The 57,056-nt window shown below is 68.2% G+C and carries 56 protein-coding genes and 1 tRNA gene (1 of these 57 only partly in view); 22 read left to right on the plus strand and 35 right to left on the minus strand.

From position 1 onward, the window contains the following. Positions 1–74 precede the first annotated feature (74 nt). The 4 genes from VKN16_24880 to VKN16_24895 are packed head-to-tail and all read left to right on the plus strand — an operon-like array spanning position 75 to position 4,864. Positions 75–1,556, plus strand: a complete 1,482-nt coding sequence (locus tag VKN16_24880; GenBank protein HME97455.1) for a hypothetical protein — start codon at positions 75–77, stop codon at positions 1,554–1,556. Positions 1,557–1,563: 7 nt separating this feature from the next. After that, positions 1,564–2,712, plus strand: a complete 1,149-nt coding sequence (locus VKN16_24885) for a glycosyltransferase (protein ID HME97456.1) — start codon at positions 1,564–1,566, stop codon at positions 2,710–2,712. Beyond that, a complete protein-coding gene (locus VKN16_24890) occupies positions 2,709–3,959 on the plus strand; it encodes a glycosyltransferase (protein HME97457.1) in 1,251 nt (416 codons plus the stop codon). The genes VKN16_24885 and VKN16_24890 overlap by 4 nt, the downstream gene beginning before the upstream one ends. Next, positions 3,956–4,864, plus strand: coding sequence for a class I SAM-dependent methyltransferase (locus VKN16_24895; protein HME97458.1), 909 nt, complete (start codon positions 3,956–3,958; stop codon positions 4,862–4,864). The genes VKN16_24890 and VKN16_24895 overlap by 4 nt, the downstream gene beginning before the upstream one ends. Positions 4,865–5,267: 403 nt before the next feature. On the opposite strand, the gene VKN16_24900 is transcribed toward VKN16_24895, so the two are convergent. The 10 genes from VKN16_24900 to VKN16_24945 form a co-directional block, all read right to left on the minus strand. Further along, positions 5,268–6,419, minus strand: a complete 1,152-nt coding sequence (locus VKN16_24900) for a glycosyltransferase family 2 protein (GenBank protein ID HME97459.1) — start codon at positions 6,417–6,419, stop codon at positions 5,268–5,270. A 287-nt stretch (positions 6,420–6,706) separates the two neighbouring features. After that, positions 6,707–7,318, minus strand: coding sequence for an SIS domain-containing protein (locus VKN16_24905; protein ID HME97460.1), 612 nt, complete (start codon positions 7,316–7,318; stop codon positions 6,707–6,709). Further along, the gene (locus VKN16_24910; GenBank protein ID HME97461.1) at positions 7,315–8,304 is read right to left on the minus strand and encodes a GHMP kinase; all 990 of its coding nucleotides are present in this window, start codon (positions 8,302–8,304) and stop codon (positions 7,315–7,317) included. Before VKN16_24910 ends, VKN16_24905 begins: the two co-directional genes overlap by 4 nt. Further along, positions 8,301–9,281: a UDP-glucose 4-epimerase GalE gene (galE, locus tag VKN16_24915; GenBank protein ID HME97462.1), complete on the minus strand. Its 981-nt coding sequence runs from the start codon at positions 9,279–9,281 to the stop codon at positions 8,301–8,303. The genes VKN16_24910 and galE overlap by 4 nt, the downstream gene beginning before the upstream one ends. Then, entirely contained in the window at positions 9,278–9,832 is a 555-nt protein-coding gene (locus tag VKN16_24920; GenBank protein ID HME97463.1) for an HAD-IIIA family hydrolase, read from the minus strand. Before VKN16_24920 ends, galE begins: the two co-directional genes overlap by 4 nt. After that, positions 9,832–10,584 carry a nucleotidyltransferase family protein gene (locus VKN16_24925; protein HME97464.1) on the minus strand — a complete coding sequence of 251 codons (753 nt, stop codon included), beginning with the start codon at positions 10,582–10,584 and terminating at the stop codon, positions 9,832–9,834. Before VKN16_24925 ends, VKN16_24920 begins: the two co-directional genes overlap by 1 nt. Then, positions 10,581–11,702 carry a glycosyltransferase family 4 protein gene (locus VKN16_24930; GenBank protein ID HME97465.1) on the minus strand — a complete coding sequence of 374 codons (1,122 nt, stop codon included), beginning with the start codon at positions 11,700–11,702 and terminating at the stop codon, positions 10,581–10,583. Before VKN16_24930 ends, VKN16_24925 begins: the two co-directional genes overlap by 4 nt. A 5-nt stretch (positions 11,703–11,707) precedes the next feature. Continuing rightward, entirely contained in the window at positions 11,708–12,409 is a 702-nt protein-coding gene (locus VKN16_24935; GenBank protein HME97466.1) for a class I SAM-dependent methyltransferase, read from the minus strand. Then, positions 12,406–13,533 (minus strand): methyltransferase domain-containing protein, encoded by a 1,128-nt coding sequence (locus VKN16_24940; protein HME97467.1) that lies wholly within the window; start codon positions 13,531–13,533, stop codon positions 12,406–12,408. The genes VKN16_24935 and VKN16_24940 overlap by 4 nt, the downstream gene beginning before the upstream one ends. Then, a complete protein-coding gene (locus VKN16_24945) occupies positions 13,530–14,603 on the minus strand; it encodes a glycosyltransferase (protein ID HME97468.1) in 1,074 nt (357 codons plus the stop codon). The genes VKN16_24940 and VKN16_24945 overlap by 4 nt, the downstream gene beginning before the upstream one ends. Positions 14,604–14,662: 59 nt before the next feature. Between VKN16_24945 and VKN16_24950 the strand changes: the two genes are divergently transcribed. The 7 genes from VKN16_24950 to VKN16_24980 all read left to right on the plus strand — a co-directional run bounded on the left by VKN16_24950 (position 14,663) and on the right by VKN16_24980 (position 22,328). Next, positions 14,663–15,550, plus strand: coding sequence for an ABC transporter permease (locus VKN16_24950; GenBank protein ID HME97469.1), 888 nt, complete (start codon positions 14,663–14,665; stop codon positions 15,548–15,550). Positions 15,551–15,553: 3 nt separating this feature from the next. Continuing rightward, positions 15,554–16,894: an ABC transporter ATP-binding protein gene (locus VKN16_24955; GenBank protein ID HME97470.1), complete on the plus strand. Its 1,341-nt coding sequence runs from the start codon at positions 15,554–15,556 to the stop codon at positions 16,892–16,894. A gap of 124 nt (positions 16,895–17,018) precedes the next feature. Beyond that, on the plus strand, positions 17,019–17,411 hold the full coding sequence (locus tag VKN16_24960) for a hypothetical protein (GenBank protein ID HME97471.1): 393 nt from the start codon (positions 17,019–17,021) through the stop codon (positions 17,409–17,411). Between the two features lie 376 nt (positions 17,412–17,787). Further along, a complete protein-coding gene (locus VKN16_24965; GenBank protein HME97472.1) occupies positions 17,788–18,609 on the plus strand; it encodes a hypothetical protein in 822 nt (273 codons plus the stop codon). Continuing rightward, on the plus strand, positions 18,606–19,502 hold the full coding sequence (gene xrtA, locus VKN16_24970) for an exosortase A (GenBank protein HME97473.1): 897 nt from the start codon (positions 18,606–18,608) through the stop codon (positions 19,500–19,502). The genes VKN16_24965 and xrtA overlap by 4 nt, the downstream gene beginning before the upstream one ends. Before the next feature lie 26 nt (positions 19,503–19,528). Beyond that, positions 19,529–20,140 carry an EpsI family protein gene (locus VKN16_24975; protein ID HME97474.1) on the plus strand — a complete coding sequence of 204 codons (612 nt, stop codon included), beginning with the start codon at positions 19,529–19,531 and terminating at the stop codon, positions 20,138–20,140. 4 nt (positions 20,141–20,144) lie between these two features. After that, on the plus strand, positions 20,145–22,328 hold the full coding sequence (locus tag VKN16_24980; GenBank protein HME97475.1) for a tetratricopeptide repeat protein: 2,184 nt from the start codon (positions 20,145–20,147) through the stop codon (positions 22,326–22,328). A 3-nt stretch (positions 22,329–22,331) separates the two neighbouring features. Here VKN16_24980 and VKN16_24985 read toward each other — a convergent pair whose 3' ends face one another. The 3 genes from VKN16_24985 to VKN16_24995 form a co-directional block, all read right to left on the minus strand. Beyond that, on the minus strand, positions 22,332–24,554 hold the full coding sequence (locus VKN16_24985) for a beta-agarase (GenBank protein HME97476.1): 2,223 nt from the start codon (positions 24,552–24,554) through the stop codon (positions 22,332–22,334). Between the two features lie 63 nt (positions 24,555–24,617). Next, complete coding sequence (locus VKN16_24990) at positions 24,618–25,304, minus strand: PEP-CTERM sorting domain-containing protein (protein HME97477.1); 687 nt, start codon at positions 25,302–25,304, stop codon at positions 24,618–24,620. 200 nt (positions 25,305–25,504) lie between these two features. Beyond that, complete coding sequence (locus tag VKN16_24995; GenBank protein ID HME97478.1) at positions 25,505–26,242, minus strand: hypothetical protein; 738 nt, start codon at positions 26,240–26,242, stop codon at positions 25,505–25,507. A 434-nt stretch (positions 26,243–26,676) separates the two neighbouring features. Between VKN16_24995 and VKN16_25000 the strand changes: the two genes are divergently transcribed. From VKN16_25000 to VKN16_25020, 5 genes are all read left to right on the plus strand, one after another. Continuing rightward, complete coding sequence (locus VKN16_25000) at positions 26,677–27,309, plus strand: PilZ domain-containing protein (protein HME97479.1); 633 nt, start codon at positions 26,677–26,679, stop codon at positions 27,307–27,309. A 283-nt stretch (positions 27,310–27,592) separates the two neighbouring features. Beyond that, complete coding sequence (locus VKN16_25005) at positions 27,593–28,048, plus strand: hypothetical protein (GenBank protein ID HME97480.1); 456 nt, start codon at positions 27,593–27,595, stop codon at positions 28,046–28,048. A gap of 7 nt (positions 28,049–28,055) precedes the next feature. Beyond that, positions 28,056–29,309, plus strand: coding sequence for an ATP-binding protein (locus tag VKN16_25010; protein ID HME97481.1), 1,254 nt, complete (start codon positions 28,056–28,058; stop codon positions 29,307–29,309). A gap of 216 nt (positions 29,310–29,525) precedes the next feature. Continuing rightward, entirely contained in the window at positions 29,526–30,713 is a 1,188-nt protein-coding gene (locus VKN16_25015; GenBank protein ID HME97482.1) for a glycosyltransferase, read from the plus strand. 71 nt (positions 30,714–30,784) lie between these two features. Then, positions 30,785–31,576 (plus strand): FkbM family methyltransferase, encoded by a 792-nt coding sequence (locus tag VKN16_25020; GenBank protein HME97483.1) that lies wholly within the window; start codon positions 30,785–30,787, stop codon positions 31,574–31,576. A 72-nt stretch (positions 31,577–31,648) separates the two neighbouring features. Here VKN16_25020 and VKN16_25025 read toward each other — a convergent pair. The 8 genes from VKN16_25025 to VKN16_25060 all read right to left on the minus strand — a co-directional run bounded on the left by VKN16_25025 (position 31,649) and on the right by VKN16_25060 (position 38,447). Next, positions 31,649–31,724, minus strand: a tRNA-Val gene (locus VKN16_25025). A gap of 34 nt (positions 31,725–31,758) precedes the next feature. After that, on the minus strand, positions 31,759–32,058 hold the full coding sequence (locus VKN16_25030) for a hypothetical protein (GenBank protein HME97484.1): 300 nt from the start codon (positions 32,056–32,058) through the stop codon (positions 31,759–31,761). A 9-nt stretch (positions 32,059–32,067) separates the two neighbouring features. After that, on the minus strand, positions 32,068–32,688 hold the full coding sequence (locus tag VKN16_25035) for a YdcF family protein (GenBank protein ID HME97485.1): 621 nt from the start codon (positions 32,686–32,688) through the stop codon (positions 32,068–32,070). A gap of 1 nt (position 32,689) precedes the next feature. After that, a complete protein-coding gene (locus VKN16_25040; protein HME97486.1) occupies positions 32,690–33,958 on the minus strand; it encodes a hypothetical protein in 1,269 nt (422 codons plus the stop codon). Next, positions 33,945–35,363 (minus strand): MBOAT family O-acyltransferase, encoded by a 1,419-nt coding sequence (locus tag VKN16_25045; protein HME97487.1) that lies wholly within the window; start codon positions 35,361–35,363, stop codon positions 33,945–33,947. Before VKN16_25045 ends, VKN16_25040 begins: the two co-directional genes overlap by 14 nt. Positions 35,364–35,378: 15 nt before the next feature. After that, positions 35,379–35,618 carry an acyl carrier protein gene (locus VKN16_25050; protein ID HME97488.1) on the minus strand — a complete coding sequence of 80 codons (240 nt, stop codon included), beginning with the start codon at positions 35,616–35,618 and terminating at the stop codon, positions 35,379–35,381. A gap of 3 nt (positions 35,619–35,621) precedes the next feature. Continuing rightward, positions 35,622–37,397, minus strand: coding sequence for an HAD-IIIC family phosphatase (locus VKN16_25055; GenBank protein ID HME97489.1), 1,776 nt, complete (start codon positions 37,395–37,397; stop codon positions 35,622–35,624). Positions 37,398–38,033: 636 nt separating this feature from the next. Next, positions 38,034–38,447, minus strand: a complete 414-nt coding sequence (locus tag VKN16_25060; protein HME97490.1) for a hypothetical protein — start codon at positions 38,445–38,447, stop codon at positions 38,034–38,036. Between the two features lie 117 nt (positions 38,448–38,564). On the opposite strand from VKN16_25060, the gene VKN16_25065 reads away from it, so the two are divergent. Further along, positions 38,565–39,098 carry a peptidylprolyl isomerase gene (locus tag VKN16_25065; GenBank protein ID HME97491.1) on the plus strand — a complete coding sequence of 178 codons (534 nt, stop codon included), beginning with the start codon at positions 38,565–38,567 and terminating at the stop codon, positions 39,096–39,098. Between the two features lie 7 nt (positions 39,099–39,105). On the opposite strand, the gene dapF is transcribed toward VKN16_25065, so the two are convergent. Genes dapF through VKN16_25080 form a run of 3 tightly spaced genes read right to left on the minus strand, consistent with a single transcriptional unit; the run spans position 39,106 to position 41,949 of the window. Continuing rightward, positions 39,106–39,969 carry a diaminopimelate epimerase gene (gene dapF, locus VKN16_25070; protein HME97492.1) on the minus strand — a complete coding sequence of 288 codons (864 nt, stop codon included), beginning with the start codon at positions 39,967–39,969 and terminating at the stop codon, positions 39,106–39,108. Between the two features lie 8 nt (positions 39,970–39,977). After that, positions 39,978–40,778, minus strand: a complete 801-nt coding sequence (locus VKN16_25075) for a glycosyltransferase (protein HME97493.1) — start codon at positions 40,776–40,778, stop codon at positions 39,978–39,980. A gap of 28 nt (positions 40,779–40,806) precedes the next feature. Then, complete coding sequence (locus VKN16_25080) at positions 40,807–41,949, minus strand: citrate/2-methylcitrate synthase (protein ID HME97494.1); 1,143 nt, start codon at positions 41,947–41,949, stop codon at positions 40,807–40,809. A gap of 95 nt (positions 41,950–42,044) precedes the next feature. On the opposite strand from VKN16_25080, the gene VKN16_25085 reads away from it, so the two are divergent. Next, entirely contained in the window at positions 42,045–42,893 is an 849-nt protein-coding gene (locus VKN16_25085) for a methyltransferase domain-containing protein (protein HME97495.1), read from the plus strand. Here VKN16_25085 and VKN16_25090 read toward each other — a convergent pair. From VKN16_25090 to VKN16_25105, 4 genes are all read right to left on the minus strand, one after another. Further along, the gene (locus VKN16_25090) at positions 42,862–44,442 is read right to left on the minus strand and encodes an AsmA-like C-terminal region-containing protein (protein ID HME97496.1); all 1,581 of its coding nucleotides are present in this window, start codon (positions 44,440–44,442) and stop codon (positions 42,862–42,864) included. The genes VKN16_25085 and VKN16_25090 overlap by 32 nt on opposite strands. Before the next feature lie 74 nt (positions 44,443–44,516). Continuing rightward, positions 44,517–45,485, minus strand: a complete 969-nt coding sequence (locus VKN16_25095) for a quinone oxidoreductase (protein ID HME97497.1) — start codon at positions 45,483–45,485, stop codon at positions 44,517–44,519. 13 nt (positions 45,486–45,498) lie between these two features. Then, positions 45,499–45,918 (minus strand): thioredoxin family protein, encoded by a 420-nt coding sequence (locus VKN16_25100; protein HME97498.1) that lies wholly within the window; start codon positions 45,916–45,918, stop codon positions 45,499–45,501. Positions 45,919–45,925: 7 nt separating this feature from the next. Then, on the minus strand, positions 45,926–46,477 hold the full coding sequence (locus tag VKN16_25105) for a hypothetical protein (GenBank protein ID HME97499.1): 552 nt from the start codon (positions 46,475–46,477) through the stop codon (positions 45,926–45,928). A 98-nt stretch (positions 46,478–46,575) separates the two neighbouring features. Between VKN16_25105 and VKN16_25110 the strand changes: the two genes are divergently transcribed. Continuing rightward, on the plus strand, positions 46,576–47,109 hold the full coding sequence (locus tag VKN16_25110; GenBank protein HME97500.1) for a Slp family lipoprotein: 534 nt from the start codon (positions 46,576–46,578) through the stop codon (positions 47,107–47,109). Positions 47,110–47,125: 16 nt separating this feature from the next. Here the strand turns inward: VKN16_25110 and VKN16_25115 are convergent, their stop codons facing one another. The 4 genes from VKN16_25115 to VKN16_25130 are packed head-to-tail and all read right to left on the minus strand — an operon-like array spanning position 47,126 to position 50,879. Further along, entirely contained in the window at positions 47,126–48,427 is a 1,302-nt protein-coding gene (locus VKN16_25115) for a pitrilysin family protein (GenBank protein HME97501.1), read from the minus strand. 19 nt (positions 48,428–48,446) lie between these two features. After that, positions 48,447–49,811: a pitrilysin family protein gene (locus tag VKN16_25120; protein ID HME97502.1), complete on the minus strand. Its 1,365-nt coding sequence runs from the start codon at positions 49,809–49,811 to the stop codon at positions 48,447–48,449. Positions 49,812–49,858: 47 nt separating this feature from the next. After that, the gene (locus VKN16_25125; protein ID HME97503.1) at positions 49,859–50,563 is read right to left on the minus strand and encodes a uracil-DNA glycosylase; all 705 of its coding nucleotides are present in this window, start codon (positions 50,561–50,563) and stop codon (positions 49,859–49,861) included. Next, a complete protein-coding gene (locus tag VKN16_25130; GenBank protein HME97504.1) occupies positions 50,547–50,879 on the minus strand; it encodes a hypothetical protein in 333 nt (110 codons plus the stop codon). The genes VKN16_25125 and VKN16_25130 overlap by 17 nt, the downstream gene beginning before the upstream one ends. 71 nt (positions 50,880–50,950) lie before the next feature. Here VKN16_25130 and VKN16_25135 point away from each other — a divergent pair, with 71 nt between their 5' ends. After that, positions 50,951–51,820, plus strand: coding sequence for an isoaspartyl peptidase/L-asparaginase (locus VKN16_25135; protein HME97505.1), 870 nt, complete (start codon positions 50,951–50,953; stop codon positions 51,818–51,820). Then, positions 51,820–53,034, plus strand: a complete 1,215-nt coding sequence (locus VKN16_25140) for a threonine ammonia-lyase (GenBank protein ID HME97506.1) — start codon at positions 51,820–51,822, stop codon at positions 53,032–53,034. The genes VKN16_25135 and VKN16_25140 overlap by 1 nt, the downstream gene beginning before the upstream one ends. Before the next feature lie 13 nt (positions 53,035–53,047). Here VKN16_25140 and VKN16_25145 read toward each other — a convergent pair whose 3' ends face one another. Genes VKN16_25145 through VKN16_25155 form a run of 3 tightly spaced genes read right to left on the minus strand, consistent with a single transcriptional unit; the run spans position 53,048 to position 56,170 of the window. Next, the gene (locus VKN16_25145; protein ID HME97507.1) at positions 53,048–54,124 is read right to left on the minus strand and encodes a patatin-like phospholipase family protein; all 1,077 of its coding nucleotides are present in this window, start codon (positions 54,122–54,124) and stop codon (positions 53,048–53,050) included. A gap of 19 nt (positions 54,125–54,143) precedes the next feature. Then, complete coding sequence (locus VKN16_25150) at positions 54,144–54,929, minus strand: enoyl-CoA hydratase (protein ID HME97508.1); 786 nt, start codon at positions 54,927–54,929, stop codon at positions 54,144–54,146. Continuing rightward, entirely contained in the window at positions 54,929–56,170 is a 1,242-nt protein-coding gene (locus VKN16_25155) for an MFS transporter (GenBank protein HME97509.1), read from the minus strand. Before VKN16_25155 ends, VKN16_25150 begins: the two co-directional genes overlap by 1 nt. A gap of 123 nt (positions 56,171–56,293) precedes the next feature. Between VKN16_25155 and VKN16_25160 the strand changes: the two genes are divergently transcribed. Next, positions 56,294–57,056, plus strand: the 5' portion of a protein-coding gene (locus VKN16_25160) for a BtpA/SgcQ family protein (GenBank protein HME97510.1). It continues 53 nt past the right edge of the window; 763 of the gene's 816 nt are visible here — the first part of the coding sequence; its start codon is at positions 56,294–56,296; its stop codon lies beyond the right edge, outside the window.

Genomic DNA, 57,056 nt, shown 5'->3' on the forward strand with positions numbered 1-57,056 from the left:
GAGGCTACGCCGACCTGGCGGTCAAGGGGGCTGCCTCCGGCTTCTTCAGGATCGACAAGGTAGGTGCTCGCTGGGTGCTGGTCACGCCGGACAACCACGTGTTCTGGGCCCTCTCCGTCTACGGGGTGAACACGGGCGATGGCGGCCCGGCCTACGTGGAGGCGGTGAAGAAGAAGTACGACAGCCCCGGCTGGATGCCGTGGGGGCTGTTCGTGCGACAGGCCAGTCTCCGGTTGAAGTCCTGGGGGTTCAACACGCTGGGTGAGTACACGACCAACTATGCGCTGCCGATACCGAGCTACGGCGGTCGAGATGTCAACCCGGTGCCGATGCCCTTCATCAGCATCATCAATCCATCGTACTGGGCCAAGCGCTACGCGGCCGTGAAGAACATCCAGCTCGGCGTGGATCCGGCGGTGACTCCCGGCCTCTGGCGAGTGGAGGGATTCCCGGACGTCTTCGACCCCGCCTACCAGGCCGCGCTGCCCGGCTTCGCGGCCCGGAAGAATATCTTCAACGTCGTGCCGCTGGCCTCCACGCCCTGGCATATCGGCACCACCACGGACGACGGGGACGACCTGTTCGGGTTCGGGCCGGTGACCACGCACAACAATCTCGGATGGATCGCGGCGGCTACCGCGCCGAGCCAGGCCCGCAACGACAAGCGCGGGAAGAGCAATCCCCAGCCAACCGTCTACAAGGACACGAAGGTGTACACGAAGTACGCGTTGCGCGATTTCCTGCGCACGAGGTACAGCAGCGTCGAGAAGCTGAACGCCGCGTGGGGCTCGAAGTACACGACATGGGATTCCGACGGCGGCTGGCCGAACGGCAAGGGTTTCCTAGACGAGAGCGGCCGGAGCCCCTGGCTGGGCAAGGATTTCCGCCAGCTCAAGGATAGTGCTCCGAAGGTCCGGACGGATCTGAACGACTTCGTCGGGGTTCTCGCCGACCACTACTTCAAGATCGTCTCCACCGCCCTCCGGGACGCTCTGCCGCACCACCTGGTAGTCGCGCCGGTGAATGCGTTGGGACACCCCAAGATCCTGGAGGCGGCCGGCCGCTACGCGGATCTCGTGCAGGTCGGCGGATCGTTGAACCTCGAGGACTTCCGTCGAGTCTACTCGCTCGTGCGGAAGCCCATGCTGATCTGGACGACGTACATGTCGCAGGTGGATTCGCCGCTCGGCAACAACAAGAAAGGCTGGGCCGGCCTCGACTTCCCCACCCAGGAGGAGCGCGGCGCGGCGTACGAGAAGTTCATCCAGAACATTCTCGACTTCCAGGCGGACGATGGGACGTACCCGATCATCGGCATCGACTGGTGGGCGTGGACGGACAAGACCGTGGGGGGTGAGGGCAACAACTTCGGTCTCGTGACCAACCGCGACAATGCCTACGACGGCAAGGAAGCGGTGATCGCGGCGGGCCAGGACCCCTGGGGCCATCCGACCGGCGGGGAGAAGGGCAACTACGGCGACTTCCTGAGCCGCGTCACGCGGACGAATGCCTCGATTGGACACACGTTGCGCAAGGAGCTATCAGCGGACAGGTGAGCGGTTGATGGCACGCCACGACCGGCGTGGCCTGCTCTTCGTGACTCCGTGGCTCCGAAACGGAGGTATCGAGCGGGTCCTCCAGGTTACCGTCCCCTGGCTGGCGCGTCGCGGCTACCGCTGCGAGGTCGCGTCGTGGAACGTGTCGAGCCATCTCTCCGGCCGCCCGAACCCTGTTCTGGGCACGCTCCAGGCCGCGGCCGTACCGGTGCGGGTGCTCCGCGCCTACGGGCGGTTCAAGCTGTTTCAACGCGCGGTGCAGGTCGCGGGGCTCGCGCTTCGCAGCCGGGCGGACCTGATCGTCAGCTACGAGCTGGAAGGCAATCTGGTGGCGCTCCTGGCACGACGGCTCCTCCTCGGCCGCGTGCACGTGATGATCCAGACTCACAACGCCTCGAGCATTCACGCCGAGGTCGGGACCTCGAGCGCCTGGCTTCGGCTGGCCCGTCGCCTGTACCCGAGCGCCACGATGGTCGTCCCGTCCGACAGCATGGCCGCCGACTCCGCCCGATTCTTCGGACTCGACGGTAGCCGGGTCGTGACCGTTCACAATCCCCTGGCCGTGGCGTCGATCCGGGAGCGATCGAAGGAGTCGTGCGAGCCGCCGGTCGAGGTGTCGCGGCCGTTCCTGGTGGGCTGCGGGCGTCTCGTGCCGATGAAGGGGTTCTACGATCTGCTCGACGCCTTCGCAGAGGTGCGACGAGAGCGTCCGCTCGGACTGGTGATCCTGGGCGAGGGGCCGGAGCGGGTGAATCTCCGGGACCGTATCCGGGTCCTGCAGATCGGGGACGACGTGCTGATGCCCGGATTCGCGGTGAATCCCTGGTCGTACTTCGCGAGAGCGAGCGCCTTCGTGCTGTCGTCACGCTACGGAGAAGCCTTCCCCATGGTGCTGGTGGAGGCGATGGCGTGCGGTATCCCGGTCATCGCGAGCCGATGTGAATGGGGACCCGAGGAGATCCTGGAGAATGGGGAGGACGGGCTCCTGTTCGATCCGGGTGACGTTGGCACCCTGGCGCAGCACATCCGGACTGTGCTCGATTCGCCGTCGGTGGGGAGCCGGCTCCTCCAGGCGGCATCCCGGCGCGCCGAGGAGTTCGCCGAGGAGATCGTCATGCCCGAGATGGAACGCCGGATCGAGGCGCTCCTCGATTGATCGCCTCCGAGCCGCGCTCGACGGCGGCGGCCAGGCCGGCGCTGACCATCGGCCATCTTCAGGTCGGGCCGCCCGAGCATGGCATCTGTCGACACGGGCGCTTGCTTGCCGCGGAGGGACGGCGGCGGCCGGATCTGGTCGTCATCGAGCGGAGCCTCCGCCTGACCGGCAAGCCGGGCGCCGACCGGGCCCAGCTGCAGGCCACCGGCCGCGAGCTGTCGGCGGCCGACGTGGTGCATCTCCAGGTCAGCGTCTCCGGCGATACCACCTGGGGGCGGAACCGCCGCTCACTGGTGAACCTGGACACCTTCCGGCGGCACTGCCGCGCTCCCCTAGTCGTCACGCTCCACGACGTGAACAACCTGCGATCACTCGGGTGCACGAGCGATCTCGACTGGGTCCGGCGCGCCGCCGTCGAGGTGGCGAAAACCCCGGTCCGACCGGCCGTCCGGCTGGCTCGCCAGCTGACGCGGGGCCGCTTCGATCTCTCGGAGGCCTTTCGCTCGACGAGCCGGTTCGACAGTCTCTATCTGTACCGCGTGACTCGCTGGGTTCTCCGGCACAGCCAGCAGGTGCTCGTGGCATCGGGTGGAGAATCCGAGACCCTACGCTCCCTCGGCATGGCCGACAACGTCGCGATGATTCCCCTGTTCATCGAAAGCGGGCTGGTTCGCGAGCCCACGTCGCCGCCGGACCCTGGCGCCCTCCGCACGGTGATCGTGGCCGGCTTCATCTTCAAGAACAAGGGCTACGACCTCATGATCGAGGCCCTGGCCCGACTGCCCGGCGTCCGGCTAGTGCTCGTCGGCGGCCCCCGGCTCGGCGCCTCCGGATCGCAGACGCTGACCCGGCTGATGAACGTCGCCTGCGAGCACGGGGTCGCCGACCGCCTGTGGGTGACCGGCTATCTGGCCGAGGAGGAATACCAGCAGCAGCTCGGGAACGCCGATCTGGCGGTCTGCCCGTTCGAGCCCGACAAATCCGCGTCGGGGTCACTGGGCTCCCTCATCGCGGCCGGATGTCCGGTGTTGGCCTCCGACGTTCCCTTGATCGCCGAGTACAACGCCATCGTGCCGGGCGCGATTCCCACGTTCAGCCCGTACACGCCGGAGAGCCTCGCCCGCGCCATCGCGGAGCAGCTGCGGAAGCCGCGGCCGGAGCGCGCTCGCGACCTCGCCCGGCTGCGAGAGCGGTTGTCGATCCGCGCCATCTACGATCGCCATCTCGAGGTGTATCGTCACCTATGATCATGTCGGCCGCGAAGCGGTTCCTGTTGAGGTTCGAAGCGTTCCATGACCTTCGAGATGGTCGGGCCCAGCGGCAGCGGCGCGAGGCTGGTCTAGAGCTGCCGGTCATTCCCGACTACCCCTTCCGATCGGTTCCCCGGTATGGTCACGGCCTTCCACCCCACGGCCCGCTTGTCGACATTCTTGATCGGCATCGGAGCGCCTACGCGGCGCTTCTGCGCCAGTTCGAGGCTTTCCGAAACGGTCTCCACGACATCGCGCTCGATCGTCCACCCGATGCGGGCCAGCCCTACTGGCGGAACGGCTACTTCTCCGGCCTCGACGCGGTCTCTCTCTACGCGTTTGCGGCCCTCTACAAGCCACGCCGCTACATCGAGGTCGGGTCCGGAAACTCCACGAAGTTCATGCGGAGGGCCATCCTCGATCACGGACTCGGTACTCACATCCTCTCGATCGATCCACACCCGCGTGTCGAGATCGACCGGCTTTGCGAAGAGGTCCGACGGACTCGCCTCGAAGAGGTAGACGTGACGCTGTTCGACGACCTGACCGCCGGCGATATCTTGCTCGTGGATGGCTCACACCGTGTCTTCATGAATTCCGATGTCGCGGTTGTATTTCTCGACATTCTTCCGCGACTCAAGCCAGGGGTATTGATCTATTTCGACGACATCTTCCTGCCCCTCGACTACCCTCCCGAGTGGATGGATCGCTACTATTCGGAACAGTATCTGCTCGCCGCCACGCTTCTGGCGGAAGGTCCCCATCTCGAGATCGTCTTGCCGTGCACCTTTGTGCGACTGAGGCCGGACCTCAAGGACATCCCCGACTCGTTGGAGCGAGATAGCAAGATCACGGGCGCGGGACTGAGCTGGGGCAGCGGATTTTGGCTGCGGCGGCGCTGACCCCCGGCTGCGCTACGCGGTGTGCCGCTTCTCGAAAAGGTCACGAGAGGCGGTCTTCGGCCGATCCTCGAGCGAATTCCACGAGTATCTCTCCTCGATCAGACGTCGGCCTCCAGCCGCGAGCCGTCGACGCGGATCCTGATCCCCGAGAACGGCGACGCAGGCGGCGGCTGGTCGGGGATTACCGCGCCGTTCGGGATGACCTCCACGTTCGCTCGACCAAGCCACTCCGATCCTGTCGGCAGCAGACCAAGGTCTCCATGTCATCGAGGTCGAGGCCCGTGGGCGCGAGGGCGGCCCGGCGCCGGGTGACGGACTCGAGATTCGGGGCCACCCAGAGCTTGGCGACATCGAGCAGGTCCGTGGACGGGGCGATTCTGGACCGCTGGATCCGTAAAGCGTCCTAGTTCACGCTGCCTCGGGACAGGGCCGCGGTTTCCCACACCCGGAAGCGCCGGCCGGCGCAGGCATCGATGACGCCCATCACACCGGCGAGCGCCACCAGGACCACGTAGAACGGCAGCGAGAACAGCCGGCCCGGCCTGAGTCCGGCGCGCGCCAGGATGTATCCCACGAGGGCCAGCGCCCAGAAGGCGACCTGGGGCACCAGGAGCAGGCCGAAGGGAGAGCGAGGCGCCAGGGCCGCGGTGGACACGAGCAGCAGGACGAGGGGCACCGCGGTCAGCCAACGCAGGACCTTGCGAGAGAGGAACTGCCAGGCGCGGAGCGGGGTGAGCTGGGCGCGCAGCCGCCAGATGGCCAGCGCACCCTGGGCCACGATGCGCCGCTGTCGGGAGAATTCCTCCCGGCCGGTGTGGGCGGGTCGCTCCACCGAGCGGACGGTCGGCTCGTAGCGCAGCCAGCGGCCGGTTCGCCCGATTCGCAGTGGAAGCTCCAGGTCGTTGGCCACCTCGGGATGGAGCGGCTCGAACAGCGCCGCCCGGATCGCGAAGACGGACCCCACGCAGACGAGCACCGACCCGATGCGGCTCTCCAGCTGCTTGATGAGGGACTCGTAGCCCCAGTAGACCCGGGTTCCCTCTGAGACGGCCGACTCCGCCCGCTCGTCCCGATAGTGCATCTCGCCGGTGACGCAGCCGACGCGCGGATCGGCGAAATGCCGAGCGATCCGGCGGAGCGCCCCCGACTCGATGTGGGAGTTCGCGTCGGTGAAGAACAGGATCTCGCCTCGCGCGAGCTGGGCCAGGCGATTGAGCGCCGCGCTCTTGCCGCCGCGCGGCTCCATCCGGACGAACGTCAGTCGCGCGTCGGTCATGCCCCGGACGATCTCGTCGGTGCGGTCCTCGGAGCCATCGGAGGCCACCAGGACCTCGAGGCGGTCGGCGGGATAGTCCCAGCCCAACGTCTCGGCGAGCTTCCACGCGATGTCGCGCTCCTCGTTCCACGCGGCAATGAGCACCGACACGGAGGGCCGGTGGTCGGCGCGGATGGCGGGCTCGACTTTCCGCACCAGGCCCAGCAGCCACAGGATGAGCGGATAGCCCACGTAGACGTAGGCGATCCAGACAACACCGACCCAGAACAAGGCGATCATCGAGAACGGACCGCAGCTTCCGCGTGGCCGGTCGGTGCTGTACGATTCATGCGGAGTCGCGAGCCTCGGACCATTCTATACGCACGCACCCGGTCGCGCACTTCGTCGAGAATCCTCCCTGACGGCAACTGGCCGCCCGACCTCCGTCTCATGGACGCAAGACGGTGATCGTCGTCGGCTTGCGAAGCGGGGCTCGCTCTCCTCGCCGATCGTCGCGGGCTGCCCCATTGTCGCCTCTACCGGCAGGTCGCCCGAGACGCCCGGCCCCGCCCGTGAAGGGCCGCGCGTTACCCCGATGTGTCGCGGGCGATCATGTCCCGGAGGCACGTGGTGACGATGTGATCCAGGGCCATGTGCAGGTCCTCGATGGGACCGTAGTCGTCACTGGAGACGATCACCGCCCGGTCTACGAGGTCCTTCAGCTTGCCGCCCTTGAATCCGAGGATGCCGATGGTCTCGGCTCCGAGGCGTCGAGCCAGCTTGACCGCCTCGACGACGTTGGGCGAGTTCCCGCTCCCGCTGATCGCGATGAGCACGTCGCCGGGGTCGGTGAAGGTCCGCACCTGCTCCACGAAGATGCGGTCATAGCCGGCATCGTTCGCCCACGCGGTCATCAGCGGGATGTTGTCGGTCAAGGACAGAACCTTGAAGCGGCCGGTGGGGGTCGCGTCCCCCGGAAACTGACCGAAGACGTTCTTCGCCAGGTCGCAGGCCATGTGCGAGGCGGTGGCGGCGCTGCCCCCGTTCCCGACGATCAGCACCTTCCGCCCCTCTCGGTAGGCGGCATACAGGCGATGGACGATGTCCTCGACTGCGTCCACCGGCAGGCTATCTAGCGCAGCGCGCAGTCGGCCGAGATATCCTTGCACCGTGCCGCGTACGTCCACGTCGGGCTTCATCCGTTCTCCTCCACGTAGATGATCTTGCTTCCCTGGGGTTCACAGCCAATGGGCAGCGCGGGCAGCTCGGGCAGCGCCTCTCGGATGGCTCGATGCCGCTCGGGAGGTGCGTAGAGCAGCAGGAAGCCCCCGCCCCCGGCCCCGGTGATCTTCCCTCCGATGGCTCCATGACGACGGGCCCGCTCGTACCATTCGTCGATCCGCGGGCTGGTGATGCCGCTGGCCAGCTTCTTCTTGGCCAGCCAGCCCTGATGCAGCACTTCGCCGACCCCTCCGAGGTCGTTGGCGACCAGGGCCGCGCGTAGGTCCTCGGTCTGGGCCACCATGGCACGCAGGACGTCTCGCTTGCCCACGTCGTCGTGAGTATTCCGGGTCTGCTCGAGCAGGATGTCGTCGGCCGAGCGGGTGACGCCGGTGTAGAGCAGCAGCAGGCTCTCCTGGAGCGCGCGCTTGGTGTTCGGGGAGCAGATGACCGGGTCGACGAACACGCTCTCGTCCGGGTTGAACCGGATGTGCTGCAGCCCGCCGTACGCCGCGATGTACTGGTCTTGCTTGCCGATGGGCTTGCCGCACACGTCGATCTCGATCCGACAGGCCTCCCGGGCCAGCCGCTCGGCGCCCACGTGCTGACCCATGTAGGCATAGAGCGCGGTCAGCAGGCCCACCGTGTAGGTGCTGGACGAGCCCAGCCCGGTCCCCTGCGAAGGGATGTCCGAGATCGACGTGATCTCGATCCCGCTGTCCACTCCCACCACCCGGAGGGCCTCCCGGATCAGCTCGTGCTTGAGCTCGTCCACGCTATCCACGATCTCGGTAATCGAATAGCTGGCCCGGATGCGATGATCGAACTTCCGGTTCACCGTGATGTAGATGTACTTCTTGATCGCGGTGCTGAGCACCGCGCCGGGCTCGTGCCGGTAGAAGGCGGGCAGATCGCTTCCCCCGCCGGTGAAGCTGACGCGCAGAGGGGTGCGCGAAATGATCATGCCTCGTAGCCTTTCGGGTGGTCGAGGCGCCACGCCCATGCGGTTTCCACCATCTCGCCGAGGCCAGGATACCGTGGCGTCCATCCCAGCTCGGCCCGGATTCGGTCGTGACTGGCGATGAGGCGAGCCGGATCTCCCGGCCGCCGGCCCTCCGCCGCGACCGGAATGTCCCGCCCGGTCACCCGTCGCACCGTGTTCACGACCTCCAGATTCGAGTAGCCGGCGCCGTTGCCCATGTTGAAGGCCTGGCCGCCGATCCGATCGACCTCCCGGAGGGCCAGCAGGTGCGCCTGGGCGATATCCGACACGTGGATGTAGTCGCGAATACAGGTTCCGTCCGGAGTGTCGTAATCGGTGCCGAACAGCCGGATGCCGTCCCGCTGTCCGAGCGCGACCTCCAGCAAAATGGGGATGAGATGTGTCTCGGGCCGGTGGGACTCCCCGCACCGCGTGGTCGCCCCGCACGCGTTGAAATAGCGCAGGGCCACGTACTTCAGGCGGCCGGCGCGACGATACCATTCGAGCATCCGCTCGAAGGCGAGCTTGGACTCGCCGTACGAGTTGATCGGCGCGTGCGGCGCACTTTCGACGATGGGGATGCTCACCGGCTCCCCGTACACCGCCGCCGTCGAGGAGAACACGATGCGCCGCACTCCGGATGCGGTCATGGCCTCCAGCAGGTTGAGCCCGCCGATGACGTTGGCGGTGAAGAAGCGTCCCGGGTCCGTCATCGACTCGGCGATCAGCGCTTCCGCGGCCAGATGGACCACCGCGTCCACCGGGCTCCGCGACAGTAGTGACGCGAGCCATGAGCCGTCGCGAAGATCTCCCTGGACGAAGTGGGCTCGCGGATCTACGGCCGCGCGAAAACCGTGCAGGAGGCTGTCCAGGGCGACCACGTCGTGGCCCTGCTCGACCAGCTGCTCGGTGACTACGCTGCCGATGTAGCCGCCCGCCCCGGTGACCAGGACCTTCACGACCGGACTCCCGCTCGCCCGAGGACGTAGTCGACGGCCGCGTTCAGATCCTCCACACAGAGGAGATGGTCGCCCGCGGCCAGGCCGGCCCGCTGCTCACGTCCCCGTCCGGTCAGGACCAGGATGCCCCGCACTCCCGCCGAGCGGGCCGCGTCCATGTCGGTCGTGGCGTCGCCGATCGCGTACGAGCCGGCCAGGTCCAGATCGAGCTCCCGGGCCGCCTGCAGGAACATCCCCGGCGCGGGCTTCCGGCACTCGCACCGGTCGTCGGGATGATGCGGGCACAGGTAGGTGGCGTCCACCCGCCCCCCGGCCGCCTCGATCTCGGTGACCACACGCTGGTTGATCTCCCGCGCCTCCTCCAACGTGATGATTCTCCTTCCGACGGCGGACTGATTCGTGACCAGCACGACTGCATGGCCGGTGCGCCCGAGCCGCCGGAGGGCCCCGACCGCCCCGGGCAGGAAGTGGACTTCTCCCCAGGACTTCACGTAGTCCGCCCGGTTCTCGATGATGACGCCGTCGCGGTCCAGGAATACCGCGGCCCGCACTACCGGCCACCTCCGGCGGGGACGAAGGCTCGCGCCGCGTCGGTCGGCCATTCTCGCTGGACCTGGGCATAGCGCTCGGGCGATCCGACGTCGAGCAGATACGCCGAATCCGGAATGATCCAGCCATGAAGCGGCACCCCGGATTGCAGCAGCGCGGGCAGGACGTCGTGTCCGAAGTCGGCGAAGCACCCGGCCGGCACGTACTGCAGCAACTCGGGATCGACCACGAGCACGCCGGTGCTGGCGAGATCCGAGAAGACGTCCTCCCTCCGTGGCTTCTCGACGAACCTGAGGATCCGTCCGCGCTCGTCGAGGCCGACGATGCCGCAATCCCAGGGATTGGGCACGTGGTAGAGGCTGATGCTGAGATGAGGCGCCGGCGGTCTGGAGCGGTGAAAGTCGATCAGGGCACCCAGATCGAAATCGGTCAGCACGTCTCCATAGACCAGTACGAACGTCTCATCCAGAAACGGCGACAGGCGCTTGGCGCCGCCGGCGGTGCCCAGGATCTCCTCTTCCACCGAATAGGTGATGTCGACGCCGAAGCCCGCGCCGCTTCCGAAATGGTCCATCACGACCTGAGGACGGTGATGGAGGTTCATCGCGATCCGGGTGACGTCATGGTGGCGCAGCCAGGCGATGATGTGCTCCAGCAGGGGCCGTCCCGCCACCGGCAGCATCGGCTTGGGCCGGTCGAGCGTGAGCGGTCGCAGCCGCGTGCCCTCTCCCGCCGCCAGGATCATGGCCTTCATCGCGCCCCGGTCTTCTCCTTCCAGGTCGACAGGTACAAGGCCTGGGTTCGCTCGACGAGCCGCTCCTCGGTGAAGTGCTCCAGCACCCACTCGCGCCCGGCCCGAGCCAGGTCGCGACGCAGCGCCGGGTCCCGCAGCATCTCGCACACCGCGCCGCCGAGGGCCGCCACGTCCCCGGCCGGCACCGTGAGCCCGGTCTTTCCCGAGATGACGATCTCCGGGGTGCCATCCACCGCGCTGGCCACGACGGGCCGGCCCGCCGCGAGGGACTCCATGGGCACCAGCGGCAGCCCCTCGAAGAAGGAGGGGAGCACGGTCACGTCTCCCAGGGCCAGCCAGTCGGCCACATTCGATTGATGGCCGACGAAGCGGACCGTGTCCTGGAGCCCGAGGCGAGCCGCCTGATTCTCGAGGGCGCCGCGACTGGAGCCGTCGCCCACGCAGACCAGCCGCACCGCGGGAAACTCGCGCCGGACCATCGGCAGCGCGTCGAGCAGCACGTGGTGCCCCTTCTGCGGCTCGAGCCGGCCCAGCACGATCAGCACCGGGTCGTCGTGGCCGAATCCCAGACTCTCCCGCAGGCCGGCGGGCGGCCGGTGATCGGGATGGAACCGTTTCAGGTCATCGCCGTGATAGATGAGCTCGACCTTCTCGGCGGGCAGGCCCTTCTCCTCCATCAGGTAGCGCGCATTGGCCTGGCAGTTGGCCAGGTAGTAGTCGACGCAGCGCCCGACGACGCGGTCGATCCGGTAGTTCGCCTTCCACCCCCGCCGCCACTGCTCCCGCACGTGAGGCGTCTCCAAGATGACCGGCACGCGGCACAGCCGGCCCAGCGGCGCGGCGAAGATGCTGCTGTAGAACTGGTGGCAGTGCAGGATGCCCACCCGACGGCTGCGCATGAGGTGCATCAGGCGCACCGCGCTCGCGGCCTGGGTCGGCTTGCGGAGACGGAGGGGAAGCAGCTCCACGTCGGCGGGAACGTCCGCGCGGAGCTTCTCGGCCACCTCGGGCGTGCACACCAGGTGGAGCCGAAATTGCCGGCGATCGAGCCCGCGCAGCAGCATCAAGACGTGCTCCTCGGTGCCGCCCCGGGCGAGCGTGTTCAGGAAGTGGAGCACCGAGATCAAAACATTACCTTCCTCACCTTGCGGAGCAAGGTGGCGTACTCCCCCCGCCGGGCCAGCTCGAACGCCAGCCGCACGCGCGAGTGCCGCGGACGCCGAACGTCGCTGCGGCTCGAGACATAGGGCTGCTCGGTCCACTCCTTCCAGGGCACGTACTCCCCGATCTTCCGGAACACCGCGGTCTTCGTCGAGTGTGGGCGGTCGAGTCGCCAACCGGTCTCCGTCTCCAGGAACTCCTTCAGGATCTTTCCGGTCCAGAGGTGCGTGTCGTCGACGACGAGGAGCCCTCCCACCCGCAGGCTCACCGCGATGTGGAACCAATCGAGGAATGGAGCCGGGAAGCCGTGACAGCCGTCGATCAGGACCAGATCGAGACGGCGGGGCGTCCAGAGGCGGAAGTACTCGTCCGACCGCATCGGCTGGAAATCGATCGAGTCGATGGGGATTCCCTTCTCGGAGCAGTAGGTCTTCAGGCGATCCAGCTCGGGGAAGTCCGGCGCGACACACGTGTGCCGCGCCTGTCGGAGCGCGAAGACCACCGTGCTGATGCCCGCTCCGGTCTCGAGCGTGGACGACGTCGCATCGATGTGATCGGACATACACGCGTAGAACTCTCGGGCGAACCCGGAGTAGCTCAGCTCGTTGGGGGCCCCCCAGGCGTGAACCCTCGGCGGATCACGCAGCAGGTCGTCGAGGGTCATCGCTGGCTCCCTTCACGTTTCGACATCTCGACGAGGAGATAGCGAGAATACCTGGCGAGCGCCCTGGGCAGCGCCGTCTCGAGCACACGCAGCCGTCTGGCCGCGCCGAGCGAATTGCCGAAGCACGACTCGAATTCGTCCTTGGCCAGGATCCGCAAAGCCTTCACCGAGTAAAGGCAGCCCAGCGTTGACAACTGGCGCCGCCACCATCGAGCGGTCGGCGCGTGTCCGTAGAGGCGCGACGGGGGCGGGGCCGACGGCCCGGTTGACGGCGTCCGCGGCGCCTCGACCCGTGGACGCACTCGTCGTCGGGTCATTCCCGCCAGCCGAGCCAGCGCGGGACGCAGGCGGGCCGGTCGCGCATCGGTCAGGATGCAGCAGACCTGCCCGGGCCCCAGCACGCGGTATAGCTCGGCGAGAGCCTGAGCCTGGCTCGAGGCGGGGACGTGTTGGATCGTGTAGCCGGAGACGACGCCGTCGAACACGTCATCGCGGAACGGCAGTCGGCAGATGTCGGCCATGCAGTAGAAGCCGCGATCGCCCAACGTGGCGGCGGCCTGCTGGAGCGCGGTGAGCGAGAAGTCCACGCACACCCGGTAGCGGTAGAACCATCCGTAGGCGAGATACTCCGGATGCGGAATAGCCCCGCTCGCCGCGTCGAGAAGGAACTCGCCGCCCATGAAGCGATGGAGGATCGAGAGGTGAGAGGCCATCTCGTAGAAGCCGTGCGCGCTATTCCCGAGTTGGGAGAAGAGCGCGGTATCGCCGTACTGTCCGTTCTGGGTGCGCTTCCAGCCGAACTCGTCGTACCAGCGCTTGACGTCGCGCTTGATGGCAGCATCCGCGGTCTGCTCCCGGCCCGGCCGCTCGACCGCCGCGGACAGGCGCAGCACGTCATCTTCGAGAAAGCTGATCACCTGGCCGAGGATCGGGTAGGCCCGCGAGGAGCCGGGCGAGACGAGGGCGCCGACGGCCGTGGCTGGAACGGATTGGCTCGGCACCCCCGCGGCCGCTGCCTCCAGCTCCATCCGGCTCGTGAGGATGAGCGGGCTGCCCGTCTGGGGGCAGCGGAGGATATCCAGTAGTGGCTCGAAGGCCGTGAGGTGGACCTGATCCCGGCTCACGCGCGCGCCTCGGAGAAGGCGACCAGCCCCCAGATCGTGCCCAGCCGCCGGAGGGTCTGACAGCGGCAGGCAAATCTTGCTGCCTCGTCGGTATGCAGGACCGAGCCGGCCCACTCCCGAGGGTGTAACAGAAGGGCGATCGCGGAATGCAACGCCATCTGTGCGCGGCGAGGCCGGGGCCGGTTACCCATAACCGTTTGCATCACGGCGGCAGACAGTCCCTCCGAATAAGCGCGGTGGAGAAACCATTCTTTCGTCAGCCGCGAAGCCGGCACGTGATGTCCGACCGAGGCTCGCGGCTCGTAGTGCAGCTGGTGGCCGGCCGCGACGAGCAATCGTTGAACGTGCAGCTCCTCCCCTGAGAGCAGCTTGTCGCCGACCCGGCCCAGGCTCGGACTGAACCCGCCGAGATGGCGGAGCGCCGCGGTGCTGAAGGCCATGTTGGCGCCCGCCACGTACTGGCAGGAGGGATCGAGGGTCATCGCCGTGTCCGACCAGTTCACGATCGTGAGGTAGCCGAGCAGGGTATCGGCCAGCCAGCTCGGCCGGGCACCTTCCCAGATCGGCTCGATCCGGCCGCCCACGCAGACCGGAGTCGGCTTGACCGTGTCGAAAGCGGTCAAAATGGCCTCGAGCCACTCGGAAACTGCTACCGCATCGTCGTCCAGGAACGCAATGTAGTCCCCGCGCGCCTCCCTGATCGCGGCGTTGCGGGCGCGGGAGAGGCCGAGGCTGCCCTCGAAGACGTAGCGGAGCGAAGGCAGCATCGGTTGCACGCTCTCGACGAGGGCGGCGGTGTCGTCGGTAGAGGCGTTGTCGACCACCAGCACCTCGAAGTCCGTGGCGGGTAGCGTCTGGTCGGAAAGACTTTTCAGGGCCTTGCCCAGGTACTGTGCACGATTGTGTGTGCAAATCGTCGCACTGATTCGTGGTGCGGACTTCCCGGAAATAGTCGTTCCTCCTCGAGTCAGTGCTTGCCCGGTCCCGCAAAACCGGACACTCGATCCTACCCCATATCCCGACGACGTCGAAACTCGTCCCGGACGTCCGCGCCGCGCCTCGTAGCCCATCCAATGTTGGTAATGCACGTCCCGGGCCGTATACTGACTCGAGTGAGGCCGCCCGAAGCATGAGCGAGAACATGGTCATCGAGCGCGGCTCCCTGGCTCGTTCGGGAGACGCCGCGCTCGCCCCCACCGTCACCACCGTGATCGAGGCATCCAAGGGCTGGGTGCCGTTGCGTCTGCGCGAGATGTGGGAGTACCGCGAGGTACTCTACTTCCTGATCTGGCGAGACATCAAGGTGCGTTATCGCCAGACCGCGATCGGCGCGGCGTGGGCGCTCATCCAGCCGCTCATGACGATGGTCGTATTCAGCGTCTTCTTCGGCAAGCTCGCCAAGATGCCGTCCGATGGCGTGCCCTACCCGCTGTTCGCCTTGACCGCGCTGGTGCCGTGGACGTTCACCTCGACGGGAGTCAACCAGTCGGCCAATAGCCTCGTCAACAACGGCCACCTGATCACCAAGGTGTACTTCCCGCGGCTGCTCGTCCCGATGGCCCGCGTGCTCGCGGGGGTGCCCGATATCGCCCTGTCCTTCGCGCTGCTACTCGCGATGATCTGGTGGTACGGCTTCCTGCGGGCGGGCTCTCATCTGCTCTGGATCCCGCTGCTGGCCATGCTGGCGTTCTTCACCGCGCTCGGCGTCGGTCTTTGGCTGTCCGCGCTCAACGTCCGATACCGAGACGTTCAGCACGCGGTGCCCTTCCTCGTTCAGATCTGGCTGTTCGCCACCCCGATCGCGTATCCCTCGAGTCTGCTGCCCGGCGCCTGGCACACGGTCTACGCGCTGAACCCGATGGTCACCATCGTCGATGGCTTCCGCTGGGCCATGCTCGGGACGCAGCCTCCCGCGCCGGCGTCTATCGTGGCCTCCACCGTGGTCACGCTGACCGTCCTGATCACCGGGGCCTTCTTCTTCCGCCGAGTCGAGCGCTCCTTCGCGGACATCGTCTGATCCATGTCGAGCGACATCGCGGTTCGGGTCGACGGACTCGGCAAGCGCTTTCCCCTCGGGACGCGCCGGCGTATCGGCCATCCGATGCTCCGCGAGGCCATAGTCCGCGGGGCGATGCTGCCGTTCACCAAGCTGGCCGCGCTCGCCCGCCGTTCCCGGGCTACTGCCGGCCCCCAAGGCGGCGCGGCCCCGGCGGTGGCGGACCACGTGTGGGCCCTGCGCGATGTCTCCTTCACGGTGCCCCGCGGGCAGATCATGGGCCTCATCGGCCCGAACGGCGCCGGAAAGAGCACATTGCTCAAGATCCTCTCCCGAATCACCGAGCCCACGGTGGGGCGGGTCGAGATCCACGGCCGCGTGGCCTGTCTCTTGGAGGTCGGCACCGGGTTTCATCCGGAGCTGACCGGCCGCGAAAACGTCTATCTGAGCGGGGCCTTCCTGGGGATGCGGAAGCGCGAGATCGACCGCAAGCTCGACGAGATCCTGGCCTTCGCGGGCGTGGACGCGTTTTTGGAGACACCGGTCAAGTACTTCTCCAGCGGCATGTACGTGCGCCTGGCCTTCGCGGTCGCCGCGCACCTGGACCCGGACATTCTCGTGGTCGACGAGGTGCTCGCGGTCGGCGACGCGGCCTTCCAGCGGAAGTGTCTGGCCAAGATGGAGGACGTCCGCGAGCACGGCCGCACGATCCTCTTCGTGTCCCACAATCTGCCCAGCATCACCCGGCTCTGCGAGCGCGCCATCCTGATCAACGGCGGCATGATCCGAAAGGACGGACCGGTGGCCGAGGTGGCGAGCGCGTACATGCTCTCCAGCCTGAGCACGGCACCCGATCGAACCTGGCCGGATCTCGCCACCGCGCCGGGAAACGAGATCGTTCGGCTGCGACGCGTGCGGGTGTGCAACGCGGCCGGGGAGACGACACAGGTCGTGGAGGTGCGCGACCCGGTGACGGTGGAGATCGTCTACGAGGTGCTGAAGCCCGGGTATCCGCTCGCGCCGTGGTGCGAGTTCTTCAACGACTCGGGCGCTTGTCTGTTCACGTCGCTCGATATGAAGCCCGGCTGGCGGGATAGCCCCTGCCCGATGGGACCGGTGGTGAGTACGGTTCAGATACCGCGCGATCTCCTCTCGGAAGGGACGGTCCTGATCGGCGCGGGCCTGTATTCAGCCCAGCACAACCAGAACGTCTACCACGTGAAGGATACGGTGGCGTTCCAGGTCACCGACAATCTTCACTTCGTCGACGGCGGGTCGGCACGGGGCGACTGGGAAGGACGCATCGCGGGCGCGGTTCGGCCTCGCCTGGAATGGACCCGCAGCTACGCGGGGCGCCCCGGATAAAGAGCGCGCAGGACCGGTCGCACCGGCGCCACCGCCGATGTCGGCCGTCCCTCGGGAGCATCCGCCAGCCTCGCCGAAACCACTCTCGTCCGACCTCGTGTCGCAGTGCGTAGATCCGCAGGGCGTGCTGAAGCCGGATCAACGAAGCCTCGAAGTGGGCGGTCGCGGTGCTCGGCGCGACCGTGAGACTTCGGTTGTAGAGACTGTCGGCGCGCTGATGGTAATCGCACAGCACCTCGTCGATCACCGCGTACGGGGCTCGGGAAGCCACCTTCAGGTTGAAGTCCAGATCGCTGCAAAGGCGATAGACGGGGTCGAATCCTCCGACCGCTCGCCAGGTGCCGCGCGGAAACACGACGTTGCGATTGGTGAAGACGATGTTTCGCTGGAGGAGCGATCCGGTGACGTCGCGAGATTCGGCCCGGTAGAGCCCGTCGGTGATGCGGCGCAGGGACAGATCGTCGAATTGACGGCAGCCATCCCGCCAGAGATCCTCGCGCAGCTCCCCCTCGGGTGACCGCAACCGCACCCGGCCACAGATGAGGCCGGCGGTCGGGAGACTCGAACGCGCGGCCGGAGTCCTCGATCAGGCGAGCGATCTCCTCCCCCGGTGGGGGCGCGGCCAGGCCCGTCCGGGGTCGGGGACACCTCGCCGTCGAACCATGCGAGGTGCCGACCGGTCACGAAGGGGCTTGGGGCTCGGGATTCCGTCCGCATGGCCGAGCCCAGCCGGCCGGTCATGGACCGAATGGATTCGGGTGATAGCCGGGCGGTCTTTCGAATGATTCCGAACAGGCCGGGCATTGGAGGGGGACTAGCCTCTGGTGGCCTCGAATCGCCTCGCCCAGTTTAGCGTCTGAATGGCACCGTGGTACGCTGGATCACAGTGTGTCATGACGCTCTCGAAGCACCCGGTAGAGGCTACCCACCCGAACCTGATCTTCAGCTCCGTCGGGGATCATGGCAACCTGCCCAGGTGGCTGCGCGGCCGGCGGAACTTCGACCTGTGGGTCACCTACTATGGCGAGACCCGCGGCCGATTTCGCGACCGCGCGGACTACTACAACGAGCGGCGCGGGTCCAAGTTCCAGAATCTGCTGTTCGCGTACCGCACCTGGCCGAAGCTGCTCGACCGGTACGCGGCGATTCTGGTGATGGACGACGATCTGCTGATCTCGGGCTCGGCGCTCTCGAGTCTCTTCGACATTCGGGACCGCTACGATCTGTGGGCGCTCCAGCCCGCGTTCGATCCCCACGGCAAGATCAGCTGGCCGATCACGCGCGTCAATCCCTACACGCGCCTCCGCTATACGAATTTCATCGAGATGGCGTGCCCACTGTTCCGCAAGGACAAGCTCGACGCGTTCATGGCCGTCTACGACCCCGAGCTGGTCGGCTGGGGCTGCGACTGGTGGTTTCTCGACGTGATGGGTGAAGATCTGCGCGACCGTGTCGCGGTGGTCGACACCATCACGTGCCTCAATCCGCACGATTCCACGAAGGGCGGCCGGGAGATCGATCGCCTTTCGCCCACCAGCGAGCGGATCGCGACGTGGAAGCGCGTGAAGGAGCGGTACGGTATCCGCAGCGAGGAGCGGGGCATCCGGGAGTATCGCCGCATTCGCCGCCCATTCGTGGTGAGGCAGCTTCGCCGAGCTCTCGCGACCTGCGGCAACCTGCGCTGGTGGCTCACGCGGCGGTCGCGCGCCTCATGAACGTGGGCAATGGCCTGAGCGAGCCGGGAGCCGGGGAGTGGTCTTTCCGGCTGGGCCCGGCGGCCCCGGTCGTCGCCCTCATCGGGGTGGTACTCCTCGCGGTCTACTGGAAGATCCTCCGGGCCCTCGTCATCCAGTGGTGGGACGACGCCAACTACAGCCACGGTTTCCTGGTCCCACTCTTCTGCCTCTACCTGGTCTGGCGGCAGCGCGCATACTTGCAGCGGTTGCCGGCGCGCGGCAGCCTGATCGGTCTCGCGGTGATCCTGGGCGGCATCGGCATCCTGCTGGTGGGGGATCTGGGCGCCGACAACTTCCTGATGCGAAGCTCGCTCATCGTGGTGCTGGCCGGGCTCGTGCTGTTCCATCTCGGCCGGCACGTCTTCCGCGGGGTCCTGTTTCCCCTCGTCTTTCTGTTCTTCATGGTGCCTCTGCCCGGAGTCATCTTCTACGCGATTACCTTCCCCCTGCAGAGCCTCGCGGCTCGGCAGGCGGCCTGGATGCTGGACCTGCTCGGCATTCCGGTTCTCCTGGATGGCAACGTAATCCACCTGGCCCAGCTCACCCTCGGCGTCACCGAGGCGTGCAGCGGGATCCGGTCCCTCATCGCCCTGTTCGCGGCGGCGGTGGCCTGGGCCTATCTCCTGCTGCCGGTGGGCTGGCCGATGCTCGTCTTCGTAGCCTCCACGCTGCCGATCACGATCTTCGCCAATGCGGCCAGGGTCGTGCTCACCGGTCTCATCGGCCAGCAGTTCGGTGTCGATTACGCGACCGGCTTCTTCCATGAGTTTGCGGGTCTCGTCATCTATGCGTTCGCCTTCCTCTGCCTCGCCGGGGTCTACAGCCTGCTGCTTCTCGTCGGACGGGCACGCACGCCGGTGCCCTCGCCGTGACACGACGTAGCCGGGTGATCATCTCGGTGGCGCTGCTGCTCGGGGCGTTCGGCGTCCTGCATTTCCGCTCGGTCGGCGAAGGAGTCCAGATGCGCAAGTCCTTCGAACAGTTTCCGACCGGACTCGGGACCTGGAAGGGCCGCGACGACATCTCCTTCGAGCCCGACATCCTGAAGATGCTGAAGATGTCGGACTACCTCATGCGGCGATACGAAAACAGCAACGGCCACAGCGCCTGGCTGTACATGGCCTACTGGCCGTCTCAGCGCCGCGGCAACGACATTCATTCCCCCAAGAACTGCCTGCCGGGTGGCGGGTGGGAGCCGGTGGAGGCGAGCCGCGTCCAGATCGCGGTGCCGGGGTCCCCCACCCCGATCACGGTGAACCGTTATCTGGTCCAGAAGGATCGACAGATGCAGCTCGTGATGTACTGGTTCCAGGCCCAGGGCACGGTCGTGGCGGGGGAGTTCGAGGCGAAGATCCAAATGGTCCGCAGCGCCTTCCTGCGGAATCGCACGGACGGCGCGATCGTACGTATCTCCAGCCCGGTGTACGGGAGCGTTTCTGAGACGACGGCCGAGCTGACGGAGTACGTTCGGCTGCTCTACCCGATACTCGGCGAGTATCTCCCACGGTGAGGCGATGAGACGGACGTCCCGGTGCGCACGTGTGAGCGCGGTGGTGGTGCTGGCCCTTCTCGCCTTGCTGGGCGGGTGCAGCCGCTCGCCCGAGGCCAAGAAGGCGCGCTATCTGGAGCGCGGTGATCAGTACTTCAAGCAAAACAAGCACCGGGAAGCGGTGCTCGAGTACCGAAACGCCCTCCGCATCGACAACAACAACGCGCAGGCCATCCGCCAGCTCGCCCTGTCGTACTACGAGCTGGGCCAGCTGAATCAGGCGTTCCGATTTCTGCTCCGAGCCCAGGAGATCGAGCCGGATAACAACCAGATCGCGCTGAAGCTGGCGACCATCTACCTGCTCGGCGGCAAGCCCGATGACGCGCAGACGGTGGCCGACCGAGTATTGCAGCGAGATCCCAAGAACCTGGACGCGCTGATCCTTTCTTCGGGAGCGGCCAACACGCCTCAGGAGATGGCGGCGGCGATCCAGCGCCTCGAAGCCGCCCGTCCCGACTTCGACTCGCAGGCGCGCTATCACTTGACCCTCGCGAACCTCTACGAGCGACGGCAGGATCATGCCGCGGCCGAGCGGGCGTTCCAGACCGCGCTCGCCCGAGAGCCCAACGCCCCCGAGGTGCATCTCCAGCTCGCATCCTTCTACCTCAAGAAGGGCGACGCGGCGAACGCCGAGCAGCAGCTCAAGGCCGCCGCGTCCCTGGCGCCAAATGCCGGGGCCACCCAGCTGCGGCTGGCCGACTTCTACCTGTCGGTGGGCCGACCCGCGGACGCCAAGCATCTCCTGGCCGAGATCAATAGCAAGACGCCGGAGTACCTGCCCGCCTGGCGTCGGACCGCAGAGATCGCGATCCGGGAGCGGCGGCTCGACGACGGCGACAAGGCCCTCGACGTGATTCTCAAGAAGAATCCGAACGATCTCGACGGGCACCTGCTGCGCGGCCGCATCAAGTTGGCCCGCCGCGACACCGCGGGAGCCATCCAGGAGTTCCGGGTCGTGTTGAAGGCGGAGCCGCGGTTCGCCCCCGCCCACTACCAGCTGGGACTCGCGCAGCTCCAGGCCGGGGACGTCCAGCAGGCGAAGGCCGAGCTGAAGGAAGCGATCGACATCGCCCCGAACTACGCCGAAGCCGTCGTGGCGCTCGCCCGGGTGAACCTGCAGTCCGGCGCCATCCAGCCCGCCGTCAGCGACCTCGAACGCCTCACCGCCGCCCAGCCGCGACTCACCGAGGCGAACCTGCTGCTCGCCGCGGCATACCTGAGCCAGAAGCAGCCGGCCAAGGCGGCGGCGCTCGCCCGGAAGCTGACCGCCGCGGCTCCGAACGACCCGCGCGGACCGGATCTGCTGGGCGTGAGCCTCATGCTGCAGGGGAAGGCGCCGGAAGCACGCCAGCAGTTCGAGAACGCCCTGACGGTCTCACCCGGGTACCTCGATCCCCTCAGCCACGTCGTGTCCCTCGATCTGGCCAGCAAGCAGCTCGACACGGCCATCGCGCGGGTGCAGCGGCAGATCGCGGTCGTGCCGAACTCCGGCCCTCACTATGGGCTGCTCGGCGACCTCTATCTCATCAAGCGGGACGGCAAGGCCGCGGAAACCGCCCTCCTGAAAGCGATCGAGCTGGAGCCACGCTTGCTGTCCGCCTACCTGAGCCTGGGCAACCTCTACATTCAGTCCCAGCAGTATGACCAGGCCATCGCGCGGCTCGAGCAGGCGGTCCGCGGCAACCCGAGCAATCCGGCCCCTCTCATGGTCGTCGGCACGGTCTACGAGCTGAAGGGCGACATCCCGAAAGCCCGGGAAACCTACGAGAAGGTGCTCGCGATCAACCCCCGCTTCGGCGCCGCCGCGAACAATCTGGCGTGGATCTATTCCGAGCATGGCGGCGACAAGGACAAGGCATTGCAGCTGGCCCAGACCGCGAAGGAGATTATGCCCGACGACCCCCGGGTCGCGGACACGCTGGGCTGGATCCTCTACAAGCGTGGGATCTACCAGCGAGCGCTCAGCTTGCTGAAAGAGAGCGCGTCGAAGCTCGGTGACAATCCCCAGGTTCAGTATCACCTCGGCATGGCGTACCAGCAGACGGGGGAGAAGACCGCGGCTCGCGAGGCGCTCCGCGTGGCGGTCGAATCCAAGGCCGACTACCCGGGCAAGGACGAGGCGCGCAAGGCACTCGCCGAGCTCAAGTGACCGCTACGGCACCGCCCCGGTAGCCTCCAGGTTCGCTCGGCGGACCGCGGTCACGAACGCTCGATAGGGCACGTCGGTCGCCGACACCAGCCCGATGTGGTAGTTTTCCCCGTCCAGGAGTCGGCCCGTCAACGGCTGGTCGACGTACTGGAACCAGTGACATCCCACGAATGCCGGATTGTCGCGCACGGTCTCGAGATACCTGGCGTAGGCGGTACCCCGCGCGTCCTCTGTGCCGACGTCCACCAGACCTGGTCCGAACATGCCGCGATCCGTGGACCCGAAATGGAACTCGCCGATGATCACCGGCTTGGCTAGCCGACCGAGCCCACGCCAGGGCTCGCCGTCGACTCCGCGGGAGTAGACGTTGAAGCTCACGACGTCGCAGTACTGAGCGCAGGCGGCCACGGCCTCGGGCGTCCGGGTCCAGAAGCGGCTCCCGAGATAGAGATGGGCCGGATCGTATCGCCTGAGCGTGTCGGCTACCGTGCGGTAGTAGGCGTCGGCCAGCGCGCGAGTGAGGTGGCTCAGGTCGGCCGCGATCTCGGGATGAGCATCGCTGGGTAGCGGCATCTTGAAATCGGGCGATCGAAGCTCGGCCCAGGAGTCCAGGCGAATGCCCCAGGCTGCGGCCAGGCGTGCCGGCGTCCCGTGTCGCGCGGCCAGGATGTCCACGAATGCCGCTTTGGCCGAGCTGCCGGAGCCGAGCGCGAGGACGCCGTAGGCCAATCCGTAGCGCAGCCGGGGATCGGAGGAATCCCCCGGGCCCCACGCTAGCTCGTTGTCCACGAAGTAGCCGATCAAGAAACGATCGTTCCGTCGAGGCGCGGCTACCGTGTGGGCCGCTTCCTCGACTGCCGCCGCGAAGCGAGGGTCGAACGGGTCGGGCACTCGTACGCCCCAGTCACCGCCGCTGTTCAGCCGGGCGAAGTCTCCGGTGATCGAGAGCGGCACCACATAGGGAATGCGGCCTCGATCCCAGAGCTCCGTCTCGCTCCAGTTCCCGATGGTGTTGAACCCCCATGCCCGGAGACGATCGAGAGTCATGTCCCGCCACGCTTCGCGCCAATCCGGCCCGTGTCGTCGCTCGAGATTGGCGGTGTAGAAGTTGAACCAGCGGCCGTGGTCGAACCCCCCGCGCGCGTGTGCCGGAAATCCGGACTCGGCGCGTCTGAGGCGGCTGTCGCTCTCCCCAAAGTGATCGTGAGAGGACTCCTGTGGTCCCGGGAGGTTTTGGAACATGAACTCCCGGCCCTGGACGTACGTCGCGCCGACACTGGTTCGGATCGCGTCCACTCCCACTGAGAAGAACCGGTTGCCCTCCGGCGTCACCAGCCACCAACGGCCGTTCACGTATTCGACGCGGAAGAAGCCGCTTGCCCGGAGCGGTGGCGACGTGGGCATTCCCCCGAAGCGATCACGCGGAGGCAATTCCGCGGTCCACTGTTCCGTCTGTCGCGCTTCTGCTGTCCACTGGGCCTGGAGATCTTCCGGCGACGTTGCCTTCTCCGGCCAGCTCTGGCGGCTGTACTGACCGTAGCGGTCGACGATCCGACGATAGGCGTCCTGGCTCTGCGGTGACCCCTCGATGAGACGGACATCCCCGAAGACCAGCCGCCGAGGCTTGGGCGGGCTCGGCACGACGAGTCGGAGGGCGGCAACCCGCCGCAGGTCCATCGCCCCCTTCACCTTCCGGATCACATGGGCGCCCGGCGGCACACCTGGGACCGGAGGCCCGACCTGCATCCCCATCGAGAGCGGATCGGCCGCTAGGAAGGGCAGAACGAGCGTTGTCGTGGCGCCCGGTGGCAGCCATGCCCACCACGACACCGAGCCTCGGGCTCGAGAGTCTCCGTCGGGCTCGTCCGCGTGAATGGAGAGACCGATGGCTTCATTCTCACGATTTTCTACGGGCAGCACGAGGGCCGCCGCGCTCGACCAGTCCCAGGTGTTGCCGGAACTACCGATGACGATCTGCGGAAACTCGCCGCGCGGGAAGTCGACCAGAGCGGCCGCCTGACCGTGGTTTACCGCGTGACCCTCCGACACCTCGACGCGGGCGTTGACCGCTCGCACCGTCGCTGCCTGCTGCGGATCGGCGAAACTCAGCAGCGCGATGTGCCGGATTTGATGAGAGCAGCCGCCATGCGCAACGAGGGTGACACTCAGAAGAGCAAGAACTGTGGAGAGGGGAAGACCGGCCGGTAGCACGATGTGGCGCCCCAAACCACTAGCGCCACTAGCCGACCGTGGTCGACTAGTGGCGCCTTGTATCTGCTGGAGAGGAGTCTAGCCCTTCTTGTTCAACCAGCGACGCTTCGACGCCATACCGACGGCGGTCAAGGCGGAGCCGAGTAGCAGGATCGAGGCGGGCTCCGGAACCGGGGTCAGATCGCCGGCGAACAGCAGACCGAACGGCGTCCCGATGGTGCCGTTCAGGACGCGCTGGTAGACGGCGAAGTCGATGTCGTGGCTGCCGGTTCCCAGAAGAAGACCACTGATAACGCCGTTCTCGGCGGGCTCGCAACCGATCGCACCGGCTGCGCAGCGGGTGTCCTGAATTCCATTGCCCGCAATCTGCTCCACGCCGTCCACCAAGATCCGCGCGGTATCGTCAGCCCAGATATTCAGGCTGAGATTCGCGGGCCCCGTGAGGCTGAAGCTGTAGTTGAATGTTACCGTCTGGTTGCCCGGGTCGGCATTGGGCGCCGCGACGTCCGGGCCCACCGTGCCATGCCCGGCATTGAAGGAGACCCATACCCCGCTCGACGTCCCCGGGTTGTTGGGCTGCCAGGCCGGGTTCGGGGTGGTGATGTCCACGACCGCTGCCGGGCACGCGACCGCCCCGCCGACGCAGGTCAACGTGCCAACTCCGTCACCAGCGCCCGACGAGAAGATTGCGATGGCCGGCGCCGCAGTGAAGCTACCGAGCACCGCTACCACCGCGAGGGCAAGTACGGCTGCCGTCTTGAGCATGCGTTTACCTCTCCTCTCTGGTCACTACGTTCCAGCAGATAGCGTTGACAGTGAAGCAACTCCCATGCCCGTGTCAAGGTATGTTAAATAGTAATATTATCAGATACTTGATGGGATAGCGCGCGGGTGACATATGAAACCTGCTTCATAAGCATGGTTGCTGTGCTTCAGGCCCTCGAACCAGCGTTCCACACTGATTCCTATGGTCTGGCCGTGATCCGGGGAGACGGCTGACCGACGTGAACGTGGGCGCCCGAAGCCGCACCCGCGACCGCTCCCCACGCGCTTATGAAGGGTATGCCCTGGGATCGCAGGTACTCCATCAACGCCCGGCCCTCCGGACTATCCGGGTGGACAGCTATATCCAGCGCGTTGCGATGATCGAATCCCATCCGATCGTGCAGGGACGTCTGACCATAGGCGCTGATCGGCAGTGGCCGCCCGAAGCGGCTCTGGAAGAACCGCTCGAGTCCTCGCGTGCCTTGGGCGAGCGACCACGACGCGGTGCCACCGAAGCGAACGAGCCCCGGCGTTTCCTCGTAGCCGCCTCGGGAGAGCGGCGTCAGGCGGGCCAGGGATTCCGCCACGTGAGCCTCCAGCAGCACTCGATCGGTATCGGAGATCGCACGGCGGGTCTCGTCCACGTTTCGCTGGGCGTCGGCAAAGGCCTTCTGGCCCTCCTCGAACTCCCGCCGAGAGAGCACCCCTCTCTCGTAGAGGTCCTGTCGAAGCTCCGCCATCTCCTGATGCCGCGCGAGCTCGCGTTCGTAGGCCGCGAGCACCCGCTCGAGCGAAGCCCGGTACTTGGCCGTTGCAGCCGCCACATCGGCCGCCGCCCTCTCGAGCGGATTCCGCACTGCAGAACCAGCCTCCGCGGCGCCGATGATCAAACTGAAGGCCAGAATGCATAACACATTGATACCTATGGCAAATCTCATATCCGTCTCGTCGAGTGTATCAAGGCTTGGACGGTTTTCGTCAGCGGAGACCTGAAGTCGACCAGAACAAGCGTAGGCGGTCGTCGTATCCTGGCGATTTGCATGAGGCAATCCAAGTGGCCCTCTCCTTGCTCGGCCTTTGACCAGGACCATGAAACCTGTGCAAGATTCGGACAAGCGACACGCGAATGGGCACCCGGCAAAGCGCTGGCTGGTGGTCGTGGCTAGAGGTCAGACGGACCTCTACGCCCATCTCGTGCAGGCCTTCTCCCGCGACGGGAAGGTAAAAGTCATCCTGGATCGCCGAAAAGACGACTCGCGCAACTCGCCACAGGTGACTCACCGCCTCCGGACTCACGGGGCGGTCATCATCCGGCAGGCCGGTTAGAAGAATTTACGGGCTCAAGGTCGCCATGCGTACGATGGTAGCCAGGATGAGAGCTGAGGTTCACGGCCCAGACCGGCGCCGTTTCCCACGGATGCGAACGGCGTGGCCCGTTATCCTTGAGTCTGCGGACGGCCGCGTCGGGGTTGGCCAGGTCGTCGACACCAGCCTCTCCGGCATGCGCATCAACACGGACCTGGAGGTCCAGCCCGGCACGGCCCTCATCCTGCGCATCACGCTGCCGAAGGATACCGGTCGCATCGAGGTTCTCGTGAAGGTTGCCCGACGGGATGCGCGTGGGTTCGGTGTCTCGTTTCTCACGCTGGGCGAAGGCGAGGCCGAGCGAATCGCGCCCTTCGTCGCTCCGGGAGACATTCGACGGTGGGCGCGCCGGGTCGCGATCGGTTTGCCGGTCCGGATCGAAGTTGGCTCGCAAGACACCGATGTGATCGCGGGGCGCACCGTCGAGCTGAGCACATCAGGTGGCCGGCTCACCATCGAAGGCAGTCTCTCTCCTGGTGATGTCGTGATCATCGAACTGCCGGGCCCCGAAGTCGGCGCTACCCTGCGGCTTCCCGCGCTTGTCTGGGAGGCCTATACGGGAGGCGCGGTCGTGGTGTTCGCCAACATCGCTCGGGCGGAGTATGTGAAGCTTCGCGACTACCTGACCCATTTCCAATAGCTCCCCCTATCCCAACCCCCGGCCGAAATGTGGTGACGGCGAGGGGGCCCAGCTGTGACAATTCTTGCACCCTGAGCTTCTCGACAGCCACGCATCATGCTGATTTAATGACCAAAGACTGTGTGGCACATGCGTTGCTGTCAATCCACCGACACTGCTTTGGCATGCACCGCTGGGGGAGCGAAGGCTAGAATAGGGGCCCCCGGCCGCGGCAGTAGCGGGACGCTTCGGTCGGTGCCATTACGGCCGGACCGCTGAACTTTCTGACAGGAGGGAGAGGGCGATGGACAACGTGGCGGAGCCAGCAACGAGCCTCGACACTCGCAATCCACTGAGCAAGTGGGTGGCCGAGATGCAGAGCGTAGTCGGCATGGTGTCCTCCCTCCTCGAGGAAAGCGAACGGCATCGGACGATCGCGGAATCCGCCCAGCGCGAGCACGGCGAGCTCCGGGAAGAGCTGGGTCGGCTACGCGCCGAGCTGGATCGCCAGCGCGGCGACCTGGAGCGTCAGCGCGCGGCCACCGACACTGCCATCCAGGAGCGTGACGAGCTTCGGTCCGAGATCGCGTCCCTCCAGGCGGACAATGAGCGCCTTCGTAGCGAGCAGGTGGAGGCCGGGGAGTCGGCGGCCAAGCTGCTCGGGGAGATGAAGGAGCTGGTCACGCAGGTCGCCCACAAGTTTCAGGGCCCATCCAAGTCGAGCCCGTTCGCCCGCGAGCCCCGACCTCCTCAGTCCTGAGGATTCCGTGACACCCTCTGCCGATGCGCCAAAGGCCACGGAGCCGCGTGGCGAGTCTGCGCTCGGCGAAGTTCGCGCGCTGCTCGACGAGCTGACCGCCGCCCATCACCAGACCGTCCAGCAGGAGCGGCTCCGAGCGTTTCGCGAGATGGCCGGCGAGGTCGCCCACGACTTCAACAACACGCTGTCCGGTATCCTCGCGCGAGCGCAGCTGCTGCTCGCCGACGTCCAGGACCCCGACGTCCGGCGGTCTCTGCGAATGATCGAGCAGGTGGCCCTCGAAGGGGCATGGGTCGTTCGCCGCTTCCAGGACTTCAGCCGGACGCGTCCGGCCCGCCCCTTCCATCCGGTCGACCTCAACCAGCTGGTGGACGAGATCGCCAACTCGGCCCGCTCGCGCTGGAGCCAGCAGCTGACCGCCCGGGGCATCGTGGGAGACGTGCGGGCCGAGATCGCGCCGGTTCCGATGGTCTCGGGAGACATGGCCGAGCTGCGTCAAGTCCTGACCAGCATGGCGCTCAACGCTCTCGACGCCATGCCCGAGGGGGGAAACCTGACGTTCCGCACCGGACGGGAAGGCGGGCGGGTCTTCTGCCAGGTCATGGACACCGGCATCGGGATGTCCGAGCAGACGCGACAGCACGTCTTCGATCCCTTCTTCACGACCAAGCGCGAGAAGGGCAAGGGATTTGGTCTGAGCGGCGCGTATGCGGTCGTGGACCGACACGGTGGGGAGATCACGGTCGAGAGCGAGCCGAGCAAGGGCGCCGTCTTCACGGTCTGGCTTCCGGTCGCCGCGGATGCCGCCGAACCGGCGGCCTTCACCGCGCGCCCGGCCCCGGCGATCGTCTCGGCTCCTGCGCCCAAGCCGGTGCCGGGTGCCAAGATCCTCGTGGTCGATGACTCCGAGGAAGTCCGCGAGGTGCTGCGCGAATTGCTCAGCCGGCACGGCTACACCGTAGTGACCAGCCCGGACGGCGAATCGGGTCTGGTGGAGCTGGAGGCCCGCGTCTTCGATCTCGCCATGGTCGACCTGGGCCTGCCCGGCATCTCGGGCCTCGAAGTCGCGCACCGCCTGAAGAGCCGCCGGCCCGCCACCCGCGTCGCCCTCATGACGGGGTACGGCGACCGGATGGGATCCGAGGACGTGAAGTCCAAGGGCGTCGACTTCGTGCTCGCCAAGCCCTTTTCGCTCGATCAACTTCGCTCAGTCGTCGATCACGCGCTGTCGCAGAACCAGAACCCCGCCTCGGGCAGCTGACCGCCGCTCGGCCCGGCGGCCCCCCGCCGGATGCGCCTGCAGCGTCACGGCACTTTCTTACCGTGCAAGGAGTGCGAGGGTTTCTCGCGCTCATCAACCTCGGCGTCTCCGATTATTTCAAGAACGTATGACAGCGAGTTGCGAGCGGCGCTATACTTCGCACACCGCACGTCGACGAGGAAGATTACGCGCGCGGGAGATAGGTTGGTCTTCAACATGTCGACAGTCACGTCGCAGCGATTGCCTCTCATCAGCGTCATCATTCCGACCTACAATCGCGCGGCACTTCTGCGACGCGCGATCGACTCGGTCTACGCGCAGGAGGGTGTCGGCGAGCTGTTCGACGTCGAGGTCCTCGTCATCGACGACGGATCGACGGACACGACGCCGACGGTGGCGAGCTCCTACGAGGGGCTGCGCTACATTCGCCCGAGCACGAACAAGGGCACGTCCGGTGCGCGCAACGTCGGCCTCGACGCCGCCGTCGGAGAGTACGTCGCGTTCCTCGATGACGACGACAGCTGGCTCCCCTGGAAGCTCCGCCGGCAGCTGCAGGTCGTCGAGGAGCGCAGCGAGGTCAGCCTGGTCTACGGACAAGAGGTGAAGCGCTCTGACCGTGCCGTCTGGGTCTGGCCGGACCCGCAGGATTCCCCGACCGGCTGGATGCATCGCTCGCTGCTGATGACGTGCCCGGTCAACACCTCCAGCGCGCTGATCCGCCGCAGCCATCTCGATCGCGCCGGTCGGTTCGACGAGAACCTGCGGTGCTGGGAAGACTACGACATGTGGCTTCGGCTCGCGCTGCAGGGCCCGTTCCGGTTCCTGCCCGGCCCCGCCGTGATCTACCAGGTGGCGGCGTCGGGCCGCTTCCTCAGCTCTGTGCTCACCGGGGAGTCCGAGCGGGATCTCCGAAACATCGTCCAGGCGGCCCTGGATCGACTGCGCGCCCGCGAGGAAGTCTCGGCGGACTTCCAGGCCCACGTCGAAGCCGGAGTCGTCACGAGAATCGCCGGCCAGCTGCTCGCGCTGCAGGAGAGCAGCGTGCTCCGCACCTTTCTGCTTCGCGCCATCCAGCAGGCCCCGTGGCTGGTGCGGATGACCGAGCTGCGCTGGATGCTGTCCACCGCGGCGGCATCGACCGGACTCGGGACCGGCCCCGATCTCGACGCCGTGCGAGAGTTTTGCTCCAAGGTGAAGACCGCGTGCGCGGGAGGCGGCCCCCGCCAGTGGCTGGCCACTCGGCGGCTCGAGGCGGAGATCTGGCGGAAGGTCGCGGTCGCCCTTGCCGAGGTCCCGCAGGGAGGTCATCGGCAGGCGGTGAGAGCCGCGGTGCGCTCGGTCTCGCAGCATCCGGCCACCTTCGGCCGGGCCTTGCTGCGGATCCTGGTCGGAGCCGTTCACTAGTCGATTGTCACGACGCATCACGCCGGGCTCGCCTTGTGTCTTGACAGGCGACCTAGGATGGCAACAGGACGATGGCGGTTCTGCCCCGCGGCATCAAGCAGGCATCCGCGAGCCTGCTCAAGCGAGCAGCTCGAGCGGCCGGCTACGAGATCATCCCCTCTTGGCGCTTCGATCATCTGGGCCTCTCCACGCATCTGCACGACCTGTTCGAGCGACTGGCCATCGATTGCGTGATCGACGTCGGCGCGAATCGAGGCCAGTACGGCCGGTTCCTCAGGACGGAAGTCGGCTACCGCGGCTATATCGCGTCGTTCGAGCCGCAGTCGACGGCACTGAAGGAGCTCCTGGGGGGGGCCTGCGACGACTCGCTCTGGAAGGTCTTCGGGGTGGCCCTGGGCAGTGAGCGGGGGGAGCTGCCGCTCAACGTGATGCAGGAGAGCGCGTTCACGTCTTTCCTGGCCCCCGACCCATCGGCGGTTCCCACGCTGGCACGCCTGAACTCCGTCGTTCAGGTGGAGATGGTGCCGGTCCGGCGGCTCGACGACATGATGGAGCAGGTCCGGGCCGAGTCCGGGTGTCACAGCATCTATCTGAAGCTCGATACTCAGGGGTACGACCTCGAGGTGATCAAGGGGGCGAGCCTCACCCTCGGCTCCATCGCGGCGCTGCAGACAGAAGTCTCGGTCCTGCCCATCTACCGGCACATGCCCAACTGGCTCACGTCGCTCAAGACTCTCAAGGAACATTCGTTCGACGTGACCGGTCTCTTTCCGGTGAGCCAGGATCCGGCGCTCCGCGTCGTCGAGTTCGACTGCGTGGCCGTGAATGGGGCGTTCAAGCGCACACCCGCCCCGCCTCGCTGACCCCGTCACCCTCCCCGGTCCAGACGCGAAGAAACCGGAGCGCCGACGGCGCCCCGGTTTCGATCATCGCGATGGTGGACGATACTGGACTTGAACCAGTGACCCCCGGCATGTGAGGCCGGTGCTCTGCCGACTGAGCTAATCGTCCGTGGCTGCGATAGTAGCGGGTTGCCCCGCCGGTTTCAAGCGCGGCGCCAGCAGCAGAACACGATTCCTTGCAGCGTGGACAGCACGATCAGCATCAGATCGTTCAGCAGATAGACCGACAGGAACTGGCTGGTGAACGCTCGCACCGCCAGGATCACCGGCAGTGCCACGACCAGGTTGACCACGAAGAAGACCACCGAGGCGCCGACCAGCTCGAGCGCGCAGTGCACCGCGGTCTTGAGCCTCGCCCTGACGAGACCGAGCACGCGCGCGCCCACGACGACTGCGCCCAGCGACGTGGCCGCGGTCAGCAACAGCAGAAAGACCTGGTCCACGGAAGCCGCCTAGAGGAACCCGGCGACGCGATAGTACACGCGGGCGATGGACTCGATGACAATCTGTCGCAGCAGGTTCAAGCGGTCCTCGGGTCCGCCGCCCAGGTCGAGCGCACCCACCGACGGGTCGGCGATCACCGTGAAGCCGACTCGCTCGAAGGAGCGCATCGCTCGGAGCAGGCCCGCCGCGTCGGCCACGAGCATCACCCGGTGGATGCCGCGTGCGGCGAGGAGGGCACGAATGTGGACCGCCTCTTCGCGCGTGGTACGGGCGGTCGAGCTGGCCAGGATCGCCGAGCCGGGCAGGCCACAGTCGCGCGCGAGGGCGACACGCGCGGAAGCCTCGTCCTGGGCGCCGTCGGCTCTAGACCCCGAGAAGACCACGAGGGGTGCGACCCCGCGCCGGTATAGGGTGATGCCCTCGACGGTTCCCCGCAGGGACGCGTCGGTCAGGACCCCGGTGGCGGACACCCCGCCCGCGCCCAGGACCACGATCGCCTCCGCCGAATCCCCACCGGCTCCCGACCGCGACGGGGCCAGCCAGTACGCCCACAGGTTGACGAGCGGCGTGAATCCCGTGATGAAGAGCAGGACGAGGGTGATCCCGCCGAGCCGGCGGAGGGCCGGCATGCTAGCGGTCCGGACCGGCCCGGTGTGCCTGGAGGCTCTTGGCGCGCGCGCTGCGGATCACCGCGCTCCGCTCGAACAGCTCGCCGATGACGATACCGGCCGCCGCCGCGTTTCCCACCTCGTTCCAGTGGCCGCGGTTGGGCGGCGTGTTGAAGAAGCCGCGCACCGAGACATGATTCCCCTCCGCATAGTCGAGCATCGGACGGGACATGCCGAGGTACGGAATGCCCTCCCGCCTCGCGAAGGTTTCGAAGCGCCGCTCCGAGTACGCGACCTCCTGGTAGCCGTGGGCCGTCAGGTACGCGGTCCGCTCGGCCACGTCGGGGTTTTCCTGGATCTCGGTGCCGATGGTGGCCAGCCACAGCTCGGCGCCATGCTGCCGCGCTTCCTCGGCGATTCGGCCCAGCAGCCCTTCCGCCACCTGCCACGCTTCCTCCACCTCGGCGCTGGCGTGGGCTCGGAACCAGATGTCGACCGGGTATACGTAGCGTTCGTCATCGGCTTCGGCCTGGGCTTCCGCGAACGTTCCCTTCGCCAGGGCCCCGATCTCGCCTTCCATCCTCCCGATCTTCTCGGCACCCTCACCGAGGGCCTGTCGCAGCAGGAGCAGCAGGCGATACTGATTCATCAGGTTCTTGAGCGTGCCGTTGCGTCGCCTCACCTCGAGGGAGGCGGCCGCGGGCGGGTGGCTTCGCGGATCGGGGACCAGGCGCCCGTCCCGGATGAGATAGAACGGCTTCGGGGCCGCCACCGTGTCCAGCCGGCGGCTGCAGGTCGGCACCGAGATCGGGCTCACGAATACCATCACGATCTGAGGCTGGAAGTCCCACACCCGGTGGCGCAGCATCAGGTACTGCTGCGCCAGCGTGCTCCCGCCCTGGGCGAAGTTCAGGACCTCGAAGGACTGTCCGGACTGGCCCAGCGTGCGGTTGAGCGTCCGCTCCAAGACCTGGGCCATGGTCTTTTCGATCGGCACCTGGGTGGCGGCCACGAGGGAATCGCCGAGCAGGGCGATGCGGGTCGTGCCGGGGCTCGGCGTCACGCTCCGCTCGCGATCGCGCATGCCGAGGCTGTTGATCCGGACGCGGTTTTCGCCTTCCTTGACCTCCCATCCTTCCGCGTTCGGGCGGTACGTGGTGTAGATGACCGGATCGCTCTCGTAGAAGGAGTACTCGTAGCGGACACCCGCGAGGCGCAAGCCGACTTCCAGCAGCGCCACGAAGAGCACGACCACCACCGCCGTCGCGATCAGATCTCTAAAAATTCGCATAGACGAAGGGATTCGTTCCGGTCTGTCGAGCCAGGAAGAGAAGCGACATGAACACGCAGGCGACCGCGATACAGGTCACCGCAGACCACTGCATCCACCGCGGCAGGCCCGCCGGCAGCCCCATCCCCTTGTTCCGGCGCACCGCGTCGGCCAGCTCGGTCAGCACGTAGGCCGGCAGTGCGATCCAGGCGTGGTGGTTGGGAGGCGCCATTACCGCGGCCAGGGCCGCGCTGAAATCACCCACCCCCGCGCCGAGCCCGCCGAGCAGTCGGGCGGCGTCGCCAAAGGAGGGAGCGCGGAAGAACGTCTCGCTGAGCGACACGACGTGATAGGTCACGATCATGCCGACGACGGTGCCCGCGGTCAGCAGCTCCGGATGACGGCGCCAGAACTTCTGGCGACGCGCCGAGGTCAGCACGTCCGCCACCAGGAACGCGGCGTTCACGAGCCCGAACGCGACGAAGCCCAGGGTGAAGCCGTGCCATACCGCGATCAGCATCATGTTCACGACCACGCTGACCACGAGACCCGCCGCGCCCCAGGTCCGGGTCGCCATGCGCAGTGGCATGAACACGTAGTCCCGAAGCCACGAAGTCAGCGTCATGTGCCAACGTCGCCAGTACTCGCTGATGCTGGATGCCGAGAACGGCGCGTCGAAGTTTTCTGGTCCCTTGAGGCCGAACAGCAGGCCGATGCCGAGGGCGATGTCGGCCAGCCCGGAGAAGTCGGCGTAGAGCTGCACGGGGTACAGGTAGAAGGCCAGGACGCTCGGGAGCGATGATCCGGAGTCGAGGTGGCGGTATCCGTAGTCCACGATCAAGGCGAGGTTATCGGCCACCACGAACTTCTTGAAGAAGCCCAGGAGGATCCGCGTCACGCCCTCGAACGTCCTCCCCCGCCCTGCGCTCCCGCCGGTGTCCAGCTGCGGCAGGAATGACGACGCCCGCTCGATCGGCCCCGCCATCATCTGCGGGAAGAATGCCACGTACGCCGCGAACGGCACCAGGCCGCGCTCCGCCCGCACCGTGCCCCAGTGCACGTCGAGGAGGTAGCTGATCAGCCGGAAGGTGTAGTACGAGACCCCGAGAGGAATCGCGATGCTCACCGCTGGATGCAACATCGCTCGGGTCTTGAACGCCACGATGTATACGATCAGCCCGGCTACCACGACGAGGGTGAGCCGGGGCGCCAGCGGCCGTCCGCGCGAGCTTTCGATGTAGAGGGCCGCGTAGTAGCAGATGACGGTGATGGCGAGGAGCGCCACCGCCATTCCCGGATTCCAGGTGCAGTAGAAGACGTACGACGCGATCAGCAGGACGTGGGGGCGCCAGCGTCGCGGCGCGAGCCGGAACAGCGCGACGGACAGCGCGACGAAAAGCAGGAACTCGACCGAGGCCAACGGCATGAGCGAGCGGACTCCCTAGGACAGCTTCTTCTGAACGAGGTCCGCGAGGTCGCCGACGTTCATCAGCGCGGCCACCTCGGCGGTGGTGAATCGGATGCCAAACTCTCGCTCGACCGCCACGATCAGGGTGATGTGCGACAGCGAGTCCCACGCCGGCACGTCAGTCGCGGTCATGTCCCGGGTGAGCTGCAGATCCGGCTCGTCGAAAACGGTGCGAAAGATGGCGGTGAGCCGGGGCTGGATCACCTCGTCCATGACTCAGCGCCCCTCCGCGGCCCGGATGAACACCCCGCGCGGCGTGTACTCGGCGACCGGCAGGACCCAGTCGATCCGCCCGTCCGCGTGCTCAACCGTCTTCCGGAAGTCGAACCGCGTATAGAAGTCCTTGACCATGGCGTTCTTCGAAGTCGGGATGTACGAGGCGGCGACGGAGGACAGGCCCCAGCGCCGAGCCTGCTCGACCACGTGGTTCATCAAATATTCCTCGACCCCGCGGGTGAGGACTCGGCAGCTCATCAGCCAGTCCGAGATGACCGCGGTGTTGGCCGCCCGATCGGGCCTCACCACCACGATGGAGATCAGGCCATGATCGCCGAACCGGTCGCGAAGACTGGCGGTGAGGGGCAGGCAACCCTCGATATCGTTCATCATGGCTTCACACTGCGCCTGATTGTGCCGCTGGGTCGTGAGATTGAACTGGTTGCTCCGCTGCAGCAGCTGGGTGATCCGGCCAAGCTGCTCGGGCGTGAACCGGGTCACCTCGATGGTCATCTCCAGCGACTGCAGGTAGTCCTCGAAGCTGGGCGCGGTGGTCTCGGCGAGCCGGCGCTGAGCCTCCTGGCGATAGAGCGTGGAGCGCTGCGCGTCCTCCGCGGAGAAGGCGGTCGTCTCGAAGAGGTTCAGCTCGACCAGGGTCTTCACGTAATCGGCCGGATCGTCCGGCAGCTCGGGAACCATCACGTCGGGCAGCAGGGTGCGGACCGCGGCCCGCTCGAAGGGGTTGTCGTCGAGGAAGAGCATCGAGTCGAGCCCGATGTTCAGCGCGTCGCGGATCGAGGCGATGTTCTGCGGCTTGTTCTCCCAGTTGGCCACGAACACCGTGATGTCGTCCAGCTTGAGCACCATCTCGGAGTTGATCTCGAACGGCCGCACCGCGTTCTCGTGCTCGTTCTTGCTGCACACCGCGAGGAGGATGCCGCGGTTCTTCAGCTCCTTGAGGAAGCACTGGAACCGGTGAAACGCCTCGCCGTCCCCGTGCGCGGCGATCTTGATCCCGTGGGGGCCATCGTCGCCGACCACGCCGCCCCAGAGCGTGTTGTCCAGGTCGAGGACCACGCACTTCACCGCCCGGCCCTTGGTGGCGAGGGTGACGTCGACGATGCCCTGGGCCACCAGGGGGAGATGCTCCATCGCGGTGGGCAGCTTGGCGATCGCCCACAGGCGCTCGTCGAACCACGACCGGCGCCCGACCCAGGAGGCCACCTCCTCCAGGTCCACCAGGAGGAGGTTGCGGCTGCGGGCCTCCGAGACGATCGCTGCATTGACGTCCGAGACGATGGTCGAGAGCGAGCCGGGAACCTGCCGGTCGTACTGGCCGAAGAGTCGCTCGAAGGGGGCCACCAGGGTGGTCTGAAGCACGGTGGCCTGGGTATGCGCCCGGAGGGCGTCCCACACCCCGGTCAGGCGGCTCACCGTCTCGTCGCGGAAGTCGCCCGCGGAGCCGGACCGCTGATAGAACTTGTCGCGGAGCGCCTGGACCGTGTTCAGGACGATCACGACCTCCGGATCGTGCCGGTAGAGACCCGACCGCGGGTTGCGGGCTTCACCCTCCGCGGCGTCGAAGGCCCCTTCGTAGATGTCGGCATCAAGGCCGTGGCGGGAGAAGAGCACCCGCAGCAGCACCGTCAGGTGCTGGGTCGCGCAGTCGCCTATTACCGCGAGGCGAATCTTCTTATTTGCCGGGCGCTCTGAAGCGGACGTCTCACGTGATTCTTTGAGCAGCTTGAAGTAGTCGAGGTCTCGGCGTGCACTCATGTACGGGTCACCGTTCCTGAGGATGGGTGCGCGTATGGCGTGAATGCCCCGCGCACGGAATGGAATTCATTTCTCTGTGTCCCGGCTTCGTCTGTACAGCAAGCAAAGTGCCACGGCCAGATCGGTGAGGGTAGCACAACCGATTGATTCTCTTGCGATTGGCAGCCGCTGACGCCGAGAAGTTCTCTCTCTTGGTTGGGCAAACATCTTCCCTCGCTTCATAATTCTGCATGTACCTCTCGGAGTCACTTGACCGGTGGGACGTAAATTCAATCCCGATCGTCGTTTCGGACTAACGCATCCGATGCATGGTTTGCAGGGATGCCGGTTGCTCAGCGTGGTCAGTGAGCGACCACCCGCGTGCTGTTCTCCCCGATATGATCGCCCAGCCCGCTCCGGACCTGATCGGTTGGGTGCGCGCGGGCGAGCGCATCTTCGGAGCCGTCTTGTAGACGCTGCAGGAGCACGAGTGGCACCGCACACGCGCGGACCGGCTCGAGCAGGAGAACCGCCAGCTGCAGGACGAGATCGAAGTGATCCGTGCGGAGCTGGCCGCCTACCGAGCCGAGCGGGTCGAAGGGGCGGACACGCTCAGCTGGCCACCCGCGCCATCGAACGGCTCGCCCGGCGCGCCGACTAGATTGCGACGGGCACCTCGCCCCGGCCGGCCGGGGCGTGGCCGAATCGCACGGTGGTGTAGCCCAGCGCGTGGGAGGTGCCGCGAGGCTGTCGGCGCTCGGCGCGGCGCCGGTCGTCAGCCGCCTGCCGGTGCACCTCCCGGCGGTCGCGCTGACGCCGCTCCATGATGATCTTCACGCCCCGCACTCCCAGGAACGACCGCTCGAGATGGTCGTACAGCTCGCCCTCCCCCGCCTTGATCACGAACAGATAGGTCACGTCGGGGAAGGACTGCGAGGGCAGAGCGGCCAGGATGTGCTGGAGATGGCGGCGGCACACGCCGTGAGTCTCGCTGTCGTCGTCGAGCGGCGCGCGCTCGCCGAGGAAGGCCGGTCCTCCTTCTCGCTGACACCAGGCGCAGAAGGCTCTCAAGATTCTGGCGATGATAGCACGAGCGGACGGCGGGCCGGTGGCGTTTGGCGCTCCGGAGCGCCGGGTGTAGAGTCGGAACGCGCGCACGCTCGTTACTTTCGCGCGCTGGAGGACACCATGATCCGCACTGCGAAGCTGACTGCCGTGGCAGTGGCGCTCTTCACGTCCGCGGCGTTCGCCCAGGCCCCGACCCCCGACAAGCCGGGCGCGGTTCAGACCGGGTCGAATGTGAGCATCGAGTACACGCTGAAGGACGAGGCTGGCCAGGTGCTGGACACCAACAAGGGCAAGAGTCCGCTGGTCTTCACGCAGGGTCAGCAGCAGATCATCCCCGGCCTCGAGCGCGAGATGATCGGCATGCGCCCGGGCGAGGAGAAGAAGGTCGTGGTGAAGCCGGAGGACGCCTACGGCCCCGTCATGCCCAACGCCCAGACCGAGGTGCCCAAGGACGCGATCCCCAAGGAGGGCCTCAAGGTGGGCACGGCGCTCATGGCCCGCAGCGGCTCCGGGGAGACGCGCCCGGTAGTGGTGAAGGAGATCAAGGAGACCACCGTGGTCCTCGATCTCAACCACCCGCTCGCGGGGAAGACGCTCTTCTTCGACGTCAAAGTACTGGGAGTCGAGCCGCCGAAGCCAGCGCCGACCAAGTAGCGGAGGCTCAGACTCCGAGGGTGCGGAGAAAGCCGGCGGTCAGCCTCCCGGTGTAGATCTCCTCGACCGCGCCCTTCAGCCGGATCGACCAATCCGGGCGCACGTCGATCGACAGCTCGCCGCCCGGCATGCGCACCGTCACCAGGCCGTGGTCGCAGAGGCCGTTCTTCACCGCCGCGCACGCCACCGCGCTCGAAGACGATCCGGACGCCAGCGTCCACCCCGCCCCGCGCTCCCAGATCAGGATGTCGACCTGGGATCGAGAGGCCACCCGGGCCCACTGCACGTTGATGCGATTGGGAAACGCGGGGTGGTGCTCGACCTGAGGCCCGAGCCGGCGGACCACCGCTTCGTCCAGCCGGTCGGTGAAGATGACGCAGTGGGGGTTACCCACCGAGACCGCGGTGATCAGCACCGTCTCGCCGTCCACCTGGAGCGGAACCTTCACGACTTCCCGCTCCGGTCCGTTCATCGGGATCTCGGGGGCCACGAAGGTGCAGCGGCCCATCTCGACGGTGACCAGGCTCATCTGTCCGTCCACCACGTGACACCGGCACTCCACCCGGCCGCCCTTGGTCGCCACCGTGAAGGTGTCGCGCCGGGCGTGGCCGTGATCGTAGAGATACTTGGCGAAGATGCGGAGTCCGTTGCCCGACTTTTCCGCCTCGCTGCCGTCCGGGTTGAGGATGCGCAGCCCGAAGTCGGCCCCGTCCCACGCCTCGGTGAGGAGCAGGATGCCGTCCGAGCCGACGCCCCAGTTTCGGTCGCAGATACGGGAGATCTGCCACTCGCTGAGCGGAGCCGACAGGTCCGCGGCGTCCATGACGATGTAGTCGTTGCCGAGCCCGTGACCCTTCGCGAAGGGAATCATGCGCGGCATCATACCTTCGGCGGCGCCGCGAGCCAATCACGCAGCCGCTCGGGCAGCGCGCGCACGTCGGCGGGCAGCCGGTGCCGCCACTTCGCGGCGAAGCGTGCCAGGGCCGCGCGGCGCTGGGCCAGGTCCGCCCGCGGCCTCGTGGGCGCGTCCGCGCCGGTGCGCGTGCCCCCGCCCCGGTGGACGAACGGCGCGCTCACCACCGCGCAGCGAAGGCCCAGCTCGCGCACCGAGAACGAGAGGTCACGATCGTAGCCGTGGAAGAAGCCGTAGCCTTCGTCGAATCCGCCCACGGCGTCCAGCACGTCGCGCGGCAGGAAGAGGCAGACGCCGTCGACCGCCGCCACCTCGACGGTGGGCGCGCGCAGGTTCTCCTCCCCGGCCAGACAGTGCACGATGGTGCGGCCCACGTAGCGCCCGTCGCGCCGCAGCCGGCGCACCCCGTAGAGCCCGGCCAGCCCGATGCGCGCGCTCGACCGCACCGCGGCGCCCAGCTGCTCGAGGCAGCGCGGGTCGCGCATCTCGGTGTCGTTGTGCAGGAAGCACAGCAGCTCGCCGGTGGCCAGCTCGGCGCCCTGATTCAAGGCGCGGATGAGACCGACGTTGTCCTCGTTGCGACGATAGCGGACCGGCCGAGTGCGCTCGAGCTGGTCGAGGTATTCGGCGGTGCCGTCCGAGGACGCGTTGTCCACCACGCACAGCTCGAACGGCACGCTGCTACCCTGGAGGCTGTCGATGCAGGTCCGGGTGAGCGCGACCTGGTTGTGGACGACCAGCACCACGCTCGTCGCCGCGGCGGCCACCGCGGGGCCGGCCCGGCCCCCGACTCGCCTACCGGTCGGCGAGCGGGACGTACTTGAGGTCGATCGCGCCCGTGTAGTCGGAGCGGGGCCGGATCAGCCGGTTGTTGCCGTGCTGCTCGAGCACGTGCGCGGCCCAGCCCGCGATCCGGCTCATCGCGAAGATCGGGGTGAACTGGTCGGTGGGAATGCTCATCGCGGAGTAGGCCGCGCCGGAATAGAGATCGACGTTCGGGAAGATGTGCTTCTCGGAGCCGACCACCCGGACCACCGTGTCCAGGATCTCCACCCGGCTGGTATCGCCCACCTGCTGACCGAGCTCGAGGGCGAGCCGCTTGAGGTGCTTGGCCCGCGGATCCTCGACGCGATAGACCCGATGGCCGAAGCCCATGATGCGCGCCTTGTCGGTGAGGGCCTTGCGGATCCACGCCTCGGCCTTCGCCGGGTCCTTGATCTTCTCCACCATCAGCATGACCTGCTCGTTGGCTCCGCCGTGCAGCGGGCCCTTCAGCGCTCCGATGCCCGACACCACCGCGGAGTGCAGATCCGAGAGGGTGGCCGCGGTGACGCGCGCCGCGAAAGTGGAGGCGTTGAATTCGTGGTCGGCGTGGAGGATCAGCGCGGTGTCGAAGGTCTGGGCGGCGAGCGGGGTAGGCTTCTTGCCGCTCATCATGTACAGGAAGTTTCCGGCCAGGTTGAGCTTCGGGTTCGGCGTGATCGGCGTCTTCCCGCGCCGAATGCGCTCCCAGGCCGCGACCAGGGTGGGCAGCTGGGCGGTGAGGCGGAGAGACTTCCGCAGCGTGGCCTCGCGGCTGTTGTCGGCGGCGTCCGGGTCGAAGGTCGACAGCGCCGACACCCCGGTGCGGATCACTTCCATCGGGGTCGTCTTCCTGGGGAGCAAACGGAGCATCGCGACGAGCTTGGGCGGGAGCTTGCGATTCGCGGTGGCGGACAGCGCTTTGATATGCGCGTCCAGCTCTTTCCGCGAGGGCAGCCGGCCCTGCCAGAGGAGGTAGGTCACCTCCTCGAAGGTCGAATGCGCCACCAGGTCGTCCACGTCGTAGCCGCGATAGATGAGCCGCCCCTTGCGCCCATCGATGAAGCAGATCTCCGACGGAGAGACGACGACGTCCTCGAGACCGGCCTTCAGAGGGTTGACCGCGGCGTCCGTCATGGTCTTCCGGTTCTCCCTTGGTGGCGGTTGGAAACGACTGTTTCTACCACACGCCCCTGGTGACTTCAAGGCGCGCTCCGCCGTACACTGCCCCGGTGCGCGAGTCCCGCGTCGCGGTCGTCGACTTCTATGATCGTCACCCCATCAACGAGGCCCAGGTCCTCGAGTCCGCGCATGCTCACGCGCATCGTGTCGGCGATCTGCGCCCGGAAGATCTCTGGCCGTGGGATCAGGATCACTACGGTGGGCTCCGCGCGGTGGAGACGCTCGCGCGCCGCGCCGCCATCCGCCCGGGCATGTCGGTGCTCGACGTGTGTGCGGGCCTCGGCGGGCCCGCGCGCTTCCTCGCCCATCGGATGGGCGTCTCCGTCACCGGGGTGGACCTGACCCACTCCCGCTGCGCGGCGGGCCACCGTCTCACCGTCCTGGTGCGTCTCCATCCGATGGTGCGGCTCATCCGGGCCGACGCCCAGGTCCTGCCGTTCCGGGCCGCCGCGTTCGACGCGGCGGTCAGCCAGGAGGGGCTGCTGCACGTGCCGGACAAGGGCGCGGTGCTGGCGGAGGTCGCGCGCGTGCTGCGCCCGGGCGGGCGCCTCGCCTTCAGTGACTGGGTGGCCCGGCCGCGCCTGGGCGACAACGAGCGCCGGCGGCTCGACGAATGGATGGTCGCGGTGAGCCTGCAGAGCATCGACGCCTACCGGGGACTCCTGGCCGGCGCCGGCTTCGACTCCATCGAGGCGGAGGATCTCTCTCCCGAGTGGATCGAAATCCTGCGCGAGCGCCTTCGGATGTATCGCGCCCTGCGCGAGCAGACCATCGCGCGCCTGGGCGCGGCCCGCTACGACGAGTACAATCAGCTCTACGCGTTCTTCGTGGGCCTGGTGGAAGCGGGCAAGCTCGGAGGCGCGCGGTTCAGCGCAGCAGCCGGTCCAGCGCCTTCCTGAGGTCCTTCGGCTCCTTGACCCGGACGTCGGTCGGCACGATGCTCATCGAGCCGGCGGCGCCGGTGAGCCGGGCTTTCACCCGGTTCGATCCCTGGGTGACGGTCACGTCCATCGCGGTGCGGCCGTCCGTCAGCGCATAGCTGCCGGCCCCGGTGACCCGGATGTCGCGCGCCACGTAGACGAGATCGTCCGTGTGCGCGACGCCGTCGGCGATCGTGTAGCTGGCGGTGATCGAATCGAAGCTCAGGGGCGAGCGCGGACCGGGCCGCGCCGCCTTCGGGTCGAGGGTCGCGGATACCAGATCGGTCAGGGCCAGCGCCTGGCTGAGCGCGCTCGGGAGATCGGGTCCGACCACGCGCCCTGGGCCCACGGACAGGCGCCCCGATCCGCGCATGGTGGGCAACATGCCGGGCAGCTGGAGGCTCGATTGGCCGGTGAGATCGAGCGGCCCGGTCACCGCGTTGCGCTGGCAGAGGTAGTCCACCAGCACCGGCTCGAGCTGCATGCCCTTCACCGTGATGTCGCGCAGCGTGACGACGCGCGGCGGCCCCGGGCCCATCGTCAGCCGGAACGTGACGGTCCCCTTCGCGACCTTGGCCTGCACCAGCTGGCTCTCGAGCCGGGGCGGCGCGTACACGAGCGGCATCCGCACGTCGACGAGCGCCAGCGTGCGGGGTCGGGTATCGCCGCACCGTGGATCGCGCCGCGACAGCGTGAGCCGATCGAAGCCGAGCGCGCCGCTGGCGGTGAGCCGATTCATGGTGCCGGCCAGCTCGAGCCGGCCCCGCAGCGGGCCGGACACGCCGGTGCCCATACCGATGGCCGACGCGGCCGCGCTCACATCGCGGCTCTCCACGTCGATCGTGGCCTTCAGCTGGGCATCGCCCACCGGGCGGCCCGATGCGAGCGTCACCACCGCCTCCGCGATCGTGAGCTTGACGCCGCCCGGCCCCTGGGCCTCTCCCAACGCCCGTAGCCCGCCCGCGCTCTGGGTCACGGTCAGGTTGATGCGATCCACGGTCAGGCGGCGGCCCGGCGTGTCGTAGTCCACCGTCCCGTTCGCGATACGAATGCGCGTGAGCGGCACTGCGGCGGTGGCCGGCGCCGCCGCGCGTCCCTTGCCCACGCGAGGCGGCGCCGCCGGGCCCGGGCCGCCGCTGCCGCCGAGCGTCGCGATGTTGAGGTGGCCCGCCGCGTCCTCGACCACGTGGACGCGCGGCTCCTGCAGGAGGAGATTGGCCAGGTCCACCCGGCCCTGGAACAGCGACCACAGGCGGATCCGCATGCGCCCCTCCGCGACGGTCATGACGGGCGCGGAGCCGAACGCGGGATCTTCGGCTACCTGCAGGCCACGCAGGCGCACCGTCGGCAACGGCAGCGCGGTGATGGAGAGACTGTCGAACTTGACGGGCCGGCCCAGCGCGTGACCGGCCGCTTGCTGGATGTACGCCTGGATGGCGGGCGTGTCGAGCAGCCACGGCAGGGCGAGAATCGAGCCCACCACGATCACCGCCACCGCGAGCAGTCCGATCAGGGCCCACTTCAGCATGATCGGGCGTCAGCCTGAGCGCGGCGCGCGGCCCCCGGACGGGCCGGCCGCGCGCTCACGGCCGAGGCCTCCCCTCATGGAATGAGGAGGATCTTGCCGGTCGTTTTCCGTCCCTCGAGCTGCCGGTGCGCCTCGGCGGCCTGCTCGAGCGGGAACTGGTGATCCACCCGGAGCTTGACCTTGCCTTCGCTGATCCAGCCGAGCAGCTCGTTCGAGCGCTGCATCAGCTCGTCGCGCGTGGCGATGTGGTGATTGAGGCTCGGCCGCGTCACGAACAGCGAGCCCCCCGCGTTGAGCCGCTGCAGGTCCAGTGGCGGCACCGGACCGCTGGCCGCCCCGAACAGGGCCATGAGGCCGCGCGGCCTCAGGCAGTTGAGCCCTTTGTCGAACGTGCTGGCCCCCACGCCGTCGTACACCACGTCGACGCCGCGCCCGCCGGTCAGACGCTTCACCTCGGGCTCGAAGTCCTGCTTCGTGTACAGGATCACGTGATCGGCCCCCGCCGCCCTGGCCAGGGCCGCCTTCTCCTCGGTCGAGACTGTGCCGATCACGGTCGCCCCGCGCATCTTGGCCATCTGGCAGAGCAGCAGGCCCATGCCGCCGGCGGCGGCCTGGACCAGGACGGTCTCGCCCTTCTTGACCGGCCAGGTCGAGGTGACGAGGTAGTGGGCGGTGAGCCCTTGGAGCATGGCCGCCGCGCCGTCCTTGAACGTGAGCTTGCTCGGCAGCGCCACCAGACGGTCCGACGGCACGACGTGCATCTGGCTGTACGAGCCGATGATGCCGGTCCAGGCCACCCGATCGCCCACCTTCACGTCGGAGACCCCGGGCCCCACCGCGGTCACCGTGCCCGCTCCTTCCATGCCGGGCGTCAACGGCAGCGTCGCCTTGTAGGCGCCGGTGCGGAAGTAGACGTCGATGTAGTTCACCCCGCAGGCCTCGAGCTTCACCTGCGCCTGCCCGGCCGCCGGAGTCGGGGCGGGCATCTCCTCCAGCTTCATGCTCTCGGGCCCGCCCGGAGCGTGCACGCGGATCGCCTTCATGGCTTCTCCTCCTTCAGACCTTCGATAGGGTGTGTAGCTCGCTGACCACGTCCTGACGCTCCACGAATCGCGCCAGCTCGTTCATGCGCTCGTCGAAGAACACGAACACCGGGATCGTGCGGTAGAGTCCCCGCTTCAGATACTGGTCCATCACGTCGGGGCTCTTGTCTCGAAGGAAGACCCGTACCTCGACGCCGGGCTCGCCCTCCACCAGCCGGGCCAGCGCCGGGAAGCTGTAGAGCGCGTCCCCGCACCAGTCCTCGGTGACGATCAGGATCCGCAGTCCCGGGCCCAGCCGCCGCAGCGCCTCGCGATCCTCGTCCTCGATCGCGGCCTCGCGCATGACCCGCACGAACCGCTCCTTGTTCACGCGCATCTGGTCGAGGTATTCGGCCACCGTCATGCCCTCCGCGAATCGCGCGGCGGTGATCATCCGATGGCTAGCGCATCGACGCGAGGTCGACGGTGAACTTGGCGACCACCTTGGCCTCCACGTCCCGCACCAGGAGCGTGACGGTCGCTTTGGGATCCACGCCCTCGGCCGAGAACACGTAGACACACCGGGCGGTGAACTGACCGTCGTCGCCGCGGAGCGCGGTCCGCTCGTTCTGGGCGAACGAGGCCTTGAGCTCCTGCTGCCGCGCGAGCAGCGTGGGGGCGTAGTATCGGGCGAAGTCGACGCGTCCTCCGCGGAGGGTCACCCAGAACACGAGCTTGCCTTCCTGGTCCTTCAGGACGGATTCGATGTCGCGAGGCTTCAGCTCCCGGTCCTGGAAGGCGGAGTTGCGCGCGGCCAGGGCCAGTCGATGAAACGGCGTCATGACCATGACCGCTTCGCCCGAGCCCCCGTTCACCCGCCATTCGCCGCCCCACTGATCGTCGATGACGCTGCGTCGTCCCGCACGCACTGCCTCGTCGCGATCCCGGGGCGTGAGGGCGAACAGTGCGGCGTCAACAGGAGCGGTGCACGTGAGCGACAGGGCGGCGGCCATCGCCGAGCACCACCACCGGCATGAGCGAGCCCGCCTCATGTGGAGCGCATTGTAGCACAGCGGTTGCGGCCCTCCGGGACGGGCGGTATCGTCGCATCATGTACCGGTGGCTCGTTCTCGCCGTGCTGCTGAGCGGCTGCGCCTCTGCCTTCCCGAAAGAGGTGATGAGCACGGTCAACACCGCCGTCACCGTCGAGATGCTGCGCCCGGATCCCGTCGCGTTCAAGGGACAGCGGGTGATGGTGGGCGGGGATATCCTCTCCACCCAGCCCCGGACCGATGAGACGGAGATCGAGCTGCTCGCCCGCCGGCTCGGCAGCGACGGCGCCCCGGACCGCGGCGACCAGTCGCCGGGTCGTCTGCTGCTCCGCTCCCCTGCGTTCCTCGATCCGGCGGTCTACGGCCAGGGGCGACGGGTTACCGTGATCGGCACCGTGTCCGGCGTGGAGGAGCGCAAGGTCGGCGACGTCCCCTATCGCTACCCGGTGATCCAGGTGGAGCGGATTCGGCTCTGGCCGAAGGACGTCACCCTGGGGTCCGACTACTATTATCCGTACGGCCCGTGGCCCTATTACGACCCGTACTATTTCTGGCCCCGGCGGGGCTTCTACCCGTACGGCTGGTGGTGGTGACCGCGCGCGCGGGTCGCTACTTGCCGACCATCACCGAGTCGAACGTCGCGGGATCGAGGTAGCGCGCGGCCACTCGCTGCACGTCGGCGGCGGTGACCCGTCCGATGCGCTCCTTGTAGCGATCCGGATAGTCGAGCCCGAGCCCGCCCTCCTCCACCGCGGCCACGAAGCGGGCCACCTTGCCGGACGTGTCCAGCCGCAGCGGAAAGCTGCCGATGAGATACGACTTGGCCGAGTCCAGCTCCGCCGCGGTGACCGGCTCGCGCCCGATGCGGGCCATCTCATCGCGCACCAGCTGGACCGCCTGGGCCACCGCATCGTTGCGGGTCTGCAGCGACACCACGCACGAGGAGCCGTAGCGGCCCGGCTGCACCGCCGCGTACACCGAATAGGCGAGCCCGCGCTCCTCGCGGACCCGCGTGTAGAGCCGCGAGGCGGAGCCCCCTCCCAGGATGTAGGCCGCGACCGAGAGCGGGAAGTAGTCCGGGTCGTCCTGCCGGATGGACGGTCGGCCCAGCAGCACGGTGGTCTGGCTCAGATCGCGCGTGATCCTCCGCGTCTCTGCGATCACCGGCGCGCCGGGCTTGGGAATCGGCGGCAGCGTCGCCGACGGGCTGGCCCAGCCGGCGAGACGCGACAGGAGGGCGGCGCGGATCTCGGCCACCGTGATGTCGCCCACCGCCACGATGACGGCGCCGTCGGGCCGGTAGTGGGCTCGGTAGAACTCCACGACCTGCTCCCGGGTGAGCGTGCCGACCGATTCGATGGTGCCGGCCGAGGGCCGGCCGTACGGATGACCGGGGAAGATCATGGGACCCAGCGCGCGTCCCGCCACCGTGCCCGGGCTCTGCTCCGACCGGCGCAGCCCGGCCTGGATCTCGCCGATCTTCCGGGTGACCTCGTCGGCGGGAAACGCCGGATGCAGCAGGACCTCCGCGAGCAGATCGAGACCGAGCGGCAGGTCCTTCTTCAGCACCGAGAGGAAGAGGGTCGCGCCGTCACGGCCGGCGCCGGCCTCGAGGCTGCCCCCCACGAACTCGATGGCGCGGTCCAGCTCGGGACCGGACCGTCGCGTCGTGCCCCGCGTGATCGAGTCGGCGGTGAGGTTGGCCAGACCCAGCGCGTCGGCCGGATCGCGGACCGAGCCGCCCGGCACCGCGATCTGCAGAACCACGATCGGGACGGCCGGACGCTCCGCGACGAGCAGTACCGCGCCGCTCGGGAGGATCTCGCGATGGGCCAGCGGCGCCGTGGCCGCCGCCGGGACCGCGAGCAGCGCCGCGAGCAGGATCACTGCGGGCAGTCGTCTTGCTCTCACGGTCGGCTCCCAGCCGGGCTCACCGGGCCGGCGCGGCGGCCGGAGGCACCGGGAGCAGGATCGACACGTTCTTGCGGTCGACCGGGAAGTAGGTGCGCGCGACCCGTTGCAGATCCGCGGGGCTCACCGCCCGCAGCCTCGGGAGGTAGTCCTCGAGGAGGCGCCAGGACCCGAGGATCTCGAAGCGGCCGAGTACCGAGGCGCGGGAGAACACCGAATCCTGCTGCCAGACGAACGAGGCCTCGATCTGGTTGCGCGCCCGCTCCAGCTCCTCCGCGGGCACCGGCTCCTGCTTGAGCCGCTCGACCTCGTCGAGCAGCGCCTGCTCGACCGACTCCGGGGTGTGGTCGGGCAGCGGGGTCGCGTAGAACCAGAACAGCGACGGATCGATCGAGGAGTACGAGTATTCCCCGCCCGCTCCCAGCACGATGCGCTTGTCGTACACGAGCCGCCGGTAGAGACGGGAGGCGCGGCCCTCCGACAGCAGCTGCGAGAGCAGCTCCAGCGCGGGGGCATCCGGCGAGGTGTAGTTGGGCACGTGCCAGGCGATGTTCACGACCGGGAGCTGCGCGCCCTCCTTGCGCAGCAGCAGCCGCCGCTCGTCGATCTGCGGGGGCTCGACCGCGGTCACCGCGGGCGGGGCCGTTCCGCGCGGGATCGCCCCGAAATACTGCCGCACCCGCGCCAGCACGTTGGCGGCCTTCACGTTGCCCACCACGGTCAGGACCGCGTTGTTCGGCCGGTAGTAGGTGTCGTAGAAGGCGCGCAGCTCGGTGGCGTTGATGCGCTCGATGTCGGCCATCCAGCCGATGGTGGGCCAGTGATACGGGCTCGCCTTGAAGGCCAGCGAGCTCATCGCCTCGTACACGGCGCCGTCCGGATCGTCCTCGCTCCGCATGCGGCGCTCTTCCAGGACCACCTTGCGCTCGGAGTCGATCTCCGCGGGATCCAGCAGCAGGTTCCGCATCCGATCGGCCTCGATCTGCAGAATCAGGTCCAGACGATCGGCCGCGATGTTGGTGTAGTAGCCGGTCATGTCCTTGGTGGTGAACGCATTCTCTCGCCCGCCGCTCTGCTCGATGAGCCGGGAGATCTCGCCGCGCCCGCGCGTGGGCGTGCCCTTGAACATGAGGTGCTCGAGGAAGTGGGCGAGGCCCGTCGCGCCCGGCCGCTCGTTGCGCGAGCCGACGCGATACAGGATCTGCACGGCCACGATCGGGTTGCGCGAATCCTCCTGCACGAGCAGGCGGAGCCCGTTGTCGAGCGTGGCCTCGATGACCTGGAGCTTCACCGGCGGGGGCGTCGAGCCGGCCGGCTGGGCGAGAGCGGTTGCGGTGATGCCGAGGGAGAAGACGAGAGCCAACAGCCCGGAGACGCGAATCATGGCGACATGGTAGCACCCCGCCGCGCCGGCGGTGCGCCGGCCCGGTCCTAGGCGCGCTGGGCCAGACCTCGCGCCCGGGCGAAGACCGAGCGCAGCATCGTGCGGGTGAGCTTGCCGGTGAAGGTGTTCTGCTGGCTGGGATGAAAGGTGCCGAGCAGGACGATCCCGTCGTCGGGCAGCCGAACCTCCGCGCCGTGTCCGAAGCGGGGCAGCGGACGCGGGAGCCCGAGCCCGCGCGCCGGGCGGCTCCGCAGGTACGCGTCCCACCCGATCTTGCCCAGCGCGACCACGATCCGCACGCGCGACAGCAGGCGCAGCTCCTCCAGCAGGAACGGCTGGCACCGCTTCATCTCCGCGATCGTCGGCTTGTTGGCCGGCGGAGCGCACCTGGCGGTCGCCGTGATGTAGGCGTCGATCAGCTCGAGCCCATCGCCGGCGTGGGTCGACGTGGGCTGGCTCGCCATGCCGACCTCGTGGAGCGCCCGGAACAGCCAGTCGCCGCTGCGGTCGCCCGTGAACATGCGTCCGGTGCGGTTGCCGCCGTGCGCCGCGGGGGCCAGCCCGACCAGCAGCACGCGCGCCGCGGGATCACCGAATCCGGGGAGCGGACGGGCCCAGTAGTCCTGTCCGGCATAACGCGGCGGCGGGTGCAGGGCGACGAGCTCGCGATGGCGGACGAGTCGTGGACAGCGACGGCAGGCGACGATGCGTCGGGCGAGGTCGAGGAGGCCGGACTCAGCGGAGGCGCTGATTGGCGGCCTTGGATCCGTTGTCCGGCGCGACCCAGGGGCCGGGGCTGCGGACGAAGCGCTGGCCGTCCCAGTAGCCGAATGTCGTCGGCCCGGACTGAGACGAAGAGCTGCCGCCCTTGCCCTTCTGCCGGCCCGGCGTGCTGGGAGCGGGCGCGCCGCCGTACTTCTGCGATGGCATGGACGGGCCGTGAGGAATGCCGTAGCCGCCGCCCATGCCGGGGCCGGCCGCGTCGACCGGGCGGGCGGCCGCGAGCACGACCCCGATCGAGCCGACCAGGACAGCCACCGACGCGAGCCCCCGCTGCACCCTGCCCATGGCCGCTAGGATACACCACCTGGTCTCGCGTGGGCAGACGGCCGGGGCGGTGGCAGTGCTACCCTGGGGTCGTGCGTCCGACCGCCCGGGTTCCCGCGCTCATCGTGCACGGCGGAGCCGGCGCGGATCCCGGTGGCCGGGACGAATTGCGGTCGGGCATTCGCGACGCGACCGCCGCCGGCTGGCGAGCCCTGGACGAGGGCGGGACCGCCCTCGACGCCGTCGAGACCGCCGTCCGCCGCCTGGAGGACCACCCGCGGTTCAATGCCGGGCGCGGCTCCGTGCTGACCAGCGCCGGGACCGTGGAGGCCGACGCCGCCATCATGGAAGGCGACAGGCTCCGCAACGGGGCGGTCGGCGCCGTCTCCGGAGTTCCGAATCCGGTGACGCTCGCCCGCCGCATCCTGGACGACGGCCGGCATTCCTTCTTCGTGGGTCCAGGCGCGCTCGCTCGAGCCCGCGAGCTCGGCGTGCCTCTCTGCGACCCGACCGCCCTGGTGACCGAGCATCAGCGCCGCCGCCTCGCCACCCTGCAGGCCGGAACCGTCGGCGCGGTGGCGCTGGATCGATTCGGCACGATCGCCGCGGCCACGTCCACCGGCGGCACCGCGGGCAAGGCACCCGGGCGCGTCGGAGACAGCCCGCTGATCGGCTGCGGCACGTACGCCGAGAGCACGCTGGGCGGCGTCTCCTGCACCGGCGACGGCGAGGCGATCATCCGGGTCGTCCTCGCCCGGCGCACGCTCGAGATCCTGAAATCGGTGGGCGATCCCGCGCACGCCTGCGAGGTGGCGCTGAGCGTCCTCGTCGAGGAGGGGCTGGGCCAGGGGGGCCTGATCCTGCTCGACTGGCGCGGGCGCATGGGCTGGGCGCGGTCGACCGCCCTCATGCCGGTCGGACTCATGTCCCCCCGTCACGCCGAGCCGGAGCTGCCCTTCTGATGATCGACGTCGCCGACATCCGGGAGGCCGCGAAGCGCATCGCCGGCACGATCACCGAGACCCCCTGCCCCTACTCGGAGACACTCTCCGAGCTCACCGGGGCGCGCGTCTTCGTCAAGCTGGAGAATCTGCAGATGACCGGCTCGTTCAAGGAGCGTGGCGCGGCGAACCTGCTGCTCCAGCTCTCGCCGGCCGAGCGCCGCCGGGGCGTGATCGCGGCCAGCGCGGGCAACCACGGCCTCGCCGTCGCCTTCCACGCCGCCCGCCTCGGCATCGCGGCGGTCATCGTGATGCCGGAATGGGCGCCGCTCGCCAAGGTCACCGCGGCGCGCCGGCACGGCGCCGAGGTGGTGCTCCACGGCGAGAACTTCGACGAGGCCTACGTCCGCGCGCGCGAGATCGAGGCCGCGCGCCACCTGGTCTTCGTGCATCCCTTCGACGACGATCGGGTGATCGCCGGCCAGGGCACCATCGGGCTCGAGATGATCGCGCAGGTGCCGGGGCTCGACGCGGTGCTGGTGCCGGTGGGCGGGGGCGGGCTCATCGGCGGGGTGGCGGTCGCGGTCAAGGCGACCCGGCCGTCGGCGACCGTCATCGGCGTGCAGGCACACGAGGTGGCGGCGATGACCGCGGCGATCTCGGCGGGCGATCGGGTCACGGTGCCGGCCGCCACCACGATTGCCGACGGCATCGCGGTGCGCCGGGTCGGCGCCCACACCTTCGATCTGGCGCGCCGTCACGTCGACGGGCTGGTGACCGTGACCGAGGAGGAGATCGCCAACGCGATCCTCCTGCTGCTGGAGATCGAGAAGACGGTGGTGGAGGGCGCGGGCGCGGTGGCGCTCGCCGCCCTCGCCAACGGGCGCGTGGACCTCGAGGGCAAGCGCGTGGGGCTGGTCCTCTCCGGCGGCAACATCGACGTCAACGTGATCGCCCGCGTGATCGAGCGCGGCCTGGTCAAGGACGGCCGGCTCGTGCGCCTCCGCGTGCATCTGCGGGATCGCCCCGGATCGCTCAGCCGGCTCACCGCGCTGCTCGCGGCGGATCGGGCCAACGTGCTGCACATCGAGCACGACCGCGCGTTCTCGCGCGCCCCGGTGGGCGACAGCGAGGTCGAGGTGACGCTCGAGACCTCCGGCCCCGACCAGATCGCCACGATCAAGCGTCACCTCGCCGAGGCCGGCTACTCGGCCGAGGAGGTCGCGCCCACCTGACCCGGCCGCCGCGTCAGGACCGCGAGAGGGTGAAGCGGGCGGCGGTGGTGCCCTCGGGACCGGCGAGCCACTCCTTCACCGTCTCGTAGCCGTACCGGAGCGCGGCGCGGCTGGCCTCGAACCCCATGGACGGGCCCACCAGCGGCGACGGCTTGGGCTCCGGCTGGATCACCAGGATCTCCACCGCGGGGTGCCGCAGCTTGATCTCGCGCAGTCCCAGATTGAAGAGGTTGAGGCTCGCGATGTGGGTGGTCTGCTCCACGATCGCGTAGAGTCCTCCGCGGCGGATCTCGGGCGCGTCGGGCTCGGTCAGGCACTGCGGCACCGCCGGGTTGACCGCGACCAGCACGGTGGCGCCCGCGTCCACGGCCAGGTCCGCGTGGCCGGTGTAGCCCACGTCACCGTCGACGTAGTCGCGGCCGTCGATCCGGAAGGGCTCGAAGAAGCCGGGGATCGCCGAGGATGCCGCGATCGCCTGGGAGATGGGCACGCCCATGTGATCGCCCGATCCGAAGACCACGCGCTCGGCGCGGTCGAGTGCGACCGCGGCCACCAGGAGCGGCCGGGGCGTGCCGGTGAAGCTGTTCGACAGGCCCTTGGCCTGGAACGCCTCGCGGATGTAGGCCTCGAGCGGGGCCAGCGAGAAGAAGCCGGCCGGCATGTCGCCGCCGCTCCGGGCCAGGAGGTCGGGCCACTCCAATCGGAAGTCGGTCACCGCCCGCTTGCCGATGGCCCACACGAACTGGGCCAGGTTGCGCGCCGCCCCCGAGAACGAGCCCTTGTGATACACCGACCCACGCTGGAAGTTGAGCGGATCGTCGCGCTCCTCGTCGAGAATGGCGTACAGCTCGCGCGGGCTCACCCCGTTGGCCATCAGCGCGCCGACGACCGAGCCCGCGCTCGACCCCACGTAGAGATCGAACTCGTTGGCCCGGAAGTCGGGCAGCACCTCGTCGAGCGCGGCGAGCGCCCCGACCTCGTACATGCCCCCGATGACGCCGCCGCCCGCCAGCACCAGCCCGCGCCGCGCGGGCGCGCGGCTCCAGCCGAGGCGCTCCAGCCAGCCACGAAACCCGTTCGCGGACGTCACCGGCGGGAGCGGTCGGCGGTCACGCGCCGGTGAAGGTCGGCGGCCGCTTCTCGAGGAAGGCGCGGACCCCCTCGGCGTGGTCCTCCGAGGTGATGGTCTGGGCCTGGGCGTAGGCCTCGAAGCCCAGCGACGTGGCCAGGTCCACGGTGGCCGAGCGGTTCAGCAGGGCCTTGGCGAGGCTCAGCGCGGCGGGCGGGCCGGCCGCGATGCGCGCCGCGAATGCCCGCGTGGTCTTCTCCAGATCGGCCGCGGGCACCACGCGGTTGACGAGCCCGATGCGCAGGGCTTCGGCCGCGTCGATGATGTCGGCGGAGAACACGAGCTCCTTGGCCTTGGCGAGCCCGACCAGGCGCGGGAGCAGCCAGGTCCCGCCGCCGTCCGGCACGAGACCGATCTTGGCGAACACCTCGCCGAAGCGGGCCCGGTCCGACGCGATCACCAGGTCGCAGCCCAGGGCGATGTTGCATCCGGCGCCCACCGCGAAGCCGTCCACCATCGCGATGGTCGGCTTCGGGAACTCGAACAGCCGGACGACGAAGCGGTTCAGCGATTCCACCCGGGCGCGCCCCTCCGCCGCGGTGTGCCGCTTGGCCGCCATGGTCTTCACGTCGCCGCCGGCCGAGAAGTGCCCGCCCGCGCCGGTGAGGACCACCACGCGGCACGCCGCGTCGACGTCGAGCTCGTCGAGGATCGCGAGCAGCTCGCGGCGCATCACGAGGTCCAGCGCATTGCGCGCCTCGGGCCGGTTCAGGGTGATGGTCGCGATGCCGTCGGTCCGATCCACCAGGATGGTGCGATAGCCCATCAGCGTCCTCCAGCCACCGGATGTGGCCGACCCGGCAGCGGCACCGCGCGGCTTGCCGTCCGCGCCGTCTCGTTGATCGCGAGGCTGAGCCCGGCGGCGATCAGGAGCAGCGCCGCGGCCACCGCGAACGCGGCGCCGTAGCCGCCGGTGAGATCGAACAGGGCGCCGCCCAGCCAGGAGCCCAGCGCCGCGCCCGCCTGATGCGAGAGGAAGATCAGACCGAAGAGCGAGCCCACCGAGTACCGGCCGAACAGGTCTCCGGTGAGCGCCGAGGTCATGGCCAGGCTGCCCGACATCCCGACGCCGCCGATGGCGGCCACGAGCAGGAGCAGCCGGGGGTCGTGGACGGTGAAGAGCATGCCGAAGGCGGCGACCCGCAGCACGTAGACCGCGGCGAGCACCGGCTTCCGCCCCCAGCGGTCGGAGATGAGCCCGAGCGTCAGCCCGCCCCCGATCGCGGTCATCCCCAGGAAGCCGATCGCCGACGATGCGGTCATGGGGTGGAAGCCGTGGTCGGTCAGCATCGGCACGCCGTGGGCGGAGAGCAGGCTCATCGAGAAGCCGCAGTTGAAGAGTCCCGCGGTGAGCAGCCAGAAGGACGGGATCCGCAGCGCGTCCGCGATCGCGGTGCGCTCGACGAACGCGACGCCCGCCGCCGGCGGGGCCGGTCGGCCGTCCGGGTGCAGCCCCATGCTCTCGGGATCGTCGCGGAGTACCCAGAGAGCCAGCGGCAGGGTGATGGCCAGCGAGACCACCCCGAGGATCACGCAGCTCGTCCGCCATCCGTACCGCAGGATGCTCCACATCGCGGCCGGGACCAGCACCGCCATGCCCGCCATGGAGGCGGAGCCCAGCGAGCTCATGGTGACCCCGCGGTGCCGCACGAACCAGCGGGCCAGCATCACCGAGCCCATCACGTGGCCGGTGGCCGCGAGGCCGAGCGAGCCGATCACCGCGTAGTACAGATAGAACTCCCACAGGGTGGTCATGCGGCCGGTGAGCACGAGCGAGACGGCCGTCACGAACGCACCGCCCGCGCACACCACGCGCGCGCCGATCCGGTCCACGAGGCGTCCGACCAGCGGCATGAACGCGCCGTACAGGAGGAGCGAGGCCGCGACCACGAGGGAGAAGCTGCCGCGGTCGACGCCCAGGTCGTCGGTCACCGGCTTGAGAAAGGGACCGATCGTGAAGCGGATTCCCGAGGAGAGCAGCACGATGATCGCCAGTGCCAGCGCCACCCACCATCCGTAGAAGATTCGCGGCGCGGCGGCTCCCGGCGTCATCGCCATGACATGAGTCAGTATATTCCAGCGTCGCGGTCGGGGGCCGCCATTCTCGCGTGCTATGATTTCCGCGATCACATGACCATCGCGGCCGTGCTCGGACTTCCCGATCGGATCACCCGCGCGGTGATCGGCATGGTGCACCTCCGCGCGCTCCCGGGCAGCCCTCGCTGGGACGGCGACATGACCGGCGTGCTGCGCGCCGCGCTCGACGACGCGCGGGCGCTCGCCGAGGGCGGCGCCGACGCGATCATGGTCGAGAACCACGGCGACGTGCCCTTCACCGCCGGGCGCGTGGACGCGGCCAGCGTGGCCGGCATGGCGGTGGCGGTCGCGGAGATCCGGCGCCAGGTGCGCCTGCCCATCGGGGTCAACGTGCTGAAGAACGACGTCCGCTCTGCCCTGGCCATCGCGGCCAGCGCGGGCGCCCGCTTCGTGCGCGTCAACGTCCACGTGGGCGCGGTGGTGGCCGATCAGGGCCTCATTCAGTCCGACGCCCACGACAGCCTCCGCTACCGCCGGCTGCTCGGGGCCAACGTGGCCATCCTCGCCGACGTGCAGGCCAAGCACGGGATGCCGCTGGCCCCGGTGCCGATCGAGCAGGAGGCGCGCGATTGCTTCGCGCGCGGTCTCGCCGACGCGCTGGTGGTCTCGGGGGCGGCCACCGGCGAGCCGACGCCCATGAGCGATCTCAAGCGGGTGCGCGGCGCGGTCCCCGAGGCCCCGCTCCTGGTGGGCAGCGGCGCGTCGCCCGAGACGGTCGCCGAGCTGCTCTCGGTGGCCGATGGGGTGATCGTGGGCACCTCGATCAAGCGCGACGGCCGTCTCCCGAACCCGGTCG

The organism is Candidatus Methylomirabilota bacterium, from assembly GCA_035315345.1.
Taxonomy (GTDB): Bacteria; Methylomirabilota; Methylomirabilia; order Rokubacteriales; family CSP1-6; genus CAMLFJ01.

Bases quoted from the DNA above. Each gene is read 5' to 3' on its own strand.
- VKN16_25105 (HME97499.1), bottom strand. From the start codon at position 46,477: ATGGCCGCCGCCCTGTCGCTCACGTGCACCGCTCCTGTTGACGCCGCA.
- VKN16_25080 (HME97494.1), bottom strand. From the start codon at position 41,949: ATGACGGACGCCGCGGTCAACCCTCTGAAGGCCGGTCTCGAGGACGTC.
- VKN16_25150 (HME97508.1), bottom strand. From the start codon at position 54,929: ATGGGCTATCGCACCATCCTGGTGGATCGGACCGACGGCATCGCGACC.
- VKN16_24935 (HME97466.1), bottom strand. From the start codon at position 12,409: ATGACCCTCGACGACCTGCTGCGTGATCCGCCGAGGGTTCACGCCTGG.
- dapF (HME97492.1), bottom strand. From the start codon at position 39,969: ATGATTCCCTTCGCGAAGGGTCACGGGCTCGGCAACGACTACATCGTC.
- VKN16_25015 (HME97482.1), top strand. From the start codon at position 29,526: ATGTCGACAGTCACGTCGCAGCGATTGCCTCTCATCAGCGTCATCATT.
- VKN16_25130 (HME97504.1), bottom strand. From the start codon at position 50,879: ATGGGCAGGGTGCAGCGGGGGCTCGCGTCGGTGGCTGTCCTGGTCGGC.
- VKN16_24955 (HME97470.1), top strand. From the start codon at position 15,554: ATGTCGAGCGACATCGCGGTTCGGGTCGACGGACTCGGCAAGCGCTTT.
- VKN16_25020 (HME97483.1), top strand. From the start codon at position 30,785: ATGGCGGTTCTGCCCCGCGGCATCAAGCAGGCATCCGCGAGCCTGCTC.
- VKN16_24900 (HME97459.1), bottom strand. From the start codon at position 6,419: ATGATCGCCTTGTTCTGGGTCGGTGTTGTCTGGATCGCCTACGTCTAC.
- VKN16_25110 (HME97500.1), top strand. From the start codon at position 46,576: ATGTACCGGTGGCTCGTTCTCGCCGTGCTGCTGAGCGGCTGCGCCTCT.
- VKN16_25040 (HME97486.1), bottom strand. From the start codon at position 33,958: ATGCGAATTTTTAGAGATCTGATCGCGACGGCGGTGGTGGTCGTGCTC.
- VKN16_24905 (HME97460.1), bottom strand. From the start codon at position 7,318: ATGAAGCCCGACGTGGACGTACGCGGCACGGTGCAAGGATATCTCGGC.
- VKN16_25000 (HME97479.1), top strand. From the start codon at position 26,677: ATGAGAGCTGAGGTTCACGGCCCAGACCGGCGCCGTTTCCCACGGATG.
- VKN16_25140 (HME97506.1), top strand. From the start codon at position 51,820: ATGATCGACGTCGCCGACATCCGGGAGGCCGCGAAGCGCATCGCCGGC.
- VKN16_25095 (HME97497.1), bottom strand. From the start codon at position 45,485: ATGAAGGCGATCCGCGTGCACGCTCCGGGCGGGCCCGAGAGCATGAAG.
- VKN16_24945 (HME97468.1), bottom strand. From the start codon at position 14,603: ATGGGCTACGAGGCGCGGCGCGGACGTCCGGGACGAGTTTCGACGTCG.
- xrtA (HME97473.1), top strand. From the start codon at position 18,606: ATGAACGTGGGCAATGGCCTGAGCGAGCCGGGAGCCGGGGAGTGGTCT.
- VKN16_25045 (HME97487.1), bottom strand. From the start codon at position 35,363: ATGCCGTTGGCCTCGGTCGAGTTCCTGCTTTTCGTCGCGCTGTCCGTC.
- VKN16_25005 (HME97480.1), top strand. From the start codon at position 27,593: ATGGACAACGTGGCGGAGCCAGCAACGAGCCTCGACACTCGCAATCCA.
- VKN16_24950 (HME97469.1), top strand. From the start codon at position 14,663: ATGAGCGAGAACATGGTCATCGAGCGCGGCTCCCTGGCTCGTTCGGGA.
- VKN16_25035 (HME97485.1), bottom strand. From the start codon at position 32,688: ATGCCGGCCCTCCGCCGGCTCGGCGGGATCACCCTCGTCCTGCTCTTC.
- VKN16_24910 (HME97461.1), bottom strand. From the start codon at position 8,304: ATGATCATTTCGCGCACCCCTCTGCGCGTCAGCTTCACCGGCGGGGGA.
- VKN16_25100 (HME97498.1), bottom strand. From the start codon at position 45,918: ATGATCACCGCCGCGCGATTCGCGGAGGGCATGACGGTGGCCGAATAC.
- VKN16_25050 (HME97488.1), bottom strand. From the start codon at position 35,618: ATGGACGAGGTGATCCAGCCCCGGCTCACCGCCATCTTTCGCACCGTT.
- VKN16_25090 (HME97496.1), bottom strand. From the start codon at position 44,442: ATGCTGAAGTGGGCCCTGATCGGACTGCTCGCGGTGGCGGTGATCGTG.
- VKN16_24885 (HME97456.1), top strand. From the start codon at position 1,564: ATGGCACGCCACGACCGGCGTGGCCTGCTCTTCGTGACTCCGTGGCTC.
- VKN16_24925 (HME97464.1), bottom strand. From the start codon at position 10,584: ATGAAGGCCATGATCCTGGCGGCGGGAGAGGGCACGCGGCTGCGACCG.
- VKN16_24995 (HME97478.1), bottom strand. From the start codon at position 26,242: ATGAGATTTGCCATAGGTATCAATGTGTTATGCATTCTGGCCTTCAGT.
- VKN16_24965 (HME97472.1), top strand. From the start codon at position 17,788: ATGACGCTCTCGAAGCACCCGGTAGAGGCTACCCACCCGAACCTGATC.
- VKN16_24990 (HME97477.1), bottom strand. From the start codon at position 25,304: ATGCTCAAGACGGCAGCCGTACTTGCCCTCGCGGTGGTAGCGGTGCTC.
- VKN16_24980 (HME97475.1), top strand. From the start codon at position 20,145: ATGAGACGGACGTCCCGGTGCGCACGTGTGAGCGCGGTGGTGGTGCTG.
- VKN16_25055 (HME97489.1), bottom strand. From the start codon at position 37,397: ATGAGTGCACGCCGAGACCTCGACTACTTCAAGCTGCTCAAAGAATCA.
- VKN16_25120 (HME97502.1), bottom strand. From the start codon at position 49,811: ATGATTCGCGTCTCCGGGCTGTTGGCTCTCGTCTTCTCCCTCGGCATC.
- VKN16_24895 (HME97458.1), top strand. From the start codon at position 3,956: ATGATCATGTCGGCCGCGAAGCGGTTCCTGTTGAGGTTCGAAGCGTTC.
- VKN16_25065 (HME97491.1), top strand. From the start codon at position 38,565: ATGATCCGCACTGCGAAGCTGACTGCCGTGGCAGTGGCGCTCTTCACG.